The 43,736-nt window shown below is 62.0% G+C and carries 38 protein-coding genes; 13 read left to right on the forward strand and 25 right to left on the reverse strand.

Features of this window, described 5'->3' with window-relative positions; translation table 11 throughout:
- From NDI87_RS02585 to NDI87_RS02595, 3 genes are all read left to right on the forward strand, one after another.
- Positions 1 to 999, forward strand: a 999-nt coding sequence (locus NDI87_RS02585) for an EF-Tu/IF-2/RF-3 family GTPase (RefSeq protein ID WP_296273242.1), incomplete at its 5' end; no start/stop codon positions are given.
- Between the two features lie 27 nt (positions 1,000 to 1,026).
- Positions 1,027 to 1,842: an HAD-IIB family hydrolase gene (locus NDI87_RS02590; RefSeq protein ID WP_296273243.1), complete on the forward strand. Its 816-nt coding sequence runs from the start codon at positions 1,027 to 1,029 to the stop codon at positions 1,840 to 1,842.
- A 54-nt stretch (positions 1,843 to 1,896) separates the two neighbouring features.
- On the forward strand, positions 1,897 to 3,774 hold the full coding sequence (locus NDI87_RS02595; RefSeq protein WP_296273244.1) for a putative nucleotidyltransferase substrate binding domain-containing protein: 1,878 nt from the start codon (positions 1,897 to 1,899) through the stop codon (positions 3,772 to 3,774).
- An 11-nt stretch (positions 3,775 to 3,785) separates the two neighbouring features.
- On the opposite strand, the gene NDI87_RS02600 is transcribed toward NDI87_RS02595, so the two are convergent.
- From NDI87_RS02600 to NDI87_RS02630, 7 genes are all read right to left on the reverse strand, one after another.
- Positions 3,786 to 5,960, reverse strand: coding sequence for an exonuclease domain-containing protein (locus NDI87_RS02600; RefSeq protein ID WP_296273245.1), 2,175 nt, complete (start codon positions 5,958 to 5,960; stop codon positions 3,786 to 3,788).
- Entirely contained in the window at positions 5,957 to 6,331 is a 375-nt protein-coding gene (locus NDI87_RS02605; protein ID WP_296273246.1) for a response regulator, read from the reverse strand. Before NDI87_RS02605 ends, NDI87_RS02600 begins: the two co-directional genes overlap by 4 nt.
- Before the next feature lie 14 nt (positions 6,332 to 6,345).
- Positions 6,346 to 9,066, reverse strand: a complete 2,721-nt coding sequence (locus tag NDI87_RS02610) for a sensor histidine kinase (protein ID WP_296273247.1) — start codon at positions 9,064 to 9,066, stop codon at positions 6,346 to 6,348.
- 2 nt (positions 9,067 to 9,068) lie between these two features.
- Positions 9,069 to 9,281 (reverse strand): hypothetical protein, encoded by a 213-nt coding sequence (locus NDI87_RS02615; RefSeq protein ID WP_296273248.1) that lies wholly within the window; start codon positions 9,279 to 9,281, stop codon positions 9,069 to 9,071.
- Between the two features lie 31 nt (positions 9,282 to 9,312).
- Complete coding sequence (locus NDI87_RS02620; protein ID WP_296273249.1) at positions 9,313 to 9,666, reverse strand: hypothetical protein; 354 nt, start codon at positions 9,664 to 9,666, stop codon at positions 9,313 to 9,315.
- Positions 9,667 to 9,778: 112 nt separating this feature from the next.
- A complete protein-coding gene (locus tag NDI87_RS02625; RefSeq protein WP_296273250.1) occupies positions 9,779 to 11,584 on the reverse strand; it encodes a sodium:solute symporter family protein in 1,806 nt (601 codons plus the stop codon).
- A 10-nt stretch (positions 11,585 to 11,594) separates the two neighbouring features.
- Positions 11,595 to 11,855: a DUF4212 domain-containing protein gene (locus tag NDI87_RS02630; protein WP_296273251.1), complete on the reverse strand. Its 261-nt coding sequence runs from the start codon at positions 11,853 to 11,855 to the stop codon at positions 11,595 to 11,597.
- A 313-nt stretch (positions 11,856 to 12,168) separates the two neighbouring features.
- Between NDI87_RS02630 and NDI87_RS02635 the strand changes: the two genes are divergently transcribed.
- The 3 genes from NDI87_RS02635 to NDI87_RS02645 all read left to right on the forward strand — a co-directional run bounded on the left by NDI87_RS02635 (position 12,169) and on the right by NDI87_RS02645 (position 16,121).
- Entirely contained in the window at positions 12,169 to 12,477 is a 309-nt protein-coding gene (locus NDI87_RS02635) for a DUF485 domain-containing protein (RefSeq protein WP_296273252.1), read from the forward strand.
- Positions 12,474 to 14,198, forward strand: coding sequence for a cation acetate symporter (locus NDI87_RS02640; protein WP_296273253.1), 1,725 nt, complete (start codon positions 12,474 to 12,476; stop codon positions 14,196 to 14,198). The genes NDI87_RS02635 and NDI87_RS02640 overlap by 4 nt, the downstream gene beginning before the upstream one ends.
- Before the next feature lie 102 nt (positions 14,199 to 14,300).
- Positions 14,301 to 16,121: a DUF294 nucleotidyltransferase-like domain-containing protein gene (locus NDI87_RS02645; protein WP_296273254.1), complete on the forward strand. Its 1,821-nt coding sequence runs from the start codon at positions 14,301 to 14,303 to the stop codon at positions 16,119 to 16,121.
- Positions 16,122 to 16,136: 15 nt separating this feature from the next.
- On the opposite strand, the gene selD is transcribed toward NDI87_RS02645, so the two are convergent.
- The 3 genes from selD to NDI87_RS02660 all read right to left on the reverse strand — a co-directional run bounded on the left by selD (position 16,137) and on the right by NDI87_RS02660 (position 17,987).
- The gene (gene selD / locus NDI87_RS02650; protein WP_296273255.1) at positions 16,137 to 17,234 is read right to left on the reverse strand and encodes a selenide, water dikinase SelD; all 1,098 of its coding nucleotides are present in this window, start codon (positions 17,232 to 17,234) and stop codon (positions 16,137 to 16,139) included.
- 75 nt (positions 17,235 to 17,309) lie between these two features.
- Complete coding sequence (locus NDI87_RS02655; protein WP_296273256.1) at positions 17,310 to 17,525, reverse strand: cysteine-rich CWC family protein; 216 nt, start codon at positions 17,523 to 17,525, stop codon at positions 17,310 to 17,312.
- Between the two features lie 69 nt (positions 17,526 to 17,594).
- Positions 17,595 to 17,987 (reverse strand): DoxX family protein, encoded by a 393-nt coding sequence (locus NDI87_RS02660; RefSeq protein WP_296273257.1) that lies wholly within the window; start codon positions 17,985 to 17,987, stop codon positions 17,595 to 17,597.
- Positions 17,988 to 18,407: 420 nt separating this feature from the next.
- Between NDI87_RS02660 and NDI87_RS02665 the strand changes: the two genes are divergently transcribed.
- Positions 18,408 to 19,478, forward strand: a complete 1,071-nt coding sequence (locus NDI87_RS02665) for an enolase C-terminal domain-like protein (protein WP_296273258.1) — start codon at positions 18,408 to 18,410, stop codon at positions 19,476 to 19,478.
- A gap of 122 nt (positions 19,479 to 19,600) precedes the next feature.
- Here NDI87_RS02665 and NDI87_RS02670 read toward each other — a convergent pair whose 3' ends face one another.
- From NDI87_RS02670 to NDI87_RS02680, 3 genes are all read right to left on the reverse strand, one after another.
- Positions 19,601 to 21,841, reverse strand: coding sequence for a malate synthase G (locus NDI87_RS02670; RefSeq protein WP_296273259.1), 2,241 nt, complete (start codon positions 21,839 to 21,841; stop codon positions 19,601 to 19,603).
- Between the two features lie 36 nt (positions 21,842 to 21,877).
- A complete protein-coding gene (locus NDI87_RS02675) occupies positions 21,878 to 22,642 on the reverse strand; it encodes a haloacid dehalogenase type II (RefSeq protein WP_296273260.1) in 765 nt (254 codons plus the stop codon).
- A 117-nt stretch (positions 22,643 to 22,759) separates the two neighbouring features.
- Entirely contained in the window at positions 22,760 to 23,524 is a 765-nt protein-coding gene (locus NDI87_RS02680) for a DUF6639 family protein (protein WP_296273261.1), read from the reverse strand.
- A gap of 167 nt (positions 23,525 to 23,691) precedes the next feature.
- Here NDI87_RS02680 and NDI87_RS02685 point away from each other — a divergent pair, with 167 nt between their 5' ends.
- A complete protein-coding gene (locus NDI87_RS02685; RefSeq protein WP_296273262.1) occupies positions 23,692 to 24,903 on the forward strand; it encodes a CaiB/BaiF CoA-transferase family protein in 1,212 nt (403 codons plus the stop codon).
- A 4-nt stretch (positions 24,904 to 24,907) separates the two neighbouring features.
- Here NDI87_RS02685 and NDI87_RS02690 read toward each other — a convergent pair whose 3' ends face one another.
- From NDI87_RS02690 to ruvA, 9 genes are all read right to left on the reverse strand, one after another.
- Positions 24,908 to 26,119 carry a M20 aminoacylase family protein gene (locus tag NDI87_RS02690; RefSeq protein WP_296273263.1) on the reverse strand — a complete coding sequence of 404 codons (1,212 nt, stop codon included), beginning with the start codon at positions 26,117 to 26,119 and terminating at the stop codon, positions 24,908 to 24,910.
- Positions 26,120 to 26,153: 34 nt separating this feature from the next.
- Entirely contained in the window at positions 26,154 to 27,218 is a 1,065-nt protein-coding gene (gene ruvB, locus NDI87_RS02695) for a Holliday junction branch migration DNA helicase RuvB (protein ID WP_296273264.1), read from the reverse strand.
- 121 nt (positions 27,219 to 27,339) lie between these two features.
- On the reverse strand, positions 27,340 to 28,203 hold the full coding sequence (locus tag NDI87_RS02700; protein WP_296273265.1) for an alpha/beta hydrolase: 864 nt from the start codon (positions 28,201 to 28,203) through the stop codon (positions 27,340 to 27,342).
- 15 nt (positions 28,204 to 28,218) lie between these two features.
- A complete protein-coding gene (locus NDI87_RS02705) occupies positions 28,219 to 28,929 on the reverse strand; it encodes an ABC transporter ATP-binding protein (RefSeq protein WP_296273266.1) in 711 nt (236 codons plus the stop codon).
- Positions 28,926 to 29,690 (reverse strand): ABC transporter ATP-binding protein, encoded by a 765-nt coding sequence (locus NDI87_RS02710; protein WP_296273267.1) that lies wholly within the window; start codon positions 29,688 to 29,690, stop codon positions 28,926 to 28,928. Before NDI87_RS02710 ends, NDI87_RS02705 begins: the two co-directional genes overlap by 4 nt.
- Positions 29,687 to 30,703 carry a branched-chain amino acid ABC transporter permease gene (locus NDI87_RS02715; protein WP_296273268.1) on the reverse strand — a complete coding sequence of 339 codons (1,017 nt, stop codon included), beginning with the start codon at positions 30,701 to 30,703 and terminating at the stop codon, positions 29,687 to 29,689. The genes NDI87_RS02710 and NDI87_RS02715 overlap by 4 nt, the downstream gene beginning before the upstream one ends.
- Positions 30,696 to 31,616 (reverse strand): branched-chain amino acid ABC transporter permease, encoded by a 921-nt coding sequence (locus tag NDI87_RS02720; RefSeq protein ID WP_296273269.1) that lies wholly within the window; start codon positions 31,614 to 31,616, stop codon positions 30,696 to 30,698. Before NDI87_RS02720 ends, NDI87_RS02715 begins: the two co-directional genes overlap by 8 nt.
- Positions 31,617 to 31,714: 98 nt before the next feature.
- The gene (locus NDI87_RS02725) at positions 31,715 to 32,911 is read right to left on the reverse strand and encodes an ABC transporter substrate-binding protein (protein WP_296273270.1); all 1,197 of its coding nucleotides are present in this window, start codon (positions 32,909 to 32,911) and stop codon (positions 31,715 to 31,717) included.
- 113 nt (positions 32,912 to 33,024) lie between these two features.
- Positions 33,025 to 33,597, reverse strand: a complete 573-nt coding sequence (gene ruvA / locus NDI87_RS02730) for a Holliday junction branch migration protein RuvA (RefSeq protein WP_296273271.1) — start codon at positions 33,595 to 33,597, stop codon at positions 33,025 to 33,027.
- A gap of 59 nt (positions 33,598 to 33,656) precedes the next feature.
- On the opposite strand from ruvA, the gene NDI87_RS02735 reads away from it, so the two are divergent.
- The 3 genes from NDI87_RS02735 to NDI87_RS02745 are packed head-to-tail and all read left to right on the forward strand — an operon-like array spanning position 33,657 to position 35,871.
- Entirely contained in the window at positions 33,657 to 34,661 is a 1,005-nt protein-coding gene (locus tag NDI87_RS02735) for a PhoH family protein (protein WP_296273272.1), read from the forward strand.
- Positions 34,658 to 35,101 (forward strand): rRNA maturation RNase YbeY, encoded by a 444-nt coding sequence (gene ybeY, locus NDI87_RS02740; protein WP_296273273.1) that lies wholly within the window; start codon positions 34,658 to 34,660, stop codon positions 35,099 to 35,101. Before NDI87_RS02735 ends, ybeY begins: the two co-directional genes overlap by 4 nt.
- Positions 35,102 to 35,127: 26 nt before the next feature.
- Complete coding sequence (locus NDI87_RS02745; protein ID WP_296273274.1) at positions 35,128 to 35,871, forward strand: Crp/Fnr family transcriptional regulator; 744 nt, start codon at positions 35,128 to 35,130, stop codon at positions 35,869 to 35,871.
- A 61-nt stretch (positions 35,872 to 35,932) separates the two neighbouring features.
- Here the strand turns inward: NDI87_RS02745 and NDI87_RS02750 are convergent, their stop codons facing one another.
- Genes NDI87_RS02750 through NDI87_RS02760 form a run of 3 tightly spaced genes read right to left on the reverse strand, consistent with a single transcriptional unit; the run spans position 35,933 to position 40,860 of the window.
- Positions 35,933 to 37,885 carry an amylosucrase gene (locus tag NDI87_RS02750; protein ID WP_296273275.1) on the reverse strand — a complete coding sequence of 651 codons (1,953 nt, stop codon included), beginning with the start codon at positions 37,883 to 37,885 and terminating at the stop codon, positions 35,933 to 35,935.
- 18 nt (positions 37,886 to 37,903) lie between these two features.
- Positions 37,904 to 38,734, reverse strand: coding sequence for an HAD-IIB family hydrolase (locus NDI87_RS02755; RefSeq protein WP_296273276.1), 831 nt, complete (start codon positions 38,732 to 38,734; stop codon positions 37,904 to 37,906).
- On the reverse strand, positions 38,731 to 40,860 hold the full coding sequence (locus NDI87_RS02760) for an HAD family hydrolase (protein WP_296273277.1): 2,130 nt from the start codon (positions 40,858 to 40,860) through the stop codon (positions 38,731 to 38,733). Before NDI87_RS02760 ends, NDI87_RS02755 begins: the two co-directional genes overlap by 4 nt.
- A 192-nt stretch (positions 40,861 to 41,052) precedes the next feature.
- Here NDI87_RS02760 and NDI87_RS02765 point away from each other — a divergent pair, with 192 nt between their 5' ends.
- A complete protein-coding gene (locus NDI87_RS02765) occupies positions 41,053 to 43,116 on the forward strand; it encodes an RNB domain-containing ribonuclease (protein WP_296273278.1) in 2,064 nt (687 codons plus the stop codon).
- The coding region (locus NDI87_RS02770; protein WP_296273279.1) for an energy transducer TonB at positions 43,113 to 43,736 on the forward strand (624 nt) is incomplete at its 3' end. The genes NDI87_RS02765 and NDI87_RS02770, both read left to right, overlap by 4 nt.

Consider the following 43,736-nt stretch of genomic DNA (forward strand, 5'->3'; position numbering starts at 1 on the left):
CTGCAGGCCCGCTTTGGCCATGAATGGGACACAGCCCTGGACAGCATGGAGCTCGCCACCGGGGCCTCCCCCAAGTTCGACCGCGAGGCCTTTCTGGCCGGCAAACAAACCCCGGTGTTTTTTGGCTCCGGCGTGAACAACTTTGGTGTCATGGAAGTGCTCGACGCGCTGGTCGACCTGGCGCCGTCGCCGGGTCCGCGCACCAGCTCGTTGGTGGTCAACAAGCAGCCGGTCATCAAACAAGTGCAGCCCGAGGACGACGCTTTTTCAGGCGTGGTCTTCAAGGTGCAGGCCAACATGGACGCCAACCACCGCGACCGCATCGCCTTTGTACGTATTGCTTCTGGAAAATACTCGCCAGGCATGAAGCTCAAGGTGATGCGCACCGGCAAAGAGCTGCGCCCGACCAGCGTGGTGACCTTCATGAGCCAGCGCCGCGAGGCGGTGGAAGAAGCCTATGCCGGCGATATCGTCGGCTTTACCACCCACGGCGGCGTGCAACTGGGCGACACCATCACCGACGGCTCGGTCAACCTGCTGTTCACCGGCCTGCCGTTTTTTGCCCCCGAGATGTTCATGACCGTGGTGCTGAAGAACCCGCTGCGCACCAAGCAGTTGCAACAGGGTCTGGCCCAATTGGGCGAAGAAGGCGCGATCCAGGTGTTCAAGCCCGAAATGGGCGGCAACATGCTGCTCGGCGCCATTGGCCAGCTGCAGTTTGAGGTGGTGCAGCACCGCCTCAAGGGCGAATACGACGCCGACGTGCGGCTGGAAAGCAGCCAGTACACCGGGGCGCGCTGGATCACCGCCGACTCACCCGCCGAACTCAAGGAATTTGTCTACGCCTACCCGCAGCGCATGGCGCGCGACGCGGCCGACACCCTGGCCTACCTGTGCACCAGCCCCTACGATGTGCGCCTGGCGCAGGAGCGCTTCCCCAAGATTCACTTCCACCCGCTGCGCGAGCATGCCGGACTGGCGCTGCAGTCAGCGGGCTAAGTTCGCAGAACCTTGTCATCGCAGGCCATGAAGCCGCTCTCAGCCTGGCCGCTCGAGGCGCGCCGTCACTTGATCGGCGTTTTCACCGACATCGATGACACGCTGACCACCGACGGGGCCATCACGCCCGATGCGCTGCACGCGCTGGCAGATCTGAAGGCGGCCGGGCTGCACGTGATTCCGGTCACCGGGCGACCGATCGGCTGGTGTGAACCCTTCGCCCGGGGTGACACCGTGGCCGGCATCGCGCCCTGGCCGGTGGATGCCATCGTGGCAGAAAACGGCGCGGTCGCTTTTGCCAGAAACCCGCCTCATCGACTGTCAAAAATATACCAGCAGCCTGAAGCCACGCGTGCCCTCAATTTCGCCAGGATGCAGCAGGTCGCAGCCCGGGTGCTGCAACAGGTGCCCGGTTCAGCGCTGTCACAGGACGCGCCGGGCCGCGAGACCGACATCGCCATTGACCACAGCGAATTCACCCACCTGCCACCCGGCAAAATAGCCCAGGTCGTGCAACTCATGCAAAGCGCTGGCATGCGTGCTACCGTCAGCAGCATCCACATCAACGCCTGGTTTGGCAGTCATGACAAGCTGGAGGGGGCACGCTGGATCGTGCGCGCCTTGTTCGGACGCAATCTTGATGGCGAGATCAACCAATGGGCTTATGTGGGCGACTCTGCCAACGACCAGATCATGTTCCAACATTTCAGCAATAGCGTGGGCGTGGCCAACATTCGCCGCTTTGCAGCCGACTTGACGCACCAGCCGCGCTTCATCACCCCGAGCGAACGCGGCGCTGGCTTTGCTGAAGTGGCAGGCGCGATACTCGGGGCAAGAACCTGAGCCAGCTTGCCGAAAATTGCCCAGCCCAACCGACACAACCCTGAGTGATCTGTCATGCCCGCCACGCCCAAGCTCCCGTCCCTGTTAAACAGCCACTTGTCCCGGCAGCGGGTTTTTGCCCAGCTCAGCAGCAAAAGCCGTGAGGCACTGGCGGGCCAATTCACACTGGCCAGCGCCACAGCGGGCGCCACCTTGCTGGCGCAAGGCCAGTTGCCAGACCGGCTGGGCCTGATCCTGCATGGCTCGGTACGCCTGAGCGATCCGGATCTGAATTTGTCGGTGCAGCTCGAAGCAGGTGACCTGTTTGGTTTTGGTGTCACCCCAACGCCGCAATTGGCAACCTGGCAGGCCGTTGCAGCGGCTGATTGCGAGCTGGCCTGGCTGCCTGCACCGGTCTTGGCGCAGCTGTGTACCAAACATGCCCAACTGGCGTATTTTTTACCGTCCTTACAGCCGTTGCATCAACCGCCGGCAGAGCAGAACCAGCAGGTCAGCGAATCCAGCACGGCACTGAACCTGCTGGGCACCCCCATCCGCACACTGATCAAGCGCGCGCCCATCACCCTTGCCCCCGACGCCTCGATCCAGGCCACCGCGGTGCTGATGCGCGACCTGCGGGTGTCCTCCGTGCTGCTGGTCGAGCAAGGCCTGCTGTTTGGCCTGGTCACCGACCGCGACCTGCGCAACCGCGTGGTCGCGCTCAACCTGGACATCAGCCGCCCCGTTTCCGACATTGCCACGCTGGCGCCCATGACCGTGAGCGCCAACAGTCCGGCATTTGAAGCCCTGCTGCTGATGGCGCGCCACAACATCCACCACATGCCGGTGATGGAAGGCGGCAACATCCTGGGCATGATCACCGCCACCGACCTGACCGAGCAACACAGCACCTCGGCGGTGTATCTGGCCGGTGACATCTACAAACAAAGCACCCTTGATGGCCTGAAAAGCATCAGCACACGGGTCAGGCAACTGCAGCAGAACCTGGCCGCGGCGGACGCCAGCGCCTACAGCACCGGCCACATCATCACCGCCATCACCGATGCCATCACCACCCGGCTGATCCATCTGGCCGAGGCACAACTGGGGCCCACCCCGGTGGACTACGTCTGGGTGGCGGCCGGCAGCCAGGCACGCAACGAACAAACCGCCAAATCGGACCAGGACAATTGCCTGATCCTGGACGATGCGTTTGACGAGGCTGCGCACGGCGGGTACTTCAAGGCGTTCAGCAAATTTGTCTGCGACGGCCTGGCCGAGTGCGGCTACATCCACTGCCCGGGCGACATGATGGCCATGACCGACACCTGGCGCCAGCCGCGCCGGGTCTGGGCCGAGTATTTCCGCAAATGGGTGGACAACCCCAAGCCCAAGTCGCTGATGCTGACCTGCGTGTTTTTTGACCTGCGCGCCATCCACGGCCAAGCCGAGCTGCTCGACGGGCTGCGCCAGCAGGTGGTGCAACACACCAGGGGCAACAGCCTGTTTTTGGCGCACATGGTCAGCAACGCGCTCAAGCACCGGCCACCGCTTGGCATGTTTGGCCAGATCACCCTCAGCAAGGGCGGCGACAACCCGCGCACCATCGACCTCAAACACACCGGCATCGTGCCGATCGTCGATCTGGCGCGGGTTTATGCACTGGCCGCAGGCGTCACGCTGGCCAACACCCATGACCGGCTCGAACTATCGGCGCAGGCCGGTGAGGTGACCGAGCAAAGCGCGCGCGACTTACGCGGCGCACTGGAGTTCCTGGGCAAGTTGCGTATAGCCCATCAAGCGCGGCAAATGGCGCAGGGCCAGGCGCCTGACAACTTTCTGGCTCTGGAAGAGCTCTCCAATTTTGAGCGCAGCCACCTCAAGGAGGCCTTCAGCGTGGTGCAAACCCTGCAAGACGTGCTGAGCCAGCGCTATTCGGGCGGACGCTTCTAGCCGTCAATCAGTCAGTATTTCAAGCGCGCGTAATAGGTCTTTTGCGCCGCCTCGCGCGCCTGGCGCAGCGTGGTGATGCCCATGGCCTTCAGCAGGGGCAGCAGGCGCAGCCAGACCTCGGCGGTGACAATGGCATCGCCCAGCGCGGTGTGGCGCCCCAGCACGGTGATATTGAAGCGCTCGGCAATGGTTTCGAGCCGGTGCGATTCCTGGTTCGGGTGCACCACCGCCGACAGCAACAGGGTATCGAGCACCGGATGGTTGAACACCAGGCCGGTGTGGCGCTCCTGAAGCTGCAAAAACTTCATGTCAAAGGCGGCGTTATGCGCCACCAGCACCGTATCCTGGGCAAAGGTATAAAACGCCGGCAACACCTCGACAATGGGCGGCTTGCCTTTGACCATGTCCTGCGTGATGCCGTGGATCGTAACCGTCGCAGCCGGGATCAGCCGTCCGGGGTTGACCAGTTGCTCAAAGCTCTCCTGCCGCAACAGCTTGCCATTGACAATGCGCGCCGCACCGATCTGGATGATCTGATCGCCCTCTGCCGGATTCAGCCCCGTGGTCTCGGTGTCAAAGACGGTGTATGAGAGTTCATTGAGCAGGCGATCATCAAGTTCACGGCTTTGATCCGTCACTTGAAACAGGTCAAAGTCGTAAAACTCGGGGCGGCTGTCGTTTTGCAGAATCTGCGTGGCTTCCAGTTGTTCCTGCATGCTGGCCATGGGCAGCAAAAACCGGAAAAACGCCTCGTGGCGCACACGTTCGCGCTCAAACCACATCTCGCCGCCGTGGCGCTCCACCACGTCGCGCACGGTGAGCGGCGTGCTCTCGTTGCCAAACCGCATGCTGTCCATTTCCCAGCTCATCACGGTCTCGGTGCTCATGGCCTGGCCGGTCCAGATCAAGTCGAGCTGCGCCCGGTTGCCATTGGACTGCAGTCGCAGCCGGAAAAATTTCACATCAAACTCGTCCGCCAGACGCATCGCCAGATAGTCCAGCGCCTGCGTCAGGCTGAAACTGTCCACCTTGAGCCAGACGCTGGCATCCAGGTTTTCCAGCGTCACCGGGCGCTTGCTGCGCGCCTCAATGCGCCGCTGGCTGGCCAGCAGCACGTCGGCCCCCATCATTTCTTCCAGCGGCCAACGGGCCTTGAGGCCCTGCGTGGCCTGTTGCGTCATGGTGTTGATACGCGTGCTCATGCTGGTCACCTCTTCACGCACCACGGTCAGAAAGCGCTCGCGCATGGGCACCTCCAGATCCGGGTAGGCCAGCATCTCGACAGCGGCCTGAATGTTGGCCAGCGAGGAGCGGCTGCCCTCGGTCAGGCCATGCAGCAACTGGTCGCGCAAATGCTCTTCCTCAAAAGCCCGGGTCACGTTGTCGAGCATCAGGACAAAGCCACTGATCTCAGTCGCAGCGCCCATGGCGTCGACATGGCGCACCGGTGCCATTTGCACCTTGAGCAACTGGCCGGCCTGGGTAGTGGTGACAAACTGGGCAGACGGGCTGCCCGCGCCCCGCTTGATGCGCTGCTGGATGCTCTCCAGCGCGTGCGCCACCAGTTGCCGGTCGAACACCGCGTAAATGGAGCGCCCGATGCCCATCAGTTCAGCACCACCGGCCAATGTGGGCGCCACCGACAGGGTTTTGAATTGCAGGCGGGCACGGTTGTTGTACAAGATGATGCGGCCATCCAGATTGCACACCACCACGCTCTGCGTCAACTCCGACATCAGCGCCGCCAGACGATTTTTTTCCTGCTGCACGCTCAGACTGGCCTGGGCAATTTGTGTTGCCACATCCTGGCGCAAGCTATCGCGCTGGGTCGCCAATTGAAAAATCACCTCGGCCAGCGCCTGGGTCTCGGCGGTGCCGCGGTGGTTCATGGGGGCGGCCTGCGGTGCCGCCAGCAAGACCTTGGCTTGTTCCAGCAGCCGACCCGGCGCACTGGCATAACGCCGAAACAGCCAGCGCAGGGTGGCGCCAATCACCACCAGGCCAAACACCCAGGTCAGGCCGATCAGGACAAAACGGGGTGCCAGTTGATCCGCCAGCAATGCGCGTTGTTCGGGCGCCAGGGTGGAAGCAATCAAGCCCATCGTCAGCAGCAGCCAGACCACCGTGGCCAGGCCGATGACAGCAATCGCCAGCAGCAGGCGCCGGTCGATCCTGCGACGGTTCATGCGGCTTTGCCCAGCATCTCTGCCACCTTCTGCACCAGCTCTCGGGTGGCAAATGGTTTGGTCATGTAGCCATCCGCGCCGAGCGCCAGGCCCTTGGCCACATCGGTGTCGCGGCCCTTGGCAGTCAGCATCAGGATTTTGGTGGCCTGCACCGCATCCAGGCTGCGCACTTCCTGGCACACCTCAAAACCGGATTTTTTGGGCATCATCACATCCAGCAGCACCAGGTCCGGGAGCTCACGGATGATGGCATCCACCGCCTCCTGACCGTCACGCGCAATCACCACGTTGTAGCCTTCGCGCTTGAGCAGGTACTCGAGCGAAATCACAATGTTGGGCTCATCGTCAGCCACCAGTATTTTCGGACTCATCTCGCTCTCCTCTTTTATGTTTTGAAGGGCAGATAAAAACAAAACGCCGCCCCCTGCCCATGCTCTGACTCCAGCCACAGCCTGCCGCCAAAATGCTCCACGATCTGGCGGCTGATCGGCAGCCCCAGGCCCGTGCCCTGCGGCCGGTTGGCGGCATCGCCACCCTGGCGGAATTTCTGAAAAATAAGCGCCTGCTGCTCAGCCGATACCCCGGGACCGTTGTCACGCACCATCAGCGTCACGCCGGTATCGTCGCTGCTCAGGCTTACATCAACCCGACCACCAGGCAGCGGCACAAACTTGGCGGCGTTGGAGAGTAAATTCAGCATCACCTGGGTCAGTCGGTCGGGGTCGGCCAGCAACACCAGCGGATGCTCAGGCACATGGACCTGCACCAGCGTTTGCCGCTCCCGAAACAGCTCCGAGGTGGTCACCACCGCTTGCCGCACGAGCGCGCACAAGTCCACCTCGGCGTTGTGCCACTCGGCATGGCCCGACTCGATCTTGGCCATGTCGAGCACCTGGTTCACCAGCCTGGACAGGCGTTCGGTCTCGCTGACGATGATGGCGATGAACTGGCTGCGCCGGGCCTCTTCCATGGCGGGGTCGTCGCGCATCAGCTCGGCCAGCGCCCGAATCGAGGTGAGCGGCGTGCGCAGCTCATGGGTGACCGACGACATGAAGTCGTCCTTGAGCCGGTCCAGGCTCTTGAGCTGCTCATTGGCCGTGCGCAACTCGCACGTGGCGCGCTCCAGCGAGGCCGACTTTTCTTCCAACTCCTGCGAGTGCGCGCGCAACTGCGAGGTTTCGTCCAGAATGCGCAAGACATCGTCTGGCGTCAGGGTTTCTTCTTCGACACTGCTGGCCACCAGCACCCGGGCCGAGGCACTGCCGACCGCACCCGCCAACTGGGTTTCAACAAACTGAACCAGACGCGCATCAGGCGTGATGCCGCTCAGACTGCTCGCCCCCACCTGACGCGCATAGGCCGAAAACAGCGTTTGTGTCCGATCTGACCCCATGAAGCGCTCACACAAGCGCAACAAATCCGGCACCGTGGCGCGACCGCGCCAAAACACGGGCCGCGCCGTGGTGGTGCGCTCGAACACATCGACAAACAACAGCGCCTGGCTGGCCTCCTGGCCATTGGGCGCACGCCACAGTGACAAGCCCACATAAGCGCCAATATTGACCAGCAAACTCCAGAACAGCGAATGCGTCAGGTTGTCCAGCCCACGCAGGCCAAACAGCTGCTCGGGCAGCAGCCAACTCAAACCCAGCAGGCCCTGGTTCAAAAATACATCAGGTAACCAGCCCGACTTGGCCAGCGACGGCAACATCAGCGTGTAGCACCACATCAGAAACCCTGCCAGCAAGCCCACCAGCGCACCCTGGCGCGTTGCCCCCTTCCAGTACAGGCCACCCAACACCGCGGGTGCAAACTGGGCCACGGCGGCAAAGCTGATGAGGCCAATGCTGACCAGGGCATAGGCTTCGCCGGCCAGGTGAAAGTACACATAGCCGAGCACCAGCACGCCCAGAATAGCGGCACGACGGATGACCAGCAGCACACGCGTCAAGTCGTGCCCGGCCCCGGATTTGAAATGCCGGGTACGCAGCAACAGCGGCATCACCAGTTCATTGCAGACCATGGTGGAGACCGCAATCGTCTCCACGATCACCATGCCGGTGGCAGCAGACAAGCCGCCAATGAACGCAAACAAGGCCAGCGCCGGCTGCCCTGCCGCCAGAGGCAATGACAAGACAAAGTTGTCGGCATTCATCTGCCCCGACCCGAAATACAGCAAGCCGCCCAGGGCAATCGGCAGGACAAACAGATTGATGGCCAGCAGGTAGAGCGGGAACACCCAGACCGCGCGGCGCAAATGGCTCTCGCGCACATTTTCAACCACCATCACCTGGAACTGGCGCGGCAAAAAGATCACGGACAGCATCGACAGCAGCGTCAACGCAAACCACTGTGTCCAGGCAAAGCTGCCGCCCTGTTCCAGCCGCAGCAGTTTGGCCAGGTCGGGCACCGCGTGGGCCCGCGCAAAAACGTCGGCGAGACCATTGAACATGCCGTACACCACAAACAGACCCACCGCCAGAAAAGCAATGAGCTTGACCACCGACTCAAAGGCAATGGCCGCCACCAGGCCTTCGTGGCGCTCCGCCGAATCCAGATGCCGGGCGCCAAACACCATGGTGAACCCGGCCAGCGCCAGGGCCATGTAAAAAGTGCTGTCCTGCGTCCAGTGCGCCTGCGCGGGCAACTCGCCCAGGGTAGTCGCCGTGAGCAAGCCATAACCGGCAGAAATCGCCTTGAGCTGCAGCGCAATGTAAGGCACGATGCCCACCACGGCAATCAGCGTCACCAGCCCGGCCAGCAGCGGGCTTTTGCCGTAGCGGCTGCCAATAAAGTCGGCAATCGAGGTGATGCGGTAAGTCTTGGCAATCCGGATCATCTTGCGCAGCACCAGCCAGCCCAGCGTCATGGCCAGCGTCGGCCCCAGGTAAATCGGCAAAAACCAGATACCACCCGACGCCGCACGCCCGACGCTGCCAAAGTAAGTCCAGGCGGTGCAATAGACAGCCAGCGACAGGGAATAGGTCCAGGGGTTGGCAATGATCGAGCGGCCCTGGGCGGCGCGCCAGTCGCCAAAACTGGCCACGGCAAAGAGCAGCAGCAGGTAAGCGAATGAAGCGCCGACGACCAGCATGGGTGACAGCATGGCTAGTCGTCCTTCACCTCAGGCGTGTGCCGCTCCATCAACCAGGCCACGGCCAAAATCAACAAGGCCCACAAAGCCATCAAAGCCGCCGGAAACAGCGGCACACCCAGCACCGTGGTATCCACGTCCCACAGCCCCAACAGCGGAAAATTCAACAACACCCAGCCGCAGCAAAACAAAGCCACCAGCCGCTGGGTCGTCAAACTATTGGCCATACTGAAACGTCAAGAAAGGTTTTTTTGCACCTCAGGCCTTGCCTTTGAGCCAACTGGCATGGGCATGGCGACTGAGCGCAAAGCTCGCAATGAACTTGCACCAGATGGTGCTGCCGGCAATGGCGCTCCAGGTGCTGTAGTCCCAGTAGCCCGCCAGCACGGCAACAATCACACACACGATCACGACCCCGGCGACCAGGTTGATCGCCATTTCATAGGGGGCAAATTTTTCGGGATTGGCGGGCGCCTCGCCGCGCTTGATGCCGACCTCGGAAAAATCACGGTTCACCACGATGCGCCAGGCCCGGCGCAGCCAGACAAAGCTGATTGGAAACAGCGCCAAAAACAAAATCCACGTCATCGCGACGCTGATATCAAACACCATTTTCCAACTCCAGTTCAATTAAAAAGCCCTGCCAGCATACCTGACAGGGCTTTTCTTGTCACCCCGGCCCGCACCCGCGGGCAAGGGAATGACTCAAGCGCTCAAATCAGCTTTAGTGGGCACCGTCCACCAGCTTGGAACCACGCGGCACACGCACCGATTCCACCATGTGCTGAATGTGCTCGGGTGGTTCGGGGGTGACTTTGTCCACAGCGAAAGCCACAGCAAAGTTCACCAGCGCGCCAATGGCACCGAAAGCTTCAGGCGTGATGCCGAAGAAGGGGTTGGCGCCACCAATCAGGGGCAGGAAGTCCGTGCCCTTGATGAAGAAGATGCCCTTGTGCGCAAACACATAGAACAAGGTCACGAACAGGCCCGCCAGCATACCGGCCATGGCGCCCTCCTTGTTCATTTTCTTGCTGAAAATACCCATCATGATCGCAGGGAACAGCGAAGACGCGGCAATACCGAAGGCCAGCGCCACGGTACCGGCGGCAAACCCTGGCGGATTCAGACCCAACCAACCCGAAATCACAATCGCCACCGCCATGGCAATCTTGCCTGCCAGCAGTTCGCCCTTCTCGGAAATATCAGGAACAAAAATGTTCTTGATCAGGTCGTGGGATACCGCAGCAGAAATAGCCATCAGCAAACCCGCCGCCGTGGACAGCGCAGCAGCCAGGCCACCGGCAGCCACCAGACCGATCACCCAGTTGGGCAACAACGCAATTTCAGGGTTGGCCAACACAATAATGTCAGCGTTCACTGTCAGCTCATTGCCCTTCCAGCCCGCAGCGGTCGCTTTGGCTTTGGCAGCTTCATTCTTGGTTGCGTCGTTGTAGTACTGGATGCGGCCGTCGCCATTCTTGTCTTCAAACTTCAGCAGACCGGTTTTTTCCCAGCGCTTCATCCAGTCAGGACGGGTTTCGGCCTGAATGCTGGCTTCTGGTGCGTACAAGTCACCCCCCTTGACCACAGCGGTATTCACGGTGGAATGCAGGTTCAACTTGGCCATGGCCGCCACAGCAGGTGCCGTGGTGTACAGAATGGCAATGAACACCAGGGCCCAACCGGCGCTGGAACGTGCGTCTTTCACGGTAGGCACCGTGAAGAATCGCATGATGACGTGAGGCAAGCCCGCGGTACCAATCATCAATGACATGGTGTAGACAAACATGTTCAGTGTGCTACCCGCCGTGGTGGTGGTGTATTTGCCAAAACCCAGGTCAGTCACAACGCCGTCCAGCTTGGCCAGCAAAGACATGTCAGTGCCTGTCAGCGTACCACCCAGTCCCAACTGCGGCAGGAAATTGCCGGTGAGTTGCAGCGAGATGAAGATCGCCGGAATGGTGTACGCCAGAATCAGCACGATGTATTGCGCCACCTGGGTGTAGGTGATGCCCTTCATGCCGCCGAACACGGCGTACAAAAACACGATGCCCATACCGACATAAATGCCGACATCGCTTGACACACCCAGGAAACGCGAGAACGCCACACCCACACCGGTCATCTGACCAATGATGTAAGTGAGAGAGGCGGTCAGCAGGCAGATCACGGCGATCATGCTGGCACCCTTGGAGTAGAAGCGGTCACCAATGAACTGCGGCACGGTGAATTTACCGAACTTGCGCAGGTACGGTGCCAGCAACATGGCCAGCAGCACATAGCCGCCGGTCCAGCCCATCAGGAACAGGCCGCCGCCATAACCCATGTTGGCGATCAGGCCGGCCATGGAGATGAAGGACGCCGCACTCATCCAGTCGGCGCCTGTGGCCATGCCATTGAGCACCGGGTGCACCGAGCCGCCCGCAGAATAAAACTCACTGGTGGTACCGGCACGTGCCCAGACGGCAATACCGATGTAGAGCGCAAAGCTCAAGCCCACCATGATGTAGATTGTGGTTTGAAGATCCATGTCTTAGTCCTCAGTCTTCATGAACATCAAACTTGATGTCCAGGTTGTTCATGCGCCAGGCGTAATAGAAAATCTGTATTACGAAGAAGTAAATGGACCCCTGATGGGCAAACCAGAATCCAACCGGGTAACCACCGAAGTGGAACTGGTTGAAAAAATCAACGAACAAAATGCCCGCCCCGAAAGACACCAAAAACCAGAGGATCAACACATTCCTCAACAGCTTCAGGGTTTCCTTCCAGTAGGCATGACTACCTAAGTCTTCCTTCATGAAATCTCCTAAGTTTTAATAAGACAAAGCAGCTCAATGAGCTGCGCCTTTACAGTGCGCGGTGTGGTCCCGCGCTGATGCAAGGCGGACTATTAAGGCGCTTGCTTACAGTTTTCTTATAAACCCGGCCTCGGCGCACGAAACAAGGGTAAACACTTAGCGAATAAGGCGGGCTTTTTTTGTTCGCTCCGCTCATAGGCAAATGTGGCTTTTCCCGGACCACCGGTAAGCGCGGGGTAAGCGCGGGGTAAGTGCTTGGTAAGTACCGTCCCTTAGCCTCGCCGCTGTCACAACTTATGAGGAGACATAGTTTATGCAAGATGATTTGATACAAAGGGTTGTCAGCAACCCCCAATACCAGGAGCTCAAGCGCAAGCGAAGCAGCTTTGGCTGGACGCTGACCTGGGCCATGATGATCGTTTACTACGGCTTCATCATGCTGGTGGCGTTCAACAAGGAATTTCTGTCGCAAAAACTCGGTGCAGGCGTCATGACCATTGGCGTGCCCATTGGTTTTGGCGTGATTGTGTTCACCGTCATCATCACCACCATTTACGTCCGTCGCGCCAACCGCGAATACGACGACCTGACTGCCGCCATCACCAAGGCGGTTTTGAAATGACAACTACAAATACAAACAAGCGCCTGCTCGCGCTGATCTCGCTGCTCGCTGTTTCCGCTGGTGCATTGGCTGCCGGTGCCGATCTGGGTCAGGCTGTCCAACAACCGACCAACTGGACCGCCATCGGCATGTTCGCCGCCTTTGTCGTCTTCACGCTGTTCATCACCAAATGGGCAGCCGCCAAGACCAAATCTGCGGCCGACTTCTACACCGCGGGTGGCGGCATCACCGGTTTCCAGAATGGTCTGGCAATTGCCGGCGACTACATGTCGGCCGCTTCCTTCCTGGGTATTTCCGCCGCCGTGATGGCCAGCGGCTTTGACGGCCTGATCTACTCCATCGGCTTCCTGGTGGGCTGGCCTGTGATCACCTTCCTGATGGCCGAGCGCCTGCGTAACCTGGGCAAGTTCACTTTTGCCGACGTGGCAGCGTTCCGCTTCGAGCAAAAACCTGTGCGTATCTTTGCAGCCTCGGGCACGCTGGTGGTGGTGGCGTTCTATCTGATCGCCCAGATGGTCGGCGCCGGTCAGCTGATCAAACTGTTGTTTGGTCTTGAGTACTATATGGCGGTGATCATTGTGGGCGCGTTGATGATGGTGTACGTGCTGTTTGGCGGCATGACCGCCACCACCTGGGTGCAGATCATCAAGGCCTGCCTGCTACTGGGTGGCGCCACCTTCATGTCCTTGTCGGTGTTGTGGCACTTTGGTTTCAGCTTTGAAGCCATGTTCGCCGGCGCCGTCCAGATCAAGACCGATCTGGCATTGAAAGACGGCAAGATTGCCGAAGTCGCCGCGGCCGCTGGCCAGTCCATCATGGGCCCGGGCAACTTTGTCAAAGACCCGATCTCGGCGATCAGCTTCGGCATGGCGCTGATGTTCGGTACCGCTGGCTTGCCACACATCCTGATGCGCTTCTTCACGGTGCCTAGCGCCAAGGCTGCGCGCTCCTCTGTGATGTGGGCCACCGGCTGGATTGGTTACTTTTACCTGTTGACCTTCATCATCGGCTTTGGCGCGATCACCTTTGTGCTGACCAACCCAGAGTTCCTGGATGCCAAGGGCGCTCTCAAAGGCGGCGGCAACATGGCGGCTATTCACCTGGCCAACGCCGTGGGCGGCAACGTGTTCCTGGGCTTCATCTCGGCGGTGGCCTTTGCGACCATCCTGGCGGTAGTGGCTGGTTTGACGCTGTCTGGTGCATCGGCTGTGTCTCACGACATCTATGCCACCGTGATCAAAAAGGGCAAGGCCAACAGTGCCGACGAGCTGCGCATCTCGAAAATCACCACCATCTGTCTTGGCATTCTGGCTGTGACACTGGGCATCGTGTTTGAGAAGCAGAACATCGCGTTCATGGTCTCTCTGGCCTTCGCGATTGCCGCTTCGGCCAACTTCCCTGTGCTGTTCATGTCGGTGCTTTGGAAAGACTGCACCACCAAGGGCGCCGTGATTGGCGGCTTCCTGGGCCTGATCTCTTCCGTGGCATTGACGGTGGTGTCGCCGTCAGTTTGGGAAGCCACGCTGGGCAACCCCAAGGGCTCGGCGCTGTTCCCCTACACCTCGCCGGCCCTGTTCTCAATGGCGATTGGTTTCATCGGCATCTGGCTCTTCTCGATACTTGATAACAGCGCCCGTGCCAGGCAGGACCGCGCGGGTTTCCTGGCGCAACAAGTGCGTTCGGAGACCGGCATTGGTGCTGACGGCGCGTCAGGACATTGATGTAAACAGCGTGTATCGCTGCCCCTGCGGGTGGCGATGCGATAAGCTCAAGGGGCTGCAGGCAAGGTGTCTGCAGCCCTTTTTTATCTTCAGAAGGTGATCGTGTCCGACGACTTTGCATTCGATACAGCACCCTTTAACGAACTCACCTCGACCGAGCGAACGCTGTTGCAGGAACTTGCGCTAACGACCCGCCATCGACCAGGTGCGGCAATTCTGTTGCCCCATACTGACCACCCGCAGTTCTTGTGGGTGATGCACAGCGGCCATGTGCAGCAGGAAGACATGGGGCAAGTCCATGTTTTGGGTGCTGGCGAATCATTCAATTGGCGCGGGTTGCTTACCGGACACAACCAGGCCACCGTGACGGCCCTTGATGAGGTGCAGTTATGGCAGCTGCCCAAAGAAACCCTGATGCACTTGCTGGCCGACAATGCCCGCTTCAGCGCCAAAGTGTTCAGTGAGGTCGCCGGCCATCTCGCAGACGACCAGGGGATGGACCAGCACCGTGAATTGCTGTCACTGATGCTGGTGCGCGTCAGGGATGCCTACCTGCAAAAGCCTTTTTATGTGGACGGCCGGCTTGATCTGGTGTCGGTTTGCCGCCTGCTGTCCGAGCACAAAACAGGCAATGCGCTGGTTCGCGATGAGAAGGATGGCGTTGAGCGCATCGGCATGTTCACCACCACCGACCTGCGCGATGCCCTGCTGCAGCCGACGCCGCCGGCACAACTGGCGGTGCGCGAGGTGGCCCGCTTTGACCTGGTCACCGTCGCCCCGGAAGCCGAGCTCTTTGATGCGCTGCTGATCATGCTGCGGCACCGGGTGCACCGGGTGCTGGTGAAAGATGGCGACACCATCGTGGGTGTGCTGAGCCAGCTCGACCTGATGAGCTTCATGTCGAACCACTCGCACCTGATCACGCTGCAGGTGGAGCAGGCCCACAGCGTGGCCGAACTGCAAGTGGCGGCCCTGCAAGTGGACGACACCATCAAACTGCTGCAACGTGGCGGTATGCGCATCGAGATCATCTCCAGGCTGGTCAGTGAGCTCAACAGCCAGATATTCGCCCGCCTGTGGGCATTGCTGGCACCGCCCGAACTGGTACAAAACAGTTGCCTGCTGGTGATGGGCAGCGAGGGTCGCAGCGAGCAAATTCTGAAAACCGACCAGGACAATGCGCTGCTGCTGCGCGACGGCTACCAACACCCTGATTTGTCCGGGGTCACCCGACAGTTCAGTGCCGCGTTGCTGGACTTTGGTTACCCGCCCTGCCCCGGTAACATCATGGTGACCAATCCGATGTGGTGTCAAAACCTTGGCGCCTTCAGGCAGACCATTGGCCAGTGGCTGTATGGTGCTGACCCCGAAGGCCAGATGCATCTGGCCATTTTCATGGATGCCCGCGCCGTCGCAGGTGATGCCGCGCTGTTGCTGAACGCGCGCGACTTCGCGCTCACCATGGCCATTGGCAGCGATACCTTTATCAGCCGTCTGGCCAGTGCCATTGACCAATTCCAGGAACCCGGCAACGCCTGGTGGAACCGTTTGCCCTTGCTGCAAAGCCGCGAGGCTGAAACTTTTGACCTGAAGAAAATCGGCAGCTTCCCGATCGTGCATGGCGCGCGCGCACTGGCGCTGGAATACCGCCTGGAAGCCCTAGGCACGGTGGATCGATTGCAGGTTTTGGCCAATCTCCAGATCCTGCCCGCCACACTGGTGCGCGACCTGGTTGAGACGCTGCACATGCTGATGACGCTCAAGCTGCGCAACAATCTGCGCCAACGCGCACTGGGGCAAGCCATCAGCAACCAGGTTGAGCTGAACAGCCTGGGCACCCTGGAGCGGGACCAGCTCACCGATGCCCTGGGCATCATCCGTCAGTTCAAGCAATTTTTACGACGCCACTATCACCTGGAGTAGCGACCCCAGAACTGACTAGCGCAGCGTCAAATAAGTCGCACCATTGAAAGCGGTCATCTCGCCAATATCGGCCGCATCGGCAAAACCCTGTTCCCTGAAAATCGCCAGCACCGCCGCCACCGTCTCTGGCGCGCAACTCACCAGCAGCCCGCCGCTGGTTTGCGGGTCGGTCAGCAAGGCTTGCTCGACCGCTGAAAAATCGGCGGGCAAACGCACCTCGTGGCCATAGGCCGCCCAGTTGCGGCCAGAGGCACCGGTGATGCAGCCCTGCTGCGCCAGTTCGCGCACGCCAGCCAAAAACGGCACCTTCTGCCAATCCAGTTGCAGCGTACAACCGGCGCCGCGCGCCATCTCCAGCGCATGACCGGCCAGCGCAAAGCCGGTGACATCGGTCAAGGCATGCACACCGTCAAGCGCAGCCAGCGCCGGGCCGGGTGTGTTGAGCTGGGTGGTGACACGCATCATCTCGGCGTAGCCGGCTGCATCGAGCTGGTCCTTTTTGAGTGCCGCCGACATCACGCCCACGCCCAGCGGTTTGCCCAGGATCAGGCGGTCGCCCACCCGGGCGCTGGCGTTGCGCTTGACCCGGCCCGGGTGCATCAGGCCCAGCGCCACCAAGCCATAAATCGGTTCCACCGAGTCGATGGTGTGGCCCCCGGCAATCGGGATGCCGGCGGCGCGACAGACACTGGCGCCGCCCTCCAGAATCTTGCCGATGGTTTCCACCGACAGCACGCTGATCGGCATGCCCACCAGCGCCAGCGCCATGATCGGCGTGCCGCCCATGGCATAGACGTCGCTGATGGCGTTGGTGGCGGCAATGCGGCCAAAGTCAAAGGGGTCGTCGACGATCGGCATGAAAAAGTCGGTGGTGGCAATCAGCGCCTGCTCGTCGTTGAGCTGGTACACCGCCGCGTCGTCGGCGGTCTCGATGCCCACCAGCAACGCCTTGGGGATCGGCATGGCCGTGGTGCCCTTGAGGATGCTGGACAGCACGCCCGGGGCGATCTTGCAGCCGCAACCGCCGCCGTGCGACAGACTGGTCAGACGTGGCTCTGCGCGCACGGGAGTTGCCGCGGGGGCGGCAGAAGAGGTTTGGTTTTCAGCAGTCATGGGGCTCGCCAACGTTTGGGGTGATGGATCAATCAAAACGCCATTATCCGGCGCCAGCCCTGGCGCGCAAATCGCTCAGGAGTTTGCCCCTTTGGCGCAGGCGGCGCACACACACGCCTTGCCCTGCGCAGCCTCGGGAACCTGGTTGAGCAAATCCTGTGAGAACTGCGCCTGTGTGCACCAGCAGGGTGGCTGCGGGATGCCGGTGGCGAGCTGAACTTCCATGGCGCATTGGTTGGGCTGGCCGCACAGCGGGCAGTTTTGCGGATTGAGGGCTGGGGTGGATGTCATGTTGAATACCGTTTAAATTTCAATCCATCATAAGAGCAAGCAGCTTAACGCAACCACGGCTCAAAGGCTTTAGTTTTTTGGCTTGGCCGTCAGCGCTATTGCCACGGCACCCAACAAGTAAAGCCCCTGGAGTTCCAACGCCCATCCGCCTGATTTTCCCAACGAGAATAATTCACCCGAGTGAACCAGGAAGATGGCAACCACCATATTGAAGGCGATGACAAGGGCAGCCGGACCCACAAAGAACCCAGACAAGACAAACAAAGGCGCCAGCACCTCGCCGATCAGAACGCCGTAGCCAAGAAATCCCGGCAGCCCCAAGGACGTGATCCTGCCCTGAATCCCGTCAATGCCATTTTGCAATTTTGCAATGCCGTGCAGCAGCATCAGCAGGGCGACGGACCAGCGAAGGATGTAGATGCCAGCGGTGGGGTGGTAAATTTTTTCAAGGATTTTGTTCACGAAAGTTCCGTTGTTGAGGGGATTGAAATGCTGATGCAACGCGCTAACTGATCCTTGACCAGGATGTCAGCGTGTGCCTTTTGAACAGAATTTGCACGGTGTCGTCTTGACGGTCAGCGCGCTTGGCCTGGTTCAGCAAGTTCCGAGTCGCATGCACCAACAAAGTTCCGTGCCGCTGATGCTGACTTTTGTTGTTCGCCGGCGCTGTCGGTTACGCATCTGCGCACCCAAGGCCGAACAATTGCAGCTTTATTTTCCGCGAGCATCCGACGGACGACAGCGAGAAGATTGAGTCTTGGCATTTTGGGTAAGGCAAATCAACTATCGTGAAATGATTGGCAGGGAGAGCGAGTTCAATTCTTGCCACAATCCGCCTGTTCACCGATGACTCCCATTTCGCCCGACCGGAGATCCATGCCCATGAAAATCACCAACATCCGCACGACGCCTGTTCTTGCGCCCTTACCCCGGCCGGTGCGCACCGCTTCGGGCACCATTGACCAGTTTCCCCTGGTCTTGATTGACGTGAGCACCGACACAGGGGTGGTGGGCCGCGCCTACGCGCAGGTCTACCTGCCCGAGCTGCTGCCGGCGCTGGAGCGAACCGTGTCCAGTCTTGCGCAAATGGCCACGGGTTTGCCGCTGGCGCCCCGTGACGTTCACGCGCACCTGCTGCGCCGTTGCCGGCTGTTCGGCATGAAGGGACTGTTGGGCGTGGCGCTCGGTGGACTGGACATGGCGCTGTGGGATGCATGGGCCCGCGCACGCGGGGAGCCGCTGGCGCGCGCGCTGGGGGCCGAGCTGCGGCCACTGAGGGCCTACCACAGCGTCGGCCTGTACGACGCGAAGGAAGTCGTCGCAATCGCAGAGGAGACGCTGGCGGCGGGTTTTTCAGGTCTCAAGATCAAGGCCGGGTTTCCCACCTTCGCCGAAGACCTTGCCGCCGTCCGCGCGGCCAAGCGGGCGCTGGGCAACTCAACCGCGCTCATGATCGACTACAACCAGTCGCTCAGCCTGCCGGAGGCGATGGCGCGCTGCAAGGCCCTCGATGACGAGGGGCTGGAGTGGATCGAGGAGCCGGTGCTCGCCGACGATCTGGCGGGCTGCGCCCGCATTGCCGAGGCACTCACCACACCGCTGCAGATCGGCGAAAACTTCCATGGGCCGTCTGAGATGCGCGCGGCAATCGCCGCGCGCGCCTCGGATCTGGTCATGCCAGACGCGCAGTTCATCCACGGGGTGACGGGCTGGCTTGAGGCGTCGGCGCTGGCGCAGACGGCGGGGCTGCCCATGTCCTCCCACACTTTCGTTGAAGCCAGCGCGCAGTTGCTGTGCGCGACGCCCACCGCGCACTGGATCGAAGTCCTGGACGCCGCCGGCGGGCTGCGACAGGCATCCCTTCAGATCAAAGACGGGATGTTGCTGCCCTGGGACACGCCGGGGATTGGGCTGGAGTGGCGCGAGGACATGGTCGCGCGGTACCGGCTGTGATTGCAAGTAGCCGACGTTTGAGCAGCGCTTCCCGGCGGCCAGCAACACCAGTCGGAAGTGGGCTCGCAGACAAAAAAGGCACCCGAAGGTGCCGTTTTTTCTGCTGTTGCTCTTGAAACAACTCAAGCCGCAGCCAGCGCCTTCACCTTCAGCCGCCAGCCATGCAGCAGCGGCTCGGTGTAACCGCTGGGCTGCGCCAGGCCCTTGAACACCAGGTCACAGGCGGCCTGATACGCCATGCTGGTGCCAAAGTGGCCGGCCATCGGCTGGTAGAGCGGGTCACCGGCGTTCTGGGCGTCGACCACGGCGGCCATGCGCTCGAAGGTTTCCTTCACCTGCGCTTCGGTCACCACGCCATGGTGCAGCCAGTTGGCCATGTGCTGGCTGGAAATGCGCAGCGTGGCGCGGTCTTCCATCAGGGCGATGTTGTGAATGTCGGGCACCTTGGAGCAGCCCACGCCCTGGTCGACCCAGCGCACCACGTAGCCCAGAATACCCTGCGCGTTGTTGTCGAGCTCCTGCTGTTTCTCGGCAGCGCTCCAGTTCGGGCTGGCGGCAACGGGAATGGTCAACAGGCCGGTCAGCAGGGTCTCGCGCTGCTTGTCGGCGTTGATTTTTTCCAGCTCCTTTTGCACATCCTTCACCAGCACCTGGTGGTAGTGCAGCGCGTGCAGCGTGGCACCGGTCGGGCTCGGCACCCAGGCGGTGTTGGCGCCGGCTTTGGGGTGGCCAATTTTTTGCTCCAGCATGGCCTTCATGAGGTCGGGCATGGCCCACATGCCCTTGCCGATTTGCGCCTTGCCGCGCAGGCCGCAGCCCAGGCCCACCAGCACATTGTTGCGCTCGTAGGCGGCAATCCAGGCGCTGCTCTTCATGTCGCCCTTGCGGATCATCGGGCCGGCCTGCATGGCGCTGTGCATCTCGTCGCCGGTGCGGTCCAGGAAGCCGGTGTTGATGAACGCCACACGGCTGGCGGCGGCGGCAATGCAGGCTTTCAGGTTGACGCTGGTGCGGCGCTCTTCGTCCATGATGCCGAGTTTGACGGTGCTGTCCGGCAGGCCCAGCATGCCTTCGACGCGGCCAAACAGCTCGCTGGCAAAAGCCACTTCTGCCGGGCCGTGCATCTTGGGTTTGACGATGTAGACCGAGCCCTTGCGCGAGTTGCGGATGGCGTCCTTTTTGGTCTTGGCGAGGTCGTGCATGGCGATTGCTGTGGTGACCACGGCATCCAGAATGCCCTCGGGGATTTCGCGCGTGACGCCCTGCTTGTCGGTGTACAGGATGGCCGGGTTCGTCATCAGGTGGCCGACATTGCGCACAAACATCAGCGAGCGGCCATGCAGGCGCACCGACTTTTTGCCATCCGGCGCGGTGTAGACGCGGTCGGCATTGAGGCCGCGGGTGAAGGTCTTGTCGCCCTTGGCGACTTCTTCGGTCAGCGTGCCCTGCAAAATACCAAGCCAGTTGCTGTAGGCCAGCACCTTGTCGTCGGCGTCCACGGCGGCTACCGAGTCTTCAAGGTCAAGGATAGTGGACAGGGCCGCTTCCAGTACCAGGTCGGACACGCCGGCCGGGTCTTTGGCACCGATGGGCGTGGCGCGGTTGATGATCAGGTCCAGGTGCAAGCCGTTGTGCTCAAACAGAACGCTTGAGGGCGCCTTGGCGTCGCCCTGGTAACCCACCAGCCGGTCGGCATCCGCCAGGCTGGTGTTGCTGCCGTCAGCCAGTTGGACGGCCAGTTTGCCGCCCTTGATGCGGTAGCCCACCGAGTCCACATGCGAGCCCTTGCGCAGCGGCGCGCAACGGTCGAGCACATGGCGCGCATAGGCAATCACCTTGGCGCCACGCTTGGGGTTGTAGCCGCGGCCGACTTTTTCGCAACCCTTGGCCTCGTCAATCACATCGGTGCCGTAAAGCGCGTCGTACAAGGAGCCCCAGCGCGAGTTGGCGGCGTTGAGCGCGTAACGCGCGTTCAGGATCGGCACCACCAGCTGCGGGCCGGCCTGCCTGGCCAGCTCGGCGTCCACGTTCGAGGTGGTGATGCGGGCCTTTTTGGGCTGCTCGACCAGGTAGCCAATGCGCTCCAGGAAGGCACGGTAGTTCGTCATGTCCGAGGGCTTGGAAGGATCACCTGCGGTGATGGGGCCGGGGTTGGCCTTGTGCCAGCCATCAAGCTCGGTCTGCAGGCGGTCGCGCTCGGCCAGCAGGGCGATGTTTTTCGGCGCCAGGTCGGCCACGATGGCGCCAAAACCTTTCCAGAATTTGGCGGGTGCCACGCCGGTGCCGGGCAGCACCCGGGTTTCAATGAATTGGCACAGGTTGGCCGCGATTTGCAGGCCGTTTTTGGTGATGCGTTCAGTCATGATGGAGAGGCTCAGAGTTAAAAATCAGAAAAATGATCACGAGAAAAAGTCCGGCACGGCGCGCAGGTCGCTTCCGGTGCGGGTAGGCTGGATGCCCAGCTCTTCAAAAGGCAGACGGTAGCGATTGACCCACAGCGTGGTGTAGCCATACCAGGTGGCCCCCAGCGCGTCCCAGGCATTGCAACTGACGAACAGGATGTCACGCGCCTCCAGGCCGGTGGCCTGCTCGCCCAGCGCATAGGCCTCGGGGTGGGTTTTGAATTTGCGAACCGGGTCCACACTGATGATGTGGTCGAGCAAGCCGTCAAAACCTGCCGAGTGCACGGCGGCCTGCAGCATGGCGGCGTCGCCATTGCTCAAAATGCCGAGCGGAATGCCTTGCGCCTTGAGCTGTTGCAGCACAGCCAGGTTTTCCGGGAAGGCCTGCAGGTGCTGGTATTGGGCCAGCAGCATCTTGATGGCGGGCCCGTATGCCAGCAGGAAATCGTCCTGGGTCAGCGTTTCGCCGCTGCCTGCCACTATTTTTTTGATGGCAAAGACCAGCGCCGCCCGGGTCAGCACGCTGAAAGGCTGGTAGTGCGCACCGTGGTTGCTGGTGGCGACCAGCCGGGTGTATTCAATCTGTTTGTCGCGCCACAACACGCTCAAGGCCTGACCGTGGCCAGGAAACAATTGCTCGGCCAGTTGCGCCACGCTGTACACGTCGAACAGCGTGCCATAGGCATCAAACAGCACGGCACGCGGCGGGTTGCGGCGGGGCCCGGTGGCTTGAGCCAGCAAGGTTTGGGTTGAACTTGGCATGCTCCGATTTTATGAATGGATGCTGTTCACAGGCCCTGAACCAGCGCGCAAGAGCTTTAACCAAAATGCAGGTAATGAAAAAATCCCTGGCCACGCGCAACGCATGTGGCCAAGCCCTTATTCAACCATGACTTTTCCAGCCAGGATGGCATGCAAGTAACGACGCCCATTGTCCGGTTTAAGAAAATGCCGGTACGCCTGCACGCCGAATCGCATCGGATCAGCCATGTAGATGAGGGTACTCATCTGCCAATCGCCTTCGTAGCCGTGCCCGGGGGATTTCCTCAGAATGCGCGCCCGTACTGCCGGAGCCATGGTGGCAAACATCGTCACGTAGGCCATGTACTCTTTTGCCTGAATGGTCGGCCTGGCAAACTTGAAGTTGCAGTCGCTGATGGCATGCGCGACTTCGTGCGCGGCGAGGCTGCGGTACAGCGCGTCCTCAATTGGAATGTGAAACCAGTTTTTGAATTTTTTGAATTCCGAATAGGACAATAGATGCACCGCCTGGGCCCTGTCACCATGGCAGCCGTCGGGCGAATCCAGATAGAGACCGCCTGCGGTGGCCGTGCCAGCCGCGGGCAGTTGATGTGCGACCACGATCAAGACCCGATTGGCTGTATTGAAGCCCTGCGCGTTGAGAAAGTAAATGGCGTCGTTTGCCCCCTCGCATGCGAGTTTGACATCCGCCGGTTCACATGAATGAACAGGCTGGTCTTTTGTGGCGCATGTGACTTCAATCCGTGCCATCGCAGGGGTGGCGCACGAAGCAATGGTTGCTGCCCGGACGGATGATGCACTACTTGACCATAGACCGCCCCCCATGGCCACGGCCGACACGGCCCAAGCAACAGCGTCGGCCGATTGAAACCAGTGTTTCATATCAAGCCCCCTTTACCCTGTTCAATCAGCGTGGTTTCACTGTGGACTTGCAGCAGAATGAGTGGTTGATAATTGTCAAGGCACTGCCCGGATTGGTCTAGTGATTTGCTTTTGTTCAGTCAGCGCAGTTTGCGAAATAATCGGCGCAATCCAGAAAGCGCACCGCCATGAACCCAAGCCCAGACAACACACCCCATGCCCTGCCACTGGCCGGCCTGCGCGTGGTCGAATTCACCCACATGGTGATGGGCCCCACCTGCGGCATGGTGCTGGCCGACATGGGCGCCGAGGTGATCAAGGTCGAACCGATCGAGGGCGACCGCACCCGGCATTTGCTCGGCGCCGGGGCCGGCTTTTTCCCGATGTTCAACCGCAACAAGAAGAGCATCGCCATCGACCTGCACAAGCCCGAGGGCGCGGCCCTTGCGCGCCAGCTGGCGGCCAGCGCCGACGTGGTGCTGGAAAACTTCAAGCCCGACACCATGGCCAAGTACGGGCTCGACTATGCCGCGCTGTCCCGGGTCAACCCCAGGCTGATTTACGTCAGCCACAAGGGCTTTTTGCCCGGCCCTTACGAGCACCGCACCGCGCTCGACGAAGTGGTGCAGATGATGGGCGGCCTGGCCTACATGACCGGCAGGCCGGGCGACCCGCTGCGCGCCGGCACCAGCGTCAACGACATCATGGGCGGCATGTTTGGCGCCATTGGCACCCTGGGCGCCCTGATCCAGCGCGGCATCACCGGCAAAGGCCAGGAGGTGCAAAGCGCGCTGTTCGAAAACAACGTGTTTCTGGTGGGCCAGCACATGCTGCAATACGCCATCACGGGCCAGCCCGCCGCGCCGATGCCGGCGCGCATCTCGCCCTGGGCGGTGTACGACGTGTTCACGGTGAAAGACGGCGAGCAGATCTTTATCTCGGCGGTGAGCGACGCGCAATGGACCACCTTTTGTGACGTGTTCGGTTTTGCTGACCTGAAATCAGACCCGCGTTATGCCAGCAACAACGACCGCGTGCGCGAGCGCCCCACACTCTTGCCCGTGCTGCGCGAGCGCCTGGGCCGCCACAGCGCCACGGAGCTGGCCAATCTGATGGAGGCCAACAAGCTGCCTTATGCGCCGATCCGCAAGCCCGAGGAGCTGTTTGACGACGAACACCTGCTGGCCACCGGCGGCCTGGCCGACATCACCCTGCCCGACGGCGAGCGCGCCGGCCAGACCACCCAAGCCGCACTGTTCCCCTTCACCCTGGACGGCCAGCGCCTGGGCGTGCGCCTGAGCCCGCCGGTGCTGGGCGCGCATACCGATGAACTGTTGAGCGCATTGGGATATGGCGCAGCTAACGTCAAGGCCCTGCGCGAGGCAGGCGCGGTGGCTTGAGTTGTCAGGCCGACAAAGGCATCGCCTGCTCCGCCAGGCTGGCGTGCAGGGCGGCACCGAGCGGCAGCACCTCGTCGTTGAAGTCGTAGCGGTTGTTGTGCAGGTGGCAGCCGCCCATGCCGTTCTCGGTGCCCTGGCCGAGCCGCAGATAGGCGCCGGGCTTGACGCGCAGCATGAAGGAAAAATCTTCGGCGCCCATGCTCGGCTCCAGGTCGCGCACCACGTTGGCGGCGCCCACCAGGCTTTCCGCCACGTCGCCGGCAAAGCGGGCTTCAGGCGCGGTGTTGACGGTGGCCGGGTACATGCGCTGGTAAGTCACTGTCGCGCTGGCGCCAAACGCCTGCGCCACCGCACTGCACAACTCAATGAGGCGGCGCTCGATCAGCGCCTGCACCTCGGTCTTGAAGGTGCGCACCGTGCCGACCAGGGTGGCGCTGCCCGCCACCACGCTCATGGCGCCCAGGTCGCCCGCCTGCATGGCGCACAGACTGATGACGGCGCTGTCCACCGGCTTGACGTTGCGCGACACAATGCTTTGCACCGCGGTGATGATGTGCCCCGCCACCAGCACCGGGTCCACCGTCTGGTAGGGGTGCGCGCCATGGCCGCCCTTGCCGGTGATCTCGATGCTGATGCGGTCCGCCGCGGCCATCATCGGGCCGGTGTTCAGGCCGATGGTGCCGGGTCGCATGGCCGGCCAGTTGTGCATGCCAAACACCGACTGCACCGGAAAGCGCTCGAACAGGCCGTCGTCGATCATGGCCTGGGCACCGGCGTAGCCTTCTTCACCGGGCTGGAAAATCAGCACGGCGGTACCGTCAAAGTTGCGCGTCTCGGCCAGGTAGCGCGCCGCGCCCACCAGCATCGCGGTATGACCGTCGTGGCCACAGCCGTGCATCAGGCCGGGCTGGGCCGATTTCCAGGCAAAGTCGTTGTGCTCGGTCATGGGCAGCGCGTCCATGTCGGCGCGCAGGCCGATCATCCTGCCGCTGCTGTGGCGCTTGCCCTGGATCACAGCCACGACGCCGGTCTTGCCGATGCCGGTATGGATGGCATCGACACCACAGACTTTAAGCGCCTGCTGCACGCGATGGGCGGTATAGACCTCCTCAAAGCCCAGTTCCGGGTGCGCGTGCAGGTCGCGCCGCAAGGCGGTCAGTTCGGGGTGGAAAGCGGCGATGTGGGCAAAGGCACGGCTGTTGCTGGTGTATTTCAAGAGACTGTCCTTTCAGGTCAGTGAAGCAAAACCATCACACGCCGAACAGTTCCCCGCCGGCCTGGTCCGCCGGCGGCGTCACGCCCAGGTGGCGGTAGGCGGCCAGTGTGGCAATGCGGCCGCGCGGCGTGCGCTGCAGGTAGCCCTGCTGGATCAGGTAGGGCTCGATCACGTCCTCGATGGTTTCGCGCTCCTCGCCAATGCTGGCGGCAATGTTGTCCAGGCCAACCGGGCCGCCGTCAAAGCGGTGGATTACGGCTTCGAGCAGTTTGCGGTCCATCAGGTCGAAGCCCTGCGGGTCGACATCGAGCATGGCCAGCGCGCGGTTGGCGATGTCAAGCGTGATCTCGCCCACACCCTTCACATCGGCGTAGTCGCGCACCCGGCGCAACAGCCGGTTGGCAATGCGCGGCGTGCCGCGTGAACGGCGCGCAATCTCGAAACCGCCTTTTTCATCGGTGCTCACCTTGAGCAGCCCGGCACTGCGCTTGACGATGCGCGCCAATTCCTCGGGGGTGTAAAACTCCAGCCGCGCCACAATGCCAAAGCGGTCGCGCAGCGGGTTGGTCAGCATGCCGGCGCGGGTGGTGGCGCCGACCAGCGTGAAAGGCTGCAGGTCAAGCTTGATGGAGCGCGCCGCCGGGCCTTCGCCGATCATGATGTCAATCTTGTAGTCTTCCAGCGCCGGGTACAGGATTTCCTCGACCACCGGGCTCAGGCGGTGGATTTCGTCGATGAACAGCACATCGTTCTTTTCCAGGTTGGTCAGCAGCGCCGCCAGGTCCTTGGGTTTTTCCAGCACCGGTCCGCTGGTCTGGCGCAGGTTGACGCCCAGCTCGTGCGCAATGATGTGGGAAAGCGTGGTCTTGCCCAGGCCCGGCGGGCCAAACAGCAGCACATGGTCAAGCGCTTCGTCGCGCATCTTGGCGGCGCTGATGAAAATCTCGAGCTGTTCGCGCGCCTTGGTCTGGCCCACGTACTCCTGCATCAGCTTGGGCCGCAGCGCGCGCTCGATCGCCTCCTCGTTGGGCGAGGCGGGCGTGTTGGACACCACCCGCTTGGGCGGCGCCGGGGCAAAGTCATCGGTTTGGATACTCAAGGCAGGCTCAGGTTAAGGCGATAAAACGTCGTCATTGCGAGCAAAGCGAAGCAATCCATGACTTCCGGCTGCATGGACTGCCACGCTACGCTCGCAGTGACGGGGTCAGGGTTCATGTGCACTATAGCGCCAGCCGGGTCGCCAGCCATTGGCTCAAGGAACTGGCGGGGTCTTCAAAGCCATGGATGCCAAGGTAATGATCACAACCGGGCAGCGCGCTGAGTTCGCCGGCGTTGCCCGCACCGTGCCAGGCGGCGTGGAAACTGCTGGCCTGGCGCGCAAATTCCGGGCTTTCTTCGCTGCCCCAGTTCACCCAGATCGGCGTTTGGCAAGGCCGCACGCCAAACATCGGCGAGTTGCGCCGGATGAGGCCCTCATCGAGCTGGATCATGGGCTGCAAATAGCTGTAGCGCAGCGGCGCAATGTCATAGACACCACTCACCAGCACCGCGGCAGCGATCGGATCGGTGGGCAGACCGTAGTCCTCGGCCCAGCGCGTTTGCAGGCACATGGCGGTCAGGTGTGCGCCGGCCGAATGCCCGCCCAAGGCGATCCGCGTCGGATCACCGCCGTACTCGGCAATATGGCGCTGCGCCCAGGCCACGGCAGCGCGCACCTGGCGCGTGATTTCATCCAGCGTCACCGCCGGGCACAGGGCGTAATTGACCACCACGGTGGTGATGCCCAGCGGCTGCAGGCCGAGTGCCACGCAGCCGAATTCCTTGCTGGAAAACGCCCGCCAGTAACCGCCATGGATGAACACGAACACCGGCGCATTGGGCGCATCGGCCGGAAAGATGTCGAGCGTTTCGGCCAGCGTGGGACCATAAGGCACATCGAGCACGCAGCGCAAACCGGCGCGGGCCTGGCTTGAGCGCGCGAGGTAGTGTTTGGCCGGTGCCGTCGCGTCGGCCAGCTTGATGGCGGGGTTGTACTGCGCGTCAAGCTGGGCCTGCGTTTCAAAGTCTCGATAAAGCGTTGTCATGATCCCAGCTTTCTATCACACCCCGACATAGCGCTGCCACAGGGCTGGCTCCGCCGCCAATTGCGCCGAGTTGCCCTGCCATACCACCTGGCCGCGTTCCAGAATGCTGTGATGATGCGCCAGTCTGATCAAGCGCTCGACATATTTATCAATCACCAGAATGGTCTGGCCACGGCTGCTCAACTGATGCAGGCACTGCCAGATGTCCTCGCGCACCAGTGGTGCCAGGCCCTCGGTGGCCTCGTCCAGAATCAGCAGGTGGGGGTTGGTCATGAGGGCGCGGCCAATCGCCAGCATTTGCTGCTCGCCGCCCGAAAGTTCGTTGCCCATGTGGCGCACGCGCTCGGCCAGTCGCGGGAACAGATCAAAGACTGACTCCAGCGTCCACGGGTCTGAGGAAGCATTGCGGTTGGCGGCAAAGGCCAGCAGGTTTTCCCGGACCGACAGATTCGGAAAAATCTGCCGGCCTTCGGGCACCAGCGCCAGCCCCATGCGGGCAATGCGGTCGGGCGTGTAGCGGTCGATGCGCTCGCCGCGAAAGCGCACGCTGCCGCTGAACGCCGGCGTCAGGCCCAGAATGGCGCGCACCGTGGTGGTTTTTCCCATGCCGTTGCGCCCGAGCAGCGTGGCCACCTCGCCGGGCTGCACGGCGAAACTCACGCCAAACAGGACCTGGCTGGCGCCGTAGGCGGCCTGCAGACCGTCCACATCAAGCAGCGCGCTCATGCCTTTGCCTCTTCATCGTCACCCAGGTAAGCCCGTCGCACCTCGGGGTGCCGGCGGATGTCATCGGGGGTGCCGCAGGCAATGACCCGGCCAGTCACCAGGGTCGAAATTCGGTCGGCCAGCCGGAACACCGCGTTCATGTCGTGCTCCACCAGCAGCAGCGTGGTATCAAAGCGCAGGCTCTGCAGCAGGTTCAGCATGCGCTCGGACTCATCCGGCCCCATGCCGGCCATGGGCTCGTCGAGCAGCAGCAGTTTGGGCCGGGTGGCCAGCGCCAACCCCACCTCCAACTGGCGCTGCTCGCCGTGCGACAGGGCGCCGGCAAGCTGATGAATTTGCAGCCCCAGACCGACCCGCTGCGCCACATCAAACGCCAGCGTGTAGCGTTCCGCGTCGCGCCGCGCCGGGCGCCAGAAGTTCAGGCTGTGGCCGGCATGGGCCTGCACCGCCAGCGCGATGTTGTCCAGCACGGAAAGTCGCTGAAAAATGCTGGTGATCTGGAACGAGCGCGCCAGGCCATGCGCCACCCGTTGATGCATCGGCATGCGGGTGATGTCCATGCCGTCAAAGTGGATGCGCCCGGCGCTGGGCGCCAGGGCGCCGGAAATCAGCTGGATCAGGGTGGTTTTGCCGGCGCCGTTGGGGCCGATCAGCGCATGGATCTCACCCGCCTGCACGCTCAGGCTGGCGTGATCGGTGGCGCGCAGACCGCCATAGGACTTGACCAGCCCGTCCACCTGCAGCAGGGTGCCGGGGTTCATGGCGCCGGCCTTTTGCGCCACAGGCTCAGCAGCCCGTTCGGCGCCAGCAGCACCACGGCCAGCAACACCGCGCCCAGGCCAAACTGCCAGTGGATGGTGTAGCTGCTCAGCAGCTCTTCGAGCAGCAGAAACACCACGGCACCGACCAGGCCACCGTACAAATGGCCGACGCCGCCCAGAATCACCATCACCATCAACATGCCCGACTCGCTCCACTGCATCATCGACGGGCTGACAAAGCCGCCCTGATGCGCCAGCAAGGCACCGGCCAGGCCAGCCAGCGCCCCCGCCAGCACGAAGGCCATCAACTTGAAGCGGTACACCGGAAAACCGATGGCCGCCATGCGCGTCTCGTTTTCGCGAATCGCCTGCAAGGCGTGGCCAAAGCGGGAATTCAGCAAGCGATGCACCGCCAGAAACACCAGCGTGGTAATGGCCAGCACCAGGTAATAAAAAGTGGCGTCCTGGCTCAGGTCCAGGCCAAGGCCCAGCTTGAAGCGCCCCGCCAGCGACAGGCCGTCGTCGCCGCCATAGGTTTTGAGCGACACCATCAGGTAGTACAACATCTGTGCAAAGGCCAGCGTGATCATGATGAAGTACACGCCCCGGGTGCGCAGGCTGATGGCCCCGATGAGCAAGGCCAGCGCAGCCGCCGCCACAAAGGCCAGCAGCAGTGCCAGCCAGGCGGAATGGAAGCCGTTCTGCATCAGGATGCCCGCCGCATAAGCCCCCACGCCGATAAAAGCCGCATGGCCAAAACTGACCATGCCGCCAAACCCCAGGATCAGGTTGAGGCTGGTGGCCGCCAGCGCAAAAATCAGCATGCGGCTGGCCACGCCCACGTAAAAGTCCAGCCCCCAGGCGTGCGCCAACTCGGGCAGCAGCACCAGGGCGATCAGCAAAACCAGGCCGGTGCGCCAGTACAAGGGGTGGTCCAGCAAGCCGGGCAACAGGCGCAGCGGGGCCGTGGCCACCGCAACCGGCTTGGCGGGGTGTGAATCCAGCTCAGCCATGGGCAGGAAACAGCCCTTGCGGCTTGAAAAACAGCACCGCCGCCATCAGCACATAAATCAGCACGGCAGCGACGGCCGGGCCCGCGCTGGCGGCCAGCGCCGGCCCCATGACGCGTTCAAAGACAAAAGGAATCAGGGTGCGCCCGGCGGTGTCCACCAGCCCCACCAGCAGCGCCCCCAGCAGCGCGCCGCGGATCGAGCCGATGCCGCCGATCACGATCACCACAAAGGCCAGTATCAAAATGCTCTCGCCCATGCCGACCTGCACCGCAAGCAGCGGCCCGAGCATGCCGCCGGCCAGCGCGCACAAGCCCGCGCCAATGGCAAACACCAGGGTAAACAGACGCCGCACATCGACGCCCATGGCCAGCGCCATCTCGCGGTTCGAGGCGCCGGCGCGCACCTGCATGCCGAGCCGGGTGCGCGTCACCAGCAGGTACAGCAGGCCCGCTGCCGCCAGCCCCACGGCAATGATGAACAGGCGGTAGGCAGGGTAGCTGAAGCCCGGCAACAGCTCCACCGGGCCGGCCAGCGCGGCAGGCGGGTTGAGTTCAAGCGGCTGCGAGCCCCAGACCATGCGCACCGCCTCGTTGCTCATCAGCAAAATGGCAAAGGTGCCCAGCACCTGCGACAGGTGATCGCGCTGGTACAGGCGGCGCAGCACGGCAAGCTCCAGCAGCGCGCCTAGCAGCGCCGTGGCGACCACACCAAGCGCCAGACCGGTCCAGAACGAGCCACTGGCCAGTGCGATGCTGGCAATCAGGTAGGCCCCGACCATGTAGATCGAGCCGTGCGCCAGGTTGATCATGTCCATGATGCCAAACACCAGCGTCAAGCCGGCAGCCAGCAAGAACAGCATTAGGCCAAACTGCAGGCCGTTGAGCGACTGCTCCAGAAGCAGAATGCCGGTCATGACCGTTCTCCTTGAACCGTCATCGCGAGGAGCGCAGCGACGTGGCGATCCATGCACACCTGGATTGCCGCACTTCGTTCGCAATGACAGCCATATCGTCAGAGCACGGGCATCTTGCACTCGCCGACATAGGCATCGGCGTGGTTTTTGAACACCGTGCCCAACGTTCGGTTGGTGATGCGGCCCTGGGCGTCCTTGGTGATCACGCGCAAGTAGTAGTCCTGGATCGGATAACCGTTGGTGTTGAACTTGAAGGCCCCGCGCACCGAGTCAAATCTGGCGGCGGCGATGGCCTTGCGCAGCGCAGCTTTGTCACTCAAATTACCCTTGACATCGCGCACGGCGGCGTCCATCAACCGGGCAGCGTCGTAACCTTGTGACGCATACAAGGTGGGCAGGCGGCCGTAGTCTTTTTGAAAGTCGGCGACAAAGCGCTTGTTGACCGGGTTTTGCATGTCGTGCGCCCACTGCGAGGTGTTGAACATGCCCAGCATCGGCTCCCCCACAGCGCGGATCACGTCTTCATCACCCGAGAAACCGGGGCCAAACAGCGTCATGTCCTTGGACAAGCCGGCACCGACAAACTGCTTGATGAAATTGATACCCAGGCCGCCTGGCAAAAAGATGTAGACCGCATCAGCACCCGAGGCGCGCATTTTGGACAACTCGGCGCCATAGTCCAGCTGGCTTAGGGGCGTGTAGGTTTCCAGGGCAATTTGTCCCTTGAAATAACGCTTGAATCCGGCCAGCGCGTCCTTGCCCGCCGGGTAGTCGGGCGCCAGCAAGGCCACTTTCTTGAAGCCTTTGTCCTGCACCGTTTTGCCCACCGCTTCGTGCTGGTTGTCGTTCTGGTAAGAGGCGCTGAAAAAATACGGGTTGCACTGGGCGCCGGCGTACTGCGACGGACCGGCATTGGCGCTGATGTAGAAGGTTTTGGAATCAAAAATCGGCTTGCCCACCGCCAGCATGACGTTGGAAAACACCACGCCGGTCATGAAATCCACCTGGTCGCGCTTGACCAGCCGGTCTGCGGTTTGCTTGGCGGCGTCGGGCTTGCCCTGGTCGTCGGCCACGATCACCTCGACCGGCAGCCCGCCGAACTTGCCATTGGCATGCTTGAGCGCCAGGTTGAAACCGTCGCGAATGTCAATGCCCAGGCCCGCGCCGGGGCCGGACAAGGTGCTCAGCAGGCCGACCTTGACCTTGTCGGCGGCAAAGGCCGAACCCGCCAGACCGAGCAGGGCGGCGGCCGCGGTCAGTGTGAGGCTCAGGGATTTAAGACCAATCGTTTTCATCAAAATATCCTGTCAGGGGTTGAAAGGGAAGTGGGCTATTGCTACGGCCCGTTGAAGTATGAACCGAATCTATCACGGGCAATTCAGGCGGCCATTGTCGCGGAGCATTCAGGCTACTTCGCCAGCGCCTTGAGCGCCAGCTTGATGCCATCGCTGACACCAATGTCTTTCGGCAGTGCTTTCAGCGCGGCGGCGGCCTCCTTGTCGCTGTAGCCCAGCGCCAGCAGCGCCTGCAAAATGTCGCCCTGCGCGTCGCTGGCGAGGCTGCTGGGCAGACCAATGTCGGGGCCGAGCTTGCCCTTGAGCTCCAGCAGCAGGCGTTCGGCGGTTTTCTTGCCGATGCCGGGCACCTTGATGAGCCGGCCGCCCTCCTGCAGGGTGACGGCCTGCGACAACTCGGTCACGCTCATGCCCGACAGCACGGACAAGGCAGTGCGCGGCCCGACGCCCGAAATCTTGATGAGTTCGCGAAACGCCGCACGCTCGGCCGTAGAAGCAAAGCCATACAGAATCTGCGCGTCCTCACGCACCACAAAGTGCGTCAGCAGCGTCACCCTGGCGCCCAGCTCGGGCAGGTTGTAAAACGTGCTCATGGGCACGAATACCTCGTAGCCCACGCCGTGGCAGTCCACAATGACCTGCGGTGGATTCTTGTCGTCGAGGGTGCCAGTGAGTTTGCCGATCATTTTGTGCCTATCATTAAGTATGTTTTTCGCGTGAGTCCAATTTTTGGGAATTATCAACTTTGATCCTCCGACATATTTTTTCGCCGCCCAACAACGCCCGACTGGCGCACCTGTGCGGCCCCATGGACGAGCACCTGCGCACCATCGAGGCCGCGCTGCAAGTCAAGATTGCGCACCGCCACGAGCAGTTCAAGGTGGACGGGCTCAAGGCCGCTGCCCGCCGCGGCATGGAAATGCTGCAGGCGCTGTACGAGATGGCGGCGCGCCCGATCGAGCCGCGCACCGTGCAGCTGATGCTGGCCGGCGACGGCGATGTCAACGGCGCGGAAGGCCCGTCGCTCAAGACCAAACGCGCCGACCTCAAGCCGCGCTCGCTGAATCAGGCGCATTACCTCGACAGCATCGTCAGCCACGACATCACCTTCGGCATCGGACCGGCCGGCACCGGCAAGACCTACCTGGCGGTGGCCATGGCGGTGGACGCGCTGCAGCGCAGCACGGTGCAGCGCATTGTGCTGACGCGCCCGGCGGTGGAAGCCGGTGAACGGCTGGGCTACCTGCCCGGCGACCTGGCGCAAAAGATCGACCCCTACCTGCGCCCGCTGTACGACGCGCTGTACGACCTGATGGGCTTTGAGGCGGTGCAAAAAGCCTTTGAGCGCCAGACCATCGAGATCGCGCCGCTGGCCTTCATGCGCGGGCGCACGCTCAACACCGCTTTTGTGATTCTGGACGAGGCGCAAAACACCACCCCCGAGCAGATGAAAATGTTCCTGACACGCATCGGCTTTGGCTCCAAGGCCGTGGTCACCGGCGATGTCAGCCAGATCGACCTGCCCAGCACCCAGCTCAGCGGCCTGATCGACGCCGAGCGCGTGCTCAAAAGCGTCGAAGGCATCGCCATCTGCCGCCTGACCAGCGCGGACGTGGTTCGCCACCCGCTGGTGGCGCGCATTGTGGACGCCTATGACGCCCCCGGGCGCATCGGCATCCTGCGCCGTGATGACGCCGAGCCGCTGGCAACCAAACGCCCCTCCCGCAGCCTCAAGCGTTCCGACCTATGAACCAGCTCACCCTCTCCCTGCAATTTGGCAAATTTGAAGACGTGGCCCAGCACCGCGCCGCGCTGCCTCGCCACAAGGTCGCGCGCTGGCTGCGCGCCGCACTGCAAAGCGATGCCGAACTCACCGTGCGCATCGTCGATGCCGAAGAAGGCCAGGCCTTGAACCGCGACTACCGCAAAAAGGACTACGCCACCAACGTGCTGACCTTCGACTACACCCAGGAACCGGTGGTGACCGCCGACCTGGTGCTGTGCGCGCCGGTGGTGGCGGCCGAGGCGAAAGAACAGGGCAAAACCCTGGAAGAGCACTACGCGCATTTGCTGGTGCACGGCGCCCTGCACGCGCAAGGCTGGGACCACGATGAAGACGAAGACGCCCAGGTGATGGAGCTGCGCGAAAGCGAGATCATGGCGCGGCTGGGTTTTGACAATCCGTATTGAGTCCACTTCCTTTTTGAAAATTTGCCATGCCCACCAAAAAAACAGCTGACGCCGGCCCGCCCAACCCCAAGCTCAACCAGATCCTGGCCATGCTGCCAGCGTCAGAGTACGAGCGCCTGCTGCCCGATTTGCACCTGGTCGCCATGCCGCGCAAATGGACCCTGTCGGAATCTGGCGATCACGTCAATTTTTTGCACTTCCCGACCTCCGGCATCGTCTCGCTGATTTACGACCTGGAAGATGGCTCTTCCAGCGAAGTCGCCCTGGTCGGCAATGAGGGCTTGATCGGCATCTCGATCTACATGGGCGGCGACAGCCTGCCCACCAGCACCGAGGTGCAAAGCGCCGGCAGCGCCTACCGGCTCAGCCGCAAGATCATGAAGCGTGAATTTGCACTGGGCGGCCAGCTGCAACACCTGGCGCTGCTGTACACCCAGGCGCTGATTTGCCAAACGTCGCAAACCGCCGTTTGTAACCAGCACCACTCGGTAGAACAGCGATTTTGCCGCTGGCTATTGATGAGCCTGGACCGCGTGCACAGCGACCAAATGGCCATCACCCAAGAGCAAATTTCACATCTGCTGGGCATTCGACGGGAAAGCGTCACACAAACGGCGGGCAAACTGCAAAAAGACGGCTTGATTGCCGTGGCGCGCGGCAGCATCACCGTGGTGGATCGCGCCAAGCTCGAAGCACGCGTCTGCGAGTGTTACGCCGCCGTCACCGAAGAGTGTGAACGCTTGCTGCCGACACCCAAAACACCAAAGTAAGCCCTCGGCGCCCGGCCCGGCACGGCCGGTGATTGCCTACCCGGGGTTTTTGCGGGCGGTCTCAGTCAACCAGCCAGCAACAGGACAGCGGCGGCACCGTGACCGCATCGTTTTCCACCATGATGCGCTCGCCGGTACAAAGCTCGCGCATGGCCTCCTGATGAAACAAGCCGACGGGGCGCAACGCGCCCAGCGGCAACCGTTGGACCTCGGTGTTGAAGTTGCTGACCACCAGCACCCTGTTGCGCGCGTTGTGCAGGTCGGTGCGCAAAAAAACAAGCAGGTTGGGGTTGTCCACGTGCAGCAATTGGCGATTGTCGAAATCGGCAAAAGCGCTCAACTCCTTGCGCATGGCGATCATTTTTTTCAGCGTACTGAAAATGCGCTGCTCCAGCGTGCCACTTTGATGCCGCAACGCCGCCTTGTCCCAGTCGAAATTCGAGCGATTCAGCCACCGGTTGTCGTTCGCCCGGAAAGGATCGGCAAGGTATTCCAGACTGTTGAGCGTGCCGATGGCGTCACCGTAGTAAAACAGCGGAATGCCGCCAAAGGACAGGATCACGCCGTGCAGCAGCACAATGGTTTTGATGGCGGCATCGATGGCTGCCGGGTCCTGGTCCTCCAACGCCGTTTCAAGCCCGGCCAGCGAGGCCAGCGAACCCGAGATGCGCGCATCGCCGGTCTTGGGATTCGCGCCAAACGGCACGCCCCGGGCGACCGACCCGGGGTATCTGCCGGTGAAGTAATCGATCAGAAAACTCCGGTGTTGCACCGGGTCATAGCCTGACAGCCGGACATCGTTGTCATCAAAGCCCAAACCGATGTCGTCGTGGCAGCGCACATAGTTGAGCCAGGTGGCCCGCTCCAGCTTGTTGGGCAGGTGCTTGATGCCCAGGTTCAGCAGCATGGCATTTTTGGTGGCGACCCCGTCCCACAGCAGGGACATCAGCGTGGCGTTGTAGGCAATCTCGCATTCCTTGGCGTTGATGGCGTCTTCGCCGAAATACTTGGCCACCTCGCTGGGCGCCACGATGGCCTCGGCGATGAACAGCACGCCCGGCGCGGTGACCTGGCAGCAGTCCTTCATCAACTGCAACAGCAAGTGCGCCTCGCGCTCATTCTGGCAGGTGCTGCCGATTTTTTTCCACAGGAACGCCACCGCGTCCAGGCGCAAAACATCTGCGCCCTTGTTGGCCCAGAACAGGATGATGTCGATCATCTCGATCAGCACGGCCGGGTTGCGGTAGTTCAGGTCCCACTGGTAGTTGTTGAACACCGTCATGACCCACTTGCCCATGGCCTCGTCCCAGGTGAAATTGCCAGGTGCGGTGGCCGGAAAGACCTCGGGCATGGTTTCCTCGAAGGTGTCGGGCATCTCGCGGTCATCGAACACGTAGTAGTAGTCCTGAAACTTCTTCTCGCCCCGGCGCGCCCTTTGCGCCCATTCGTGCTCGTCTGAGGTGTGATTGACGACCACGTCGAGCACCAGCAGCATGTCGCGCTTCTTTAGCGTGGCCGCCAGCGCCTCAAGCTCTTCCGTGCTGCCGTAGCGTGCATCCACCTTGAAGAAATCACTGACGGCGTAGCCACCGTCGGCATGCGCCGGCGGGCAATCCAGGATCGGCATGATGTGCACCATGTTGATGCCCAGGTCCTGCAGGTAGGGCAGCCTGCTGCGCAGGCCTTTCAGGTCATCGGCAAAACGGTCGCAATACAGCGCCATGCCGACCCACTTCTGGCTCAGGAACCAGTTGTAGTCGCGCTCCCGGGCCAGGTCCGACTTGCGCAACGGGGGGCTGCGCTCCATGTAGCGCACGGCCAGCGTCTCCACCAGACTGACCATTTGTGCCTTGAAGTCGGGCCGCTCGCCGTAGAGCAGGTGGAACAGGGAATGAATGGCATAAAAATTGGCCCCGAGGCGGGTGTAGAAATGACGCAGCCGGTAATTGCCGATCTCGGGTTTGAGCTCCATCAGGATTTCGTTCAACATCGCGTGGGACGCTTGTTCGTACATCAGTGCTCTCCAGAAGATTCAGTTTTGCGCGCGCAACCAGGCGTCAAACGCCGGGTGGTAATGGGCAACGCCCTCCAGAATACCTGCGCTGTAATTGCCGTTCATGCCCAGGTAGCCGCCCTTTGCCAGATACAAGGTGGCCGGGTTGGCGGCTGCCACCAGGCTTTTGACTTGCGGGTCGGCATTGGCCACCAGCACGGCCGGAATGCCGCTGAGCAGCACATCCAGATCGTTGCCGCTGTCGCCCGCAAACAGGGTGTCCTCGTCCTGAAAGCCTTGCTGCCGCATCAGGCAACGGATGGCGTGCAGCTTGCTGGCGCTGGCGGGCAAGACATCGAGCAGGCCCAGACCGGCCGGTTCATCCACGCTCCAGATCAGGCTGGCCTTGATGTGCGCCTGTGTCAGACGGGCATCGACGGCGCGGACCAGGCTTGGTGCATCTTCTGACTGCGCCACAAAGTAACTGAGCTTGTGCCGGTTCTGCTTTTCAGGCGGCTGCAGTTGCAACGCCGGCAAATCAGCCAGCAGGCGACGCAGGTCGTCGTGCGCCAGGCCATGCCAGTCCGGGTCGATCTGCGCACACCAGGCCTCGTTTTGCTGCCAGCCGGATGGCGCGACCTGGTAGATCGTGGTCCCCACATCGGCAATCACAAAAGCGGGTGCCGGCAGGTCGAAATCAAGCATCGCCTGCGCAATGAGCGCCCGGTGCCTGCCGCTCACGTAGACCAGTGTCACGTCGTCGCGGCGCACCAGTTGCCTGAACAGCGCCAGCGCCCCCTTTGAGTCGGGCTGGGCGCCGTTGGCAATCAGGGTGCGGTCCAGGTCGGTGCAAAGCAACAAGCGCCTCATGCTGCGGCTCCGGCCTCGTCGTCGGCAAAAAAGCGGTAATGCGTCATGGCCTCCAGAATGCCCGCCGCGTGCGGCAGTTTTGAAAAATAAATCTTCTCGATATTCGCCAGATCGGCCAGCTCGCCCAGGTGGCGGTTGTCCACCACCACGCCCAGCGTGTTGCCGCGCAACATGTCGGCGTCGGCACCCGTGACCCCGGCGACCAGCGTCTGCTCCAGCGGAAAACCAAATTTCTCGGCGCACCAGCGCAAGGCGAGGCCCTTGGAGGCGCGCACCGGGAGCACGTCAAGAAACTGTCCGAACGAAAAAATCACGTTCACGGCTTGCTCATTGCGCAGCAACAGCCGTCGAATGTTGTTGACATCCGTCGCCGCGGGATCCATGAAGTAACTCAGCTTGAACGCGCTTTGGTTGCTCTTGGGCTGCATTGTCAGTCCCGGCACGTCCTTGAGAATGTCGCGCACCGCCTGCCGGTTCCACTGGTGGTCGATGTGGCGCGCCCAAACCGCGTCCTCGGTCAGGTTGGGGGCGTAATGGATCTGCGTGCCCTGCCCGGTGATCAGCACATCCGGCTGGGGAATGTTGTGCCGCTTCAAGATGGTCAGCGCATCGTCCAGGCTGCGGCCCGTGGCAATGCCAAAGATGATCGACTTGCGGTGTTCCTGCATGGTGTGCAAAAAAGGCACCAATGACACCGTGTCGCCGATCAGGTTCTGGTCCAGGCTGGTAAAAATGGCCTGTTGACGGAACGTGCCCGAGCGGCGCCGCACAGGCATGTGAGTCCGGGGTTCTGCTGTTTCCACCAGCGGCCGGATCACCGACAAATAGCTTTCCACATGCGCCGGCCACGAGTAAAAACGGCGCACGCCAGCGATTCCATTCCTGGAAAAGCGCCGCCACGCCAGCCGGTCTGACAGGGCCAGCAGCAGCGTGTCCGCCAGCGCCGCCCGGTCGAGCGGGTTGATCAGGTGGCCGTTGCGGCAATTGCGAATGATGTCGCTCGGACCGCCGTCCTCGGTGGCCACAATCGGCAGACCGCAGGCCGCCGCCTCGATCAGCGTCAAGCCAAAGGGTTCGGTCAGCGCGGGGTTGACGAACACGCCATGCGAGGCTGCCGCCAGGCGGTACAACACCGCCACCTCTTCCGGTTTGTGGTGTTTGGGGTAGGCCACCTTGCCATACAGGTCGTATTTGTCAATGGCCAGCAAAATATCGGTGAGCACCGCTTTTGAAACGTTCTCCATCTCCTGAATGTCGTCACGGTTGCCCGCCACAACCACCAGGTTGGCGGCTTGTTGCAGCGCGGGTGAGCCGCCGTAGGCCTCGATCAGGGCCACCAGGTTCTTTTTCGGGTCAGGGCGCGACAGCGCCAGAATCATCGGCTTGTTCGGCTGATCCAGATAACGCTTGAGCGCCAAGGCCATCGGGCTGGTTTTTTCATCGCCTTGTGGCGGAAAAAATTGCGTCAGGTCCGTCCCCGGCGGAATGACCCGCATCCGCTCGGGCTGGTAAAAATCGTACAGACCGTACTGCTGCTCAATCTCCTGCTGGGTGCTGGTGATGACGCACGCCGCGCTGCCCAGCGTGGTTTCTTCGGCCTCGATGCGCCGTGAGATGTGGTAGGTGGATTCGATCTCGTTGCGCTTGATGCCGCTGGCCAGCAACTGCAGGCGTTTGTTGCGCCCCAGGGAATGGCCGGTATGCACCAGGGGAATGCCCAATTGGTGTGACAGGCGCGAGCCCACGTAGCCGGCATCGGCGTAATGGCTATGAAAAACGTCCGGCATGCGGGGCTGGCGCTTGAGGTAAAGCAACACGTTGTCTGAGAAATTGTCCAGCGCGTCCCACAGCATTTCCTTGCGCAGGTATTTGTCTTCGCCGCAGGCAATGCGCACGATGCTGGCCTTGTCTGACAGCGGCTCGAACACTTCGGCATAGTCGGCGCTGACCTGGCTGTCAACCACACGACGCGTCAGCAGCACCACCTGTTCAACATCCGCGCGCTCGCCCAAGGCACGGGCAAGCTCCACCACATACTTGGTCTGGCCGCCGGTGTCGGCGTCGCGTCCCAGCTCCAAGTCATGCCCACGGATCAAGCCATGCACACTGATCAAGACGATAGACAACGGTCTTTTTACCGCCAATGTTTGCTTTTTCATAGCCCCCATTCCTGTGTGAAGCGCTGGTAAACATCCAACCCATCGGATAAGACACCGCAGATTTGCAGATAGATGGTAGCAAATACATTGCCGGCACCCACCGTCATGGGTTGTGCCCGCCTTGCAGGCAACAGCGGCAAGCCATGGGACAATTCGCCCATGTACTTATTATTTGAAGAAACCGGCAAATTCCTGGCCGGACGCATGCTCTCCGAGGCAGACACGTCGGCGCAGGTGGAGCTGGACTCAGGCAAGCGCGTCAAGGTCAAGGCGGCCAACATGCTGCTCAAGTTCGACAAGCCTGCGCCGGCTGAGCTGATGGCGGGCGCGCAGGCTGTGGCCGCCGGCATCGAGCTCGACATGGCCTGGGAATTCGCGCCCGAGGGCGATTTTGGTTTTGCCGAGCTGGCGCGCGACTATTTCTCGGAACACGCCACGCTGGAGCAACAGGCCGGCACGCTGATGGCGCTGTATGAGGCACCGCACTACTTTCGCCGCGCCGGCAAGGGCCGCTTTAAAAAGGCCTCAGCCGACATCCTGGCGCAGGCGCTGGCCGCCATCGAGAAAAAGAAGCAGGTTCTGCAGCAAATCGAGACCTGGGTCAAAGAGCTGAGCGAAGGCAGCTGCCCGCAAGCCATCCGCGACCAGTTGTACAAAATCCTGTTCAAGCCCGACAAAAACGCGCCTGAGTACAAGGCCGTGGTCGAGGCCTCGCGCGCCACCCATCTGGGCCCGCTCGACCTGCTGATCAGGGCCGGCGCGATTGACTCGCCCTACCAGTTTCACTGGAAGCGTTTTCTGCTGGAAAACTTTCCCAAAGGCACGGGTTTTCCGAAGTTCGATGCGCCCCCCATCAAGGACGACCTGCCGCTGTCCCCCGCGCGCGCCTTCTCGATTGACGATTCGGCCACCACCGAGATCGACGATGCGCTGTCGGTGCAGGGCCTGGGCACCGGCACCGTGGTGCTGGGCATTCACATCGCCGCGCCCGGCCTGGCGATCCAGCCCGGCAGTGCCGCCGACCATTTGGGCCGCGCGCGCCTGTCCACGGTCTACATGCCCGGCTACAAACTCACCATGCTGCCCGACGACGTGGTGCAAAGCTACACCTTGTCAGAAGGCTGCGACTGCCCGGCGGTGTCGCTTTATGTGACGCTGGATGAGGCCACGCTGGAGATCAAGGCGACCGAGACCAAGCTGGAGCGCGTGCACATTGGCGCCAATTTGCGCCACGACCAGCTTGATGCGGTAGTCACGCTGGAGTGGCTGCAAGACCCGGCCTTCATGCACGACACCGATCCACCGCCGCTGCAGCACAAACGCCCGCAGCTCTCGTTTTTGCACCGCCTGGCGCAAGACCTGAAGGCCAAGCGCGAGGTGGTGCGCGGCAAGCCCGAAAACTTCAACCGCCCTGACTACAACTTCAAGCTGGTCGGCAATGACGGCGCCGAGCCGCAGGGCACCGAGCAGGTGCAGATCAGCGTGCGCCAGCGCGGCGCGCCGCTGGATTTGATCGTGTCGGAAGCCATGATCCTGGCCAACAGCACATGGGGCAGCTGGATGGCCGAGCTTGGCGTGCCCGGCATTTACCGCAGCCAGGCGTCGATGTTGCCCGGCGTCAAGGTGCGCATGGGCACGCGCGCCCTGCCGCACGCCGGCATCGGCGTCAAAAGCTACGCCTGGAGCAGTTCGCCGCTGCGCCGTTATGTCGATCTGGTCAACCAGTGGCAGATCATTGCCTGCGCCCGCCATGGCAAGACCGCCGCGCTGGTGGCGCCCTTCAAGCCCAAGGATGCCGAGCTGTTCTCGATCATCTCCAGCTTTGACGCCGCCTACTTCGCCTACAACGGCTACCAGAACGCCATCGAGCGTTTCTGGACGCTCAAATACGTGCAGCAGCAGGCCATCACCGAGATCGAGGCGACCCTGTTCAAGGACAACCTGGTGCGCGCCGACCACCTGCCGCTGGTGCTGCCGGTGATGGGCGCGCAAGGCTTGCCGCGCGGCGCGCGGGTGCTGGTGAAGCTGGGCGACATCGACCTGGTGTCGCTCGACATCCACGGCACCGTGCTGGAGCGGCTCGATACCGAACCCGAGGTCTTTGATGCCGACGAAGAGCAGGACGAGGACAGCGTGGCCGGCCCGATCGCGATTGCCGTGGACCTCGACGACGCAGACGCCGGCCCGAAATCCGGCGCAGCAGAGGCCCCTGATACGCCGTGAAGCTGTCGTCGTTCAGCACCCTCCAGCTGGCCCTGGGCGCGTCCATTGCGGTACATGCCTCGCTGCTGACCGTGCGCCTGGTCAACCCCGAGGCCTTCAAGCAGGTCATGCAGGACAGCGCGCTGGAGGTGATCCTGGTCAATGCCAACCCGCAGGAGCGGCCGGACAAGGCGCAGGCCATCGCCCAGGTCGCCATGGCGGGGGGTGGTGAGGCTGCCAGCGGCCGGGCCAAAAGCCCGCTGCCGCCGGCCTTGCTGAATCTGGACGGCGAAGACAAGGCGCAGGAGCAGGAGCGCCAACTGCGCGAAATGCAGGAACAGCAAAACCTGCTGCTCAATGTCAAGCGCTTGCTGAGCAGCCTGCCGCCCAGTGAACCGCAACAGCAAGCCCTGACGCCCGAGCAGGCGCAGCGCGAGCAAAAGCAGAAACAGCTGGTCAAGCTGCTGGCCGAAATCGAGCGCCGCATCAACCTGGAAAACGCCCGCCCCAAAAAGCGCTACATCAGCCCGGCCACACGCGAGGCGGTGTACGCGGTCTATTACGACCACTTGCGCCGCACCATCGAAGACCGGGGCACGCTGAATTTCCCGCAGGCCAACGGCCAAAAGCTGTATGGCGAA

This window comes from Rhodoferax sp. (assembly GCF_023701345.1).
Classification (GTDB): domain Bacteria; phylum Pseudomonadota; class Gammaproteobacteria; order Burkholderiales; family Burkholderiaceae_C; genus Rhodoferax.

Excerpts from the sequence above, each read along its gene's own strand:
- NDI87_RS02590 (WP_296273243.1), top strand. The coding sequence starts at position 1,027 with ATGAAGCCGCTCTCAGCCTGGCCGCTCGAGGCGCGCCGTCACTTGATC.
- NDI87_RS02595 (WP_296273244.1), top strand. The coding sequence starts at position 1,897 with ATGCCCGCCACGCCCAAGCTCCCGTCCCTGTTAAACAGCCACTTGTCC.
- NDI87_RS02600 (WP_296273245.1), bottom strand. The coding sequence starts at position 5,960 with ATGAACCGTCGCAGGATCGACCGGCGCCTGCTGCTGGCGATTGCTGTC.
- NDI87_RS02605 (WP_296273246.1), bottom strand. The coding sequence starts at position 6,331 with ATGAGTCCGAAAATACTGGTGGCTGACGATGAGCCCAACATTGTGATT.
- NDI87_RS02610 (WP_296273247.1), bottom strand. The coding sequence starts at position 9,066 with ATGCTGTCACCCATGCTGGTCGTCGGCGCTTCATTCGCTTACCTGCTG.
- NDI87_RS02615 (WP_296273248.1), bottom strand. The coding sequence starts at position 9,281 with ATGGCCAATAGTTTGACGACCCAGCGGCTGGTGGCTTTGTTTTGCTGC.
- NDI87_RS02620 (WP_296273249.1), bottom strand. The coding sequence starts at position 9,666 with ATGGTGTTTGATATCAGCGTCGCGATGACGTGGATTTTGTTTTTGGCG.
- NDI87_RS02625 (WP_296273250.1), bottom strand. The coding sequence starts at position 11,584 with ATGGATCTTCAAACCACAATCTACATCATGGTGGGCTTGAGCTTTGCG.
- NDI87_RS02630 (WP_296273251.1), bottom strand. The coding sequence starts at position 11,855 with ATGAAGGAAGACTTAGGTAGTCATGCCTACTGGAAGGAAACCCTGAAG.
- NDI87_RS02635 (WP_296273252.1), top strand. The coding sequence starts at position 12,169 with ATGCAAGATGATTTGATACAAAGGGTTGTCAGCAACCCCCAATACCAG.
- NDI87_RS02640 (WP_296273253.1), top strand. The coding sequence starts at position 12,474 with ATGACAACTACAAATACAAACAAGCGCCTGCTCGCGCTGATCTCGCTG.
- selD (WP_296273255.1), bottom strand. The coding sequence starts at position 17,234 with ATGACTGCTGAAAACCAAACCTCTTCTGCCGCCCCCGCGGCAACTCCC.
- NDI87_RS02655 (WP_296273256.1), bottom strand. The coding sequence starts at position 17,525 with ATGACATCCACCCCAGCCCTCAATCCGCAAAACTGCCCGCTGTGCGGC.
- NDI87_RS02665 (WP_296273258.1), top strand. The coding sequence starts at position 18,408 with ATGAAAATCACCAACATCCGCACGACGCCTGTTCTTGCGCCCTTACCC.
- NDI87_RS02670 (WP_296273259.1), bottom strand. The coding sequence starts at position 21,841 with ATGACTGAACGCATCACCAAAAACGGCCTGCAAATCGCGGCCAACCTG.
- NDI87_RS02675 (WP_296273260.1), bottom strand. The coding sequence starts at position 22,642 with ATGCCAAGTTCAACCCAAACCTTGCTGGCTCAAGCCACCGGGCCCCGC.
- NDI87_RS02680 (WP_296273261.1), bottom strand. The coding sequence starts at position 23,524 with ATGAAACACTGGTTTCAATCGGCCGACGCTGTTGCTTGGGCCGTGTCG.
- NDI87_RS02685 (WP_296273262.1), top strand. The coding sequence starts at position 23,692 with ATGAACCCAAGCCCAGACAACACACCCCATGCCCTGCCACTGGCCGGC.
- NDI87_RS02700 (WP_296273265.1), bottom strand. The coding sequence starts at position 28,203 with ATGACAACGCTTTATCGAGACTTTGAAACGCAGGCCCAGCTTGACGCG.
- NDI87_RS02705 (WP_296273266.1), bottom strand. The coding sequence starts at position 28,929 with ATGAGCGCGCTGCTTGATGTGGACGGTCTGCAGGCCGCCTACGGCGCC.
- NDI87_RS02710 (WP_296273267.1), bottom strand. The coding sequence starts at position 29,690 with ATGAACCCCGGCACCCTGCTGCAGGTGGACGGGCTGGTCAAGTCCTAT.
- NDI87_RS02715 (WP_296273268.1), bottom strand. The coding sequence starts at position 30,703 with ATGGCTGAGCTGGATTCACACCCCGCCAAGCCGGTTGCGGTGGCCACG.
- NDI87_RS02720 (WP_296273269.1), bottom strand. The coding sequence starts at position 31,616 with ATGACCGGCATTCTGCTTCTGGAGCAGTCGCTCAACGGCCTGCAGTTT.
- NDI87_RS02725 (WP_296273270.1), bottom strand. The coding sequence starts at position 32,911 with ATGAAAACGATTGGTCTTAAATCCCTGAGCCTCACACTGACCGCGGCC.
- ruvA (WP_296273271.1), bottom strand. The coding sequence starts at position 33,597 with ATGATCGGCAAACTCACTGGCACCCTCGACGACAAGAATCCACCGCAG.
- ybeY (WP_296273273.1), top strand. The coding sequence starts at position 34,658 with ATGAACCAGCTCACCCTCTCCCTGCAATTTGGCAAATTTGAAGACGTG.
- NDI87_RS02745 (WP_296273274.1), top strand. The coding sequence starts at position 35,128 with ATGCCCACCAAAAAAACAGCTGACGCCGGCCCGCCCAACCCCAAGCTC.
- NDI87_RS02750 (WP_296273275.1), bottom strand. The coding sequence starts at position 37,885 with ATGTACGAACAAGCGTCCCACGCGATGTTGAACGAAATCCTGATGGAG.
- NDI87_RS02755 (WP_296273276.1), bottom strand. The coding sequence starts at position 38,734 with ATGAGGCGCTTGTTGCTTTGCACCGACCTGGACCGCACCCTGATTGCC.
- NDI87_RS02765 (WP_296273278.1), top strand. The coding sequence starts at position 41,053 with ATGTACTTATTATTTGAAGAAACCGGCAAATTCCTGGCCGGACGCATG.